This window comes from uncultured Desulfovibrio sp., assembly GCF_944327235.1.
Classification (GTDB): Bacteria; Desulfobacterota; Desulfovibrionia; order Desulfovibrionales; family Desulfovibrionaceae; genus Desulfovibrio.
Map to the genome: position 1 here is coordinate 55893 of NZ_CALVHE010000002.1, position 46942 is coordinate 102834.

The following is a 46942-nucleotide window of genomic DNA, read 5'->3' on the forward strand; positions in this document are numbered from 1 at the left end:
CCTGGTGAGCACGTTCGGCCTCAACAAGTATCTGGTGGCCGTGGTGCTGGTGATTTTGTGCGTGATGGTGCTGCTGGGCGGCGTCAAGCGCGTCGGCGCCGTGGCCGGCAAGCTCGTGCCCTTCATGGCCGGTTTCTACATCATCATGTGTCTCATCATCATCGGCCTGCACATCGACCGCGTGCCCTCCGTCTTCCTCTGGGTGGTGACGGACGCCTTCACGCCCACCGCGGCGCAGGGCGGCTTTGTGGGCGCCACTATTATGACGGCCATCCAGATGGGCATGGCCCGCGGCATTTTCTCCAATGAAGCCGGCCTCGGCACGGCACCCATGGCGCATGCGGCCTCCACGGCGGAAAGCCCCCTGGTTCAGGCCTCCATCGGCATGCTGGACGTGTTCATCGACACCATCATCGTCTGCTCCATGACCGGTTTCGTGATCCTGGTCGCCGTTGTGCCCGAAACGCTGCCCGCCGGCGTGGCCGCCGGTGTGGCCGCCGGCGATCCCCTTTGGAGCAGCGGGCTCAATGGTGGGCAGCTCAGCGCCGTGGCTTTCGGATCCACGCTGGCAGGTTTCGGGGAGTACGGCGTGAGCATCGCGCTGGCCCTTTTTGCCTTCACCACCACCCTCGGCTGGTGCGTCTACGGCGAACGCTGCGTCATCTTCCTTTTCGGCGACAAGGCCCAGGTCGCCTTCCGCATCGTGTATTGCCTTGCCGTGGGCGTGGGCGCCGTCATCGCGCTCGACATGGTGTGGCTCATCGCCGATACCTGCAATGCCCTCATGGCCTTCCCCAACCTCTTCGGTATCCTCTTCCTGAGTCCGGTGCTCTTCCAGATCGTCCGAGAAGAAGTGAAGAAGGACCCGCGCTTCGTCTGCTAGCTCGTGCGGCAGTCAGCGTACTGATGAAAAGGGGGCGCCCGCCATGCGTCCCCTTTTTGATGATCGCCGGCAGCCGCCGGCGGAAGGGCCTGCGGCGGCGCGCGGATGGATTCGCGTCAATGTGAAAAAAAGAGCAGCATATTTGTGGGGTTGAGCGCTTCACAAAAAGTTGCCGTTTTGGTATGTTTGCCTATGAGTCTCCGCTTTCGGCGGGACATTGTATGACGGCGGGGTGCGCCATTCATGACAAGGAGGGGCAAGGCTTTGCAAAAACGCTATCTTCCCGTGACCATAGTGGTCGTGGTTCTGGCCGTCCTCGGCATAGGGGGCTATGCTGTGCCCCTGCTCATGCCGCAGGCGGCCCCGGTTTCGCCGCAGCGCATCCTGCTGCCCAATGCCGGCGGCGCCGTGGTCTTTGACCATAACGCGCATGCGGCCCTGCCCGACATGAGGTGCAGTACCTGTCATCATGACAGTCTGACGCCCCAACCGGACCCTGCCGCCGTGCGTTCCTGTGCGCAGTGCCACGGCCAGACCTTTGATGCGGCGTTCCGCAAGGAACACGTTACCCGCTACGACCCGGAAGCCTGCGTCACCTGTCACCATTACGAGCTTGCCCGCAAGGACTGGGGCCACAAGCGTCATGCCCGGGAAATGGGCCTTGATTGCCGGGACTGTCACCACAAGGATACCGGGATCGAGCCTGAACCGCAGAATTGCGCCGACTGCCACGAGACCGGCGTCGCTCCCACGCACAAGCCCGCCGAAGCCGGTACGCCGCCCAATCTGGCGGATGCCGTCCACGCCCGCTGCGTGACCTGTCACGAAGACCTGTTCGCCAAGAAGGTCAACGGCTGCGCCTCCTGCCACGATGTGAAGCCCATGCGGGAGCAGCCCGCCGAGGTCCGCAGCAAGGTGTCGCCGCTCTATGCCGATTGCGTCGTCTGTCATGAGGCGGGTGGGGACAAGCTGCTCCTGGGCCGCATGGACGCTTTCCACAAGCAGTGCATGGGCTGCCACGAGAGCGCCGGCAAGGGGCCGTTCAAGAAGGGGCAGTGCGCCCAGTGTCATACCTCGAAGTGAGGCGAGCATGAAAGAACTTTTCCAGATGCTGCCGGATCCGCGATTCCATCTGGTCTACGGCATCACGCAGCGATTCAGCGAGGGGCCGAGCCCGCGGCAGGTGCGCCTCAACCGTGAGGGCTTCAAGCTCCTGGAGGGCATCAGCAAGAAAATGCTGGTGTATCCCCACCAAAAACTGGGGGTGCATCCCTCCCCGGCCAAGGGGGACGTGTTCTCGCCCATTTTCGGGAAAATAACGGAAGTCAACGAGCGCTCCATCTTCGTGGAGGCGGTGGAGCCGGACGAAGAGCTGCGCGCCGCCGCCCAGAGCGTGGAGAAGGTCGATCTGCTGGCCATGCCTGAGCGAGGCGGGGAGCTTGTGCCCATCCTCAAGGGATTGGGCCTCAATACCGGTTCGCTCGGTCAGGACTGCGAGACGCTCATCATCAACGGGCTCAACCCCGATCCGGGCGTCACCTGGGCCGAGCCCATGCTGCTGGCGCATCAGCGCAATCTGCACAACGGGCTGGAGATGCTGCGCCGTCTCTCTCCGGCCAGGCGCATCCTGCTGGCCGTGCCCAAGGAGATACGCCTCCAGCATCATGATGTGGAGATCGTGCATGTGCCCTCCCATTATCCGGCCAGCGTCAATGCGCTGGTCATCAAGGCCGTGACCGGCAAGGAACGGCCCGACGGCGTGGGCATCGTGGGACTGCACAACGTCTGGAGTCTCGGCCGGGTGGCCGTGACCGGCCTGCCGCTGACGGAGACGGTCATCACCATCGGCAGCTTCACCCATTCCGGCAACTACATCGTGAAGGAAGGCAGCATGATCGGTGAGCTGCTGGCCTTCGCCAACATCGAGTTTCGGGACGGGGATACGCTGGTACGCGGCGGCCCGCTGCGCGGCGAGAGCATCGAGAAACTCTCGCGCAGCGTCACCAAGGGCTCCACGGGCGTCTTTGTGGTGGAGGCGGGCAGCGTGCCCGTCATGGAAGGGCACAGCCCCTGCATCAACTGCGGAGCCTGCGTGCTGGTCTGTCCCGCCCGTCTGAGTCCCAACCTGCTGAGCCGCTATGCGGAGTTCGCCCTGCACGAACGGGCCCGCAAGGAATACGTGGAACAGTGTCTGGAATGCGGCCTCTGCGGCTATGTCTGCATCGCGCGGCGTCCCGTCCTGCAGTATATCCGTCTGGCCAAGCACAAGCTGGCCGAGGCCGATGCCGTCCGGCGTCTGGAAGAACTGAAACCCGTCGGACAGGGTGAAGCCGCGTCCGGCGCCGCCCAAGGAGGCAACTGATGACTAGCGCATCGTCTTCCGTTCTGCTGGCCATGAGCGCGCCGCCCTACTGGCATTGCGGGCGCAGCATCCGGCGGCAAAGTCTCTATATCCTGGCGGCCTTGTTGCCTGCCGTCTGCTTTGCCGTCTGGAACTGGGGCCTGCCCGCCGTGCGCGTCATGGCCTTGAGCGTCGCCGTCTGCGTGGCGGTGGAAGCTCTCTGTCAGAAACTCATGGGCCGTGAGCTGGCCGTGGACGATCTGACGGCCGTCTGTTCGGGGCTGCTGCTGGCCTTCCTGCTGCCGGCGGATTCCCCGTGGTGGCTGGTCGTCCTCGGCGCGGTCACCTCCATCACGTTGGGCAAGATGGCCTTCGGCGGTCTGGGAGCCAATCCGGTCAATACCGTCCTGGTGGGCTGGGCCGTGCTCTTCGTCTCCTTCCCCCTGCACATGGACGCCAATGCCGCCTCGCTGGGGACGACTTTCGTGGACCCGCTGGTGCGCCTCAAATTCTTCGGGGCCGAGCAGGCCGCCCACATCCCCCTGACGGATCTGCTGCTCGGCCGTCAGATCAACGGCCTCGGGGCCGGGCAGATCGGGGCGCTCTTTGTGGGCGGTTCCCTGCTCTGTATGCGGGGGATACTGCGCTGGCATTCGGCGCTGGGCTTCTTCCTCGGCGTGGCGGGCATAGCGGCCATCTTCCACGCGTCCGATCCCATGCTCCACGCCTCGCCGCTCTATCACCTCTGCACGGGTTCGGTCATGCTGGCCGGTTTCTTCCTGATCACCGACCCCGCCAACGCTCCGTCTCGTCCGCTGCCCATGTTCCTCTACGGGCTCATCGGCGGCGGGCTGGTCATGGCCATACGCAAATACGGCGTCTACACGGACGGTACGCCCTTTGCCATCCTGCTGGTCAACATGCTGACCCCGCTTCTGGACATGATCCGTCCCAAACCTTTCGGAGTGCGCTAGCATGGGCGATATCCTACGCATGATCGTTGTGCTGTCGGCCCTGTGCGGCCTGAGCGGCTTTGCGCTTTCCTATCTCAAGATGGTGACGGCGCCGGGCATCGAGGAGCAGGTGCTCACCTATGTGCAGGGGCCGGCCATCCACAAGGTCTTTACCGGACTGGACAACAACCCCATCGCTGACCGCAAGGCCTTTTCCCTGCCGGACGGCCGGGAAGTGCGCGTCTTTCCGGCGCGGCGCGGCGGCCTGCTGGTGGGGGTGGCCATCGAGGACAAGGGCAAGGGCTACGGCGGCGCGGTGGGCGTCATGGTCGGCTTCAACGTGGCGGACGATACGCTGGCGGGCATCGGCACGACCGACCTCAAGGAGACGCCCGGTCTCGGTATGCGCATCGCTGAACCCGCCTTTACCGGGCAGTTCATCGGCAAGCCGCTGCCGGTGGCCCTCAAGGCGCAGGGCGGCGGCATCGACGCCGTTTCCGGGGCGACCATCTCCTCCGCCGGCGCGGTGACGGCCGTCAACAACGCCGCCGCCGTCTACAAGGCCCTCAAGGCCGAAATCCTCAAGACGTGGGGCAAATAGGAGGGCACCATGAGCGTCATGCACGAATTCACCAAGGGCCTCTGGCAGGATCTGCCGCCCTTCCGGCTGGTGCTGGGCCTCTGTCCCACGCTGGCCGTGACCAGCTCGGCCAATAACGGTCTGGGCATGGGGGCTGCCGTCATCTTCGTCCTCGTGCTCTCCAACATGCTCATCTCCATGGTGCGCGGCATCATCCCCAAAAAGGTGCGCATCGCCTGCTTCATCGTCATCGCGGCCTCGCTGGTGGTGGCGGTGGAGCTGCTCATGCAGGCCTATGCCTATCCGCTCTATCAGCAGCTCGGTATCTTCGTGCCGCTCATCGTGGTGAACTGCATCATCCTGGCCCGTGCCGAAGCCTTTGCCGCCAAGAACGGCGTGGCCGCTTCGGTGGCCGACGGCCTGGGCATCGGGCTGGGCTTTACCCTGTCCCTGACCTTCCTTGGCTCGCTGCGCGAGATCCTCGGCAACGGGACCTGGTTCGGTATCCCCATCATGTGGGAAGGCTTCGAGCCCTTCCGCATCATGGTGCAGGCGCCGGGGGCCTTCATCTGTCTGGGGCTCATCCTCGCGGGCATGAACGTCATCAATGTCTGGCAGGCGCGGCGCAAGGGCCTTCGGGAGCCTGATCCCGTGGGCTGCAGCGGCTGCGGGTGCTGTTCGCTCGACAAGAAGGACTGATAGGAGACGGGTATGGAAATCTTCCAGCTGTTCATTGCCGCCATCTTCGTCAACAACATCGTCCTTGCGCAGTATCTGGGCAACTGCCCCTATCTGGGCTGTTCCAAGGAAAAGAGCGTGGCGCTGGGCATGGGCGGCGCGGTGATCTTCGTCATCGTCGTCTCCACGCTCTGCACCTGGCTCATGCAGAGATACGTGCTGGCGCCCTACGGCCTCGGCTATCTGCAGACCATCGTCTTCATCGTGGTCATCGCCTCGCTGGTGCAGTTCGTGGAGATGTTCCTCAAGAAGATGGTGCCGCCGCTCTACGCGGCGCTGGGCATCTTTTTGCCGCTCATCACCACCAACTGCGCGGTCATGGGGGTGGCCATCCTCGTGCAGCGCGAGGAATACGACCTCATGACCTCGCTCTTGTACGGCCTCGCTTCCGGCATGGGCTTCACGCTGGCCCTGCTGCTCATGGCGGGCATCCGGGAGCGTCTGGACACCTGCCGTCTGCCCAAGGCGCTGGCAGGCACGCCCATCGCGCTGATCATGGCCGGGCTCATGTCGCTGGCCTTCATGGGCTTCAAGGGTATGGCGCAGTAGCGCCGTCCGAACACGCCGCCTGCGGGCGGATGAGGATTCTGCTATGGTGACGACATCCATCATCATCCTTTTCGGGCTGGGGCTGCTGGCCTCGGTGGTGCTGGCCGTGGCTTCGCGCGTCTTCTACATCAAGGAGGACCCGCGCGTGGAGGCCGTGCTCGAAGTGCTGCCGGGAGCCAATTGCGGCGGTTGCGGTTTTGCCGGTTGCGAAGGTTACGCCGCCGCCGTGGTCAATGATCCCAAGATCCCGGCCAATAGTTGTTGCGCCGGCGGCGCACAGACCAGCATCGCCGTGGGCGAGCTGACCGGCAAGACCGTGTCCGAGGCCGAGCCGCTCATGTCCTTGCGACGTTGCGACAAGGTGGCGGGCAATGTGGCCCTGCGCTATCAGTACCAGGGGATGCCCTCCTGCGCGGCGGCCGCCATGCTGCGCGGCGGCGTGGACAACTGCCGGTATTCCTGTCTCGGCTTCGGCGACTGCGTGGTGGGCTGCCCCTTTGAGGCCATGCGGATCGTGGACGGGCTCGTGCAGGTGGATGCCCGCAAGTGCATCGGTTGCGGGCGCTGCGTCCAGACCTGCCCGCGCGGCGTGCTGGAGCTCGTGCCCAAGCGGGCCCGTGTGGCCGTGTATTGCAATACTCGCGACAAGCTGCGCGCCGTGACCGACATCTGCGACAGCGGTTGCATCAAGTGCTGCAAGTGCGTCAAGGCCTGCCCGGCCAAGGCTGTACGGCTGGAAAACGCGCGCATCGTCATTGATCAGCTGCAATGTCTTTCCTACGGCGGCGAGTGCAACGAGGCCTGCGTGGCCGGTTGTCCGCGGCATATCTTCCGGTACACGCGGGGCATCATGGAGGAAATCCGCCCCGTCTCCGGGATTATCCCCCAGACCAGCCCCGCCGCCCCCCAGGCGTCCGCGCAGGAGTAATGCCATGCTGAAGCCAACTTCCCTTTTTCGTCCCCTTGCCGCCCGGTGCGGGCGGCGCGACTTTCTGCGCGGTCTGCTGCTGGGCGGCGGCGCGCTGGCCGGCATGAGTCTGCTGCCCGCGCCGGTCAGGGCCCTTACCCTGCCGGAGACCGGCCCTTATGCGCGCACGGAGCTGTTCATGGGCACCTTCGTGCGGGTGCAGATTGCCGGATGCACTCAGGCGCAGGCCTCCGAGGCCGCGGAACGTGCGCTGACGCTCGGGCGGCGGCTGGCCTCGCTGTATGACCGCCATGACGGCGGCTCTCCGCTGAGCGTGCTCAATGGGCAGGGTACGCTCGACGCGGCCCCCGCCGAACTGTGTTCCCTGCTGGAACTGGCGGCGGACATTCATGCCCGCACGCCGCAATTTGACGTCAGTGTGCTGCCGCTTCTGCAATGGCGGCAGGCCGCGCAGGCCGACACGGCGGCGCCTCGTGATGTGCGCGAGCTGGTGGATGCCCGTGCCATCCGCGTGGACGGCCGGCGCATCCGCCTGTTGCGGCAGGGCATGGGCATTACGCTGGACGGCATCGCCAAGGGGGCGGTGGTGGACGCCGTTTCCGCCGAACTGCTCCGCTGCGGCTGCCCCGACCATCTGGTGGACGCGGGCGGCGACATCGTGGCCCGTGGAACCGCCGACGGCGGCAGGCCCTGGATCGTTGCGGTGGAGGACCCCGCAAAGCGCGGCGATTATCCCGCCATCCTGCCGCTGCGTGATCAGGCCATTGCCACGTCCGGCAACTATGAACAACCTGACGGCCATTTGTGCGATCCCCGCAACGGCGAGTTCTCCCGCCTGCGCTCGTGCAGCGTACTGGCTGCCCGCTGCGGTCTCGCGGACGCCCTGGCCACGGGACTGTCGCTGCTGCCGGCCGCAAGCGTGGCCGTCGGAGCGGCGGAGCATGGCGCGGCGAGCTTTGCCGTGGACGCCGGGGGGAACACGGCATGTTCGCCCGGTTGGCTGGTTCGGGGGGCGTGACGCGCTTCGGCAGCGGTCATACGGTGACAAGTAAAGGGAGGCTTCGCGGCCTCCCTTTTCTTGTCCGCTGCGGGGGAGACCTTCCGCACGGACGGCGCGGTCTTTCCGCCTTGTCAATATTCTAGGAATATTCTAGAAAAAGGGACATCGCCCACCGGGGCAGACGCTCCGTTCCCCAGAAAAGAGAAAATTGCCATGTCGCGTTCCAAACGAAAATCTTCCGAACGGCGGAAAGCTCCCTCCGCCGGTACGCCTGCCGTCGTTTCTCCCGCTGTCTGCAATGAAGCGGCGTCCCTCACGCCCGATAACGCCACGGACGCGCCGTGCAACAGCGCTTCGCTCCCCCTGCCGGGAGACATCCCGCCGTCCGCGGCGGCGAACAGGCGGGGAGGCGTCTCCGGGCTCACCTGTGCGCTTTGCTGCGGCATATGCCTGCTGGGCGGCATGTTCCTGGGGAACCTCCTTCCCCATGCCCTTGACAGGCAGGAGGATGCGGCGTCCCGGACCGTGGCGTCCCAGCCCGCACCGGCAGCGTCCAAGGCCGATGCGGGAGCGCCGCCCTCCGATCCGGCTCCGGCAGCCGTCGCCGCCGTACAGGAAAAGGCGATGCAGGCGGCCCCGCCGGTGAACGCGAGCCGGGAGGCGTTGGAACACATCGGCCATCTGGAGAAGCGGCTTGCCGCCAACCCGCAGGATGTGGACGGCTGGACGGAGCTCGGCAATGCCTATTTCGATACGCATCAGCCCCTCAAGGCCATCAACGCTTACGAGCGCTCGCTGGCTCTGCGGCCCGGCGATCCCAACGTGCTGACCGATCTGGGCATCATGTATCGGGAAAGCGGCCAGCTCGGGCAGGCGCTGGAGTGCTTCGACCGGGCCATGCGCGCCGATCCTGCGCACGAGAATGCCCGCTTCAACAAGGGGGTCATCCTGCTTTTCGACTTGCATCAACACGCCGAGGCCAAGGCGGTCTGGCAGGAACTCCTGCGTATGAATCCCCGGGCAACGGCCCCGGACGGAACGGCACTGCGTACGCTCATCGAACAATGCGACAAGCCGTTGCCCTAGGGCGCGTCAATACAAATTTTATAAATAATTTCAATAGATAAAACTACAAGCTGTACACGCTCCGCTTGCCCTTGAGGCAGGGGAGCCTCGAGTCCCCGACTCTTCTCTCAGTAAAAGCGCGCTGGGGAAAGGATGGGGGGCTTGGGGGGAAGGGCACTCGCTCCCGCGCCGGCGGCGACCGAAAGGCGGCTGCGGACCGTGCTCGTTGGGCGACACGGAAGCCTCTCGAGCATCGAGGGCAGAGCGGGGGGCTCCCTTTCCTCCAAACAGGCAGCAAATAGTGTCAATAGGCCCTAGGGGCGGGAGAAAAGCCATGTTTGAACGCATCAGTACGGCGCTTGTCGTCGTGAGTCTGTCTCGTCTGCGGAGTATGTTGCCGTCCGCGCTGGCGCTCCTGCTGCTGTGCGCCGCCACGGCCGGAGCGGCGATCCTGCAGCCGCCCGTGCCGCCTGTGCCGCCTGTGGCACTGACGGTCCCGGCCGGAGCCTCCCCGGACACGGTGCCGTCCCACCTGAGCCAGCCCAGTCTGGCGTTGCTGCCTTATCTTCAGGTCTATATCGACACGACGGGTGAGATGGATGTGGAAGAGGTGGCTGCCCTGCCGCCGGACAAGCATTTCACGCCGTTGGACGTGAAGCGTCTGCCGCGCGTGTCGGGGGTGACCTGGCTGCGCTTCGTGCTGGATGCCGCCGTGCCGGGACAGGAAAACAGCGCGATTCTCCTGGATATGGGGGAGAGCGTCCCCGGTACGCCCACGCTGTACAATCCATTGTTCGACACGTTGAGCAATACCGTGGAGTGGCGGGAGAACACGCCGACCTCCCGCAATGTCCTCCTGCTGCCGCGCGCGGGGGAAGAGGCGCAGGTCTGTTTCCTGCGGCTGGACGGGCTGCCGGGGCTGTGGTTCTCGCCCATGTTGCGCACGCCGCACAATGCCGCCACGGATCTTTCCGGTCTGGCCTCCAAGAGCGCGCTGGTCGCGCTGGCGGTGGTCATGCTGTTGTGTCTGCTGCGCGGACTGTCGGAGCACGGCCAGTGGCGCATCTGGACGGCCCTTTACGTCGCGGCCGCGCTCGTGCAGGGCTATTTCGGCGTCCCCGGCAACGGTTCCGGACACTTTTCTCTTGAGGATACGGCCGCTCTGCTGACGCCGGGACTGGCGCTCATGTTCCTGCCGCATGTGGGCCGCCATCTCATGCAGACGCGGGGCCATCATCGTTTCCTCGATGCGCAGTTCATCCTGCTGGTGCTGCCCGGCGCAGCGCTGGCCCTGCTGCCGCTGGTGCCGGACATGGCCTGGACGGCGCGCTACCTGCCTCTCTGGCCTCTCGTCATGCTGTTGTGCGTGCCCACGGCCACAGCCGCCTGTCTGATGGGCCTGCCGGGAGCGCGGCGTTTCCTGCTGGGCATATTGCTGCCGCCGGCTGCCGTGGCGGCGTCCATCCTTGGGCTGGATTTCGGTTATGCGCCCGGCGTGCTGGCTTCGCTGCCCCTCTGGGGCACGGCCCTGAGCGCGCTCGTCATCGCCGCGACCGCCGTTCCTCGGCGGGAGGAGGACGAGGAAGAGGAGGATGCCCCCATCGATCTGACCATGCCGGCGGTCAGTACGGGGACGTTGCTGGTCGATGACGGGCCGCTGAGTCTGGGGACACCCCAGCGCTCGGAGCAGCTCCCACTGCTGGATGATCCCAATCTGCGTCTGGTCTCTTCCAGCGAGGAGGGCATAGCCTTGCCCCGCATGGAAGAGGACGTGCCGCAGCCTGAACCTGTCCCGGTGTCGCCCCGGACGGAAACGCCGCCCGCGCGGTCCGCACGTCCCGCGGCCGACCCGCTGGATGCCGAGCGTCTGGAGGAGGCCCTGCGGCGTCCGCTGGATGATCTCATGCGGGAGAGCGCCGTACTGGAGCAGTGCTCCCTGCCGCCTTCGGCGCGGGAGACGGCCCGCAACATGACCTCGGCCGCCCGGCAGATGCTGGCCGTGTTGCGGGATCCCGCAAGCGTCCTGCCCGGCGTGTCCGCTCCGGCCCTGCAGGAGACGTTCGATCTGCAGGAGCTCATGCGCTCAGTCCATGATTCCGTGGCCGCAGCCGCGGAAAACAGCGGCATCGCGCTGGCCTGGTACATGCCTCCCTATCTGCCGTCTTTTTACAGCGGCGAGTATCAGGCGCTGGATGCGGTGTTGCGCGAACTGCTGGAAAGCGCCGTCCGTGCCACGCGGCAGGGCGCTGTGCACTTTTCGGTGCGACGTGTGCCGGACAGCGACGATCCCGGTCATCTGCTGTTCACCGTGCAGGACAGCGGGTCCGGCACGCCTCCCGCCGAACGTTCCAGCCTGGCCTTGAGCCATGCGTGGGAGCTGGCCGGACGGAGCAACGGTTTCCTGAGCGCCGAGTGCGGCATACGCGGAGCGACCATCGCCTTTACCCTGCATCTGGAGCCTGTGGACGGCGTAGCGGAAGTGCCGACGGCCCCGGCGGAGCATACGGGCAAGAGCGCGCGACGGGCGCGCATACTGGTGTGTACGCCCGGCGCCATGGATCGTCAGGCGTTGGTGCATATGCTGGATGGCCTGGCCTGCGTGGTCCTGCAGGCGCGCACCCTGCCGGAAGCGCTGGCCCTGCATGAGCAGCGTCCGGTCACCATGCTGATCGCGTCGGGTACGCAGGTGTCCGTCAAGGCGCAGGAAACGCTGGAGCGTTTCCGCCAGCGGGCCACGGCGGCGCATCTGCCGGTATTCGGGGCCATCGCCGTCACCGGGGACGACAGCCAGTGGGATGCGCTGGCCGGAGCGGGCTTCACGCACGCCCTGCTGGAACCTGTGGATCGCGAGGCCCTGCGCCAGACGGTGCGTGAGATCCTGGAAGCCTTCTTCGGCAGCCAGGGCGAGGAAGCCGCACCGGCATCCGGGGGGGCGTCGGGACATCCCGCCGGATTCCCGCCGCTCTCCGGTCTGTTGACGCCGCAGTCCCCCAGACGGGAGGAAGCGCGGGAACGGGCGGCCGAGCATGAGGCGGTTGCGGAGGCCGTGTCCGCGGCTGAGGATGTCGCGCCCGAGGCCGGGGAACAGGAGGCGGGACCGGAGCCTGCCCTTGAGGAGGCCGCTGCCGCGCCCGTTGAGGAACCCGTGCTGCCGGTCACGGACGATCTCCCGGTCGAGCCGACCCCTGTCGTGGAATCGGTGTCCGATGACGTGCGGTCGCAGACTGCGGACCCGTCGGAAGGCTCGTCCGCCGAAGACTTGCCGACTATCGACAATCAATGGGGAGCGGCTCCGGCGGCCTCCGTTTCGGAAGAGCTGCCGTCGTTGGATAACCAATGGGGGCAGACCGTGCCCACGACATACGTAAAGAGCGGCGAGGCCGCGCCTGACAGCGCCGACGCCTCGGCCGAGCTTGCGGAAGCTCCCGCCCAGGAGACCGAGGTGCCGGTCCCGACGGAGACGGCGGCCTCCGTGTCTGTCGAGGCCGCGACGACCGTCGAAGAGCTCGTGCCGTCCGGGGCGGAGCGGGACGTGGAGACGGACCTGTCGTCCGCAGCCGAAGAAAACGTTTCTGAGCCTCAGACTGAAAACCTGCCGCCTCTTGGGGAAGATGCGGTAATGTCCGCGCCTGCGGAGACGGCCGCTCCGTCAGGAGTCATGGCGTCCGGAACGGATGCGATGACGGCGGAAGAGTCCGCCGAGGCTCCCGGCACCGGAGGCATGGCTGCCGCGTCGCCTCTTTCGTCCTCTCCCGCGGACGCTTCTCCGCTGGCGACGCCGTCCCCCGCTTCGGGAGGATTCATCGAGTGGGTGGGAGAACCCACGCCCATCCCGTCCAGCCGTCCCAGAGCCGAAGTGCCGCGCAAACCCGCGCAGCCGGCGGAAACGGCAGCCTCTACCGGTGCCGCGCAGCCGGTCACGCTGACCATGCAGGAGGCCCTCAAGGCTGCGGAGCAGGAGCAGAAGGCAGGCTCGCGGGCGGGAGCCATCCCGCAGACGCGCCAGACGTCACTGGAGATGCCTGCCGACAACGACGCCAATGAAGAAAGCGGAACCGGCGTGCCGTCCTTCCTGAGGCGGGTGCTGGGACGCCTGCAGGGACAGGGCGACAGCGCCGGTGCGCCCTCGGGGCCCCAGAGCGGTCGTGCCAGAGCCGCTGATGCTCGTCGCAGAGCGGCTGCGGCGGCTCGTGCGGGCGGCCCCGCCTCGTCCGCTCCCGCCGTATCCGCAACGGCGGTTCCCGCTCCCGCCGTCGGCGGCCATGCGGCTCCCGTGAGCGCGCCGTCCGTGGAAAAACCTGCGGTTGCCATGCCGTCGCCTCTGGCTTCGCCCCTGTCCCAGCCGCAGCCAGCCATGCCGTCTGAGACCGTCGTGCCGGATGCGCCCGCCGCACCGGCGCCCGGCAGTGGGGCGGACGCCGCGGATCAGGAGATGCTGGATCTCGTGGCCCGCTTTGATGCGGCCGTCCGCAAGGCGCAGCAGGCCTTTGCCAACGGCAATTGTCTGACGGTCGCCGTGGCGGCGGAGAGCATCGCCCGTGACGCGGACGCCTACGGTTTCCGTTCGCTGGGACGTATGGCGCGCTGTGTGGAGCAGGCCGGCCGCCACGAGGATCTGGGAGCACTGCGGGATCTGCTGCCCGATCTGGTGGCGCAGGTGGAGCGTAACCGCATCGCCATCCAGAAAGAATTGCGCTGAGTCCTTCCGGCCCGCCACGGCGGGCCGGAAAACGGTTGTCGCCATGTGGGATACGCTTCATCCTGTGCAGCTCGTGCTGCTGCTCCTCTTCCATCTGCTGGCCTGGGGCGCTGCCGGTCATGCGGTGCTGACCAAGCGCGATCCGCGGTCGGCGCTGGGCTGGTCGGCGGCACTGATCTTCCTGCCTGTGGTGGGGCTGCTGCTCTACCTGACCTTCGGCATCAGTCGGACCCAGAGCGCCGCCCAGCGCATGATGCGCAGGCTGGCGGCCGGAGAACCGTATATGCCCCTCACGGGGGAGAGCCCGCGGCGTCCGCGGGACATCCCCGCACAGGCCGTGCTGCTGGAGCGGCTGGGCCGCCGTCTGACGGGACAGGAATTGTGCGGCGGCAACCGCATCGAGCCGTTGCGCAACGGCAATGAAGCCTACCCCGCCATGCTGCGCGCCATCCATGCGGCCCGGCGCTATGTCTACCTGTCCACGTATATCTTTGCCCACGGCAGCACGGCGGAGGCTTTTTGCGAGGCGCTCGCCCTGGCGGCGGCACGCGGCGTGGATGTGCGTGTGCTGGTGGACGGCTTCGGCGGGCGTTTCTATTCCCTGCGCCGTCCCTGGGCGCATCTGGCCGGAAGAGGCGTGCGGGTGGCGCAGTTCCTGCCGCTGCAGCTCATGCCGCCCAAGCTGTGCATCAATCTGCGGACGCACCGCAAACTGCTCGTTTGCGATGAGGTGGCCTTTACCGGCGGCATGAACATCTCGGATCACCATGTGCTGTCCGGACGGAAGAACGATATGCAGGACATGCAGTTCCGTTGCAGCGGCCCCATCGTTTTGCAGCTCTTGCGGGCCTTCCTGCTGGATTGGGGATTTGCATCGGGGCATCCGGAACCCTTGCCGACTTCGGCCGTCCCGGGCGCGTCCGACGGGGAAAGCCTGTGCCGCATGGTGCTGGACGGCCCGGACTCCGATGATGATACCCTCAATGATCTCATGGCCGGAGCCATCAGCGGAGCGACGCGCAGCGTCCACATCATGACGCCCTATTTCCTGCCGTCGCACGAGCTGATGACCAGCCTGCGCAGCGCGGCGCAGCGGGGGCTGGACGTGCGGGTCATCCTGCCGGAGCGCAACAATCTGCCCTATGTGCACTGGGCGACCTTCCGCCTGCTGCCTTCCCTGCTGCGGGCGGGGGTGCGGGTATGGCATCAGCCGCCGCCTTTTGCCCACACCAAGCTGCTGGCGGTGGACGGCTACTATGCCCAGATCGGTTCGGCCAATCTGGATGCCCGCAGCTTGCGCCTGAATTTCGAGCTGAATATGGAGGTCTTTGATCCGCGATTCCATGATCTGCTCGTACAGCACATGCTGGAAGCCGCGGGCCGGGGCCGGGAGGTGACGCTGTCCCGTCTGGCCGCGCGCAGCCTGCCGCTGCGCCTGCGGGATGCCGCCTGCTGGCTGTTCTCGCCCTATCTGTAGGGGGCTCTCCCACGCTCAGGGCAGCCAGCGCACGAGTCCCTTGGGGAAATCCGGGGGCAGCTCGTCCTCTTCGACTTTCTTGATCTTGAAACGGACGCGTCCGCCGCTGTGGTCGGTATACTCAAGATAGCTATAGGTCTCTCCCAATCCCAGGAATGGTTCGTGGATCCCCTCCCTGAACTCAGGGTGCGGCTCCGCTGAGGATTCCCCGAGCAGGGGCCTGAGGTCACTGCCGTCTTTTTCCGTCATCAGGTATTCCCCATAAATGCGTCCATTACGCTCGCCATACACGGTAACAAGATAATAATTGCCGTACACGCGCCGCCACTGCAGCACATAGCGTCCCCCTTTCATATTTTGCCGGCCTGCGTAGTAGGTATCCGCGGGCGGGTCATCGGGAGCGTGGAGGGTCGTGCCGTCTTCAAAGCGGACCCAGTAGGGCGCAGCTTTCCCGTCCGCCTCCATGCCCGTGAAACTGCGTCGTTCCGGATTGTCGAGGTAGGAGATGTTTCTGACTGAGATCCCTTTCGGATCTGTGAGGGAGTAGATCGAGATGGTGGCGATCTTGAGTTTGTCCCCTTGCGGGACGCTCATGACGACATTCTCGTACTCGCCTCCTTTCAGCATGGGGTGGACGTAGGGAGCGGACGGGTCTGTGGAATGGATATACGGGATGAGCGCCTCGAGGGGCACCCAGGAGTCCCTGAAAAGATAATATTTGGCCTCCTGTGTGGGCTCTGCCGCGCAGGGGCTGGTCAGGAGCAGGATAAGCGGGAACGCCAGGCTCAGGCGTCGTCGGAAAGCGGACATGATGACCTCCTGTGGGGTGCTGCGTCAGGATGCGGCGGGAGCGCCCGCCGTCCGGGAAGGCGAGCGGGGCCGCGCTCAGGGCAGCCAGCGCACGAGTCCCTTGGGGAAATCCGGGGGCAGGTCCTTCTCCTGGACCACCTTGATCTTGTAGCGGATGCGCTTGCCGTCTTGATCGGTAGCGTCGAAATAGGGGGCAAGGTCCGCATCGGATGCCACGGTCTTGCGGCAGGTCGTGAAGTCAGGATGCGGCTCCGCCGAGGATTCCCCAAGCAGGGGCCTGAGATCCTTGCCGTTTTCCTCTGTGATCAGGTATTCCGCAAGCACGAGTTCCCGGGCGTATTTGGTGACGAAATAATAATTTCCGTACACGCGCCGCCACCGCAGATAGAAACGCGCCTCGGGTATGACATTATTGCCGCGGGAATATTTGCCTACTTCGCCTGTGAAATAGGCGTCTGCCGGCGGGTCGCAGAAAACATGAAGGGCCGTGTCGCGATCAAAGGTGACGGCGAACGGGGACTGACTGTCAAGCGGCGTCGTTTGCGCCATGCCTGTAAAAATGCGCCGCTCCGGGTTCTCGAGGTACAGGATCTGCGAAACGAAAGGCCCTTCCTTGTCTGCAATGAATTCCGGCGGGAAGAGGGCGGCCTTGAGGATGTCCCCCTCCTGGACGGTCATGACGATGAACGAGTAGATGCCAGTGTTATGGATGCGGGGAGCGGACGGGTCGCTGGCACGCAGGTAGGACGCGAACTTTTCGAGGGAGATGCGGGAGTTCAGGTTGATGATGTTGTATTTTGGCCCCTGTGCGGGCTCTGCCGCGCAGGGGCTGGCCAGGAGCAGGATGAACGAGAACGCAAGGCTCAGGCGTCGCCGGAAAGCGGACATGATGACCTCCTTTGGTGGGGGGCATGGGATACGGGGGCCGTCCCGGTACCGAAAAAAAAAACGGCAACCCTGCCGTCAGGCGTACGTGAACGCCAGACTGAAGGTGGGCTGCCTTTTCTTGCGGCAATATGGAGCGTTTCGTCCGGCAGAGGGCGGTCTTTCTTGCCGCGGCAAAAAAAGAGCCCTCGCCATGATCCGCCTCCTGTCCCTTGAGCAATTTTAGTTTGAAACGCTGTGCGTTGCAAACCATACGGCCTGGCGTTTCGCGGAAAAACGCGGTGTTTCCGCTCACTTTTGGCCAAGCGGCGCTGTGCCGCCGCCTCGCGCTTTATCTTTTTCAACGATAAAACGCTCTACCGGGAGGGATGCAGACGCTGTACGCGCGCCGGGGGCAGATTGATGAGGACGCGCCGCGTGCGGTCCGGCACGAAACCGGCCTGACTGAGCGGCGTCCGGCCCCAGAGGGCGTATGTGAACTGGACGACGCAGCCTTCCGCATCCAGACATTGCCGCATGGCGGTCATGATGCCTGCCCGGCATTCCGGGGGCAGACTGAGCAGGGGCAGGGAAGAGACTATGGCCGCCACGCGTCTGCCCTGCGGCAGATATTCGGGCAGGCGCATGGCGTCTCCCTGAACGACGGGCACATGCGGGAAGCGATCCTGCAACATACGGCAGAAGGTGGGCATCCGTTCGATGAGCAGCAGCCGCTGGGCCGGGATGCCCTTTTGCAGCAACGCCCGGGTGACCACTCCCGTGCCCGGCCCCAGTTCCACCACAAGGTCCTGTCCCTGGATGACGGACGGAGGCAGGAGGTTCGTCATGGTCTGGGCGAGGGCCGCGCTGCTGGGACAGACCGCTCCCACGCCGTGCGGCGCGCGGACCATCTGCCGCCAGAAGGCCCCGAAGGAGGCCGCCATGCCAAGCACGCCCCCGTTACCGGCGTAACGGCCCCAGTCGGCGCGCAGATTGCGCCAGGTATTGCTCAGGCGTTGTTGCGTAAGATGTGCTAAACGGGTCATGCCGAATCCTTTACTGTCTTGCGGCGCGAAAGCCGTGCATCCCGGACGCAGCATAGCCGCAAACGCCTGCGGACGCCAGTCTTTCCCGGCGGCTTTTCCTGACCGGCAGCATACGGCGTCTCCCGTCAGCCAAGCGTCATGCGTGCGGGATCGGAACGTGCGGCGTCCTCAGAAGGTATAGCCCACGGTGACGGAATAGATATTGGCCACAGTGTCCCGGCTGTTGCCGCCGCGGATGCCTGACACGCTGCTGCGGATGCCCCCGGCATCGGTAGTCCCGTAGTCCATGTCATATACCCAGAGATGGGCATACGCCAGATCGAGCGTCCAGTTCTCCCAGGTGAAGCCCGCTCCCAGACCCACGCCGGTACGGCCATAGCTGGGGATCATGAAATCGGCGTGGGATTCATTGGTCACCGGCGTTTCATGCCAGACGCCCGCTCGCAGGGCGAGCCAGTCCAGCGGCTCATACTCCACGCTGGCATTGAAATTCCAGCCGTCGCGCCAGCCCTTTTGGTTGAGGGACTGGTAGTTGGAGTCAAAATAGATGTTCAGGGAGTCGTAGCTGGACCAGCGGGTGAATACCGTCCCCACCTCAAAGCTCAGATTGTCCAGCGGCTTGTAGGCCAGACCCACGGCAAAGGAGTCCGGCAGATGCACCGTGCTGTGGGCCCCGGTGTCCACGGTGTGGGGGACCTGCCCCATGTCCGCCAGCATATTGCTCTGATGGCGGGAATAGTCCACCTCGCCGTTGATGTTGAGCGTGACCGGACTTTTATAGGAAAAGCCCAGCGACAGCTCATCGGTCATGCGGAAGTGGGCTCCCAGATGCAGGCCGGCGCCCCAGCCGCTGCCGTTGAGGGTCAGCTTGCTGTCAGGGTCTTTCTGGGGGAAGAAACCCGCGAACTGCATGGTGGGGATCTGTTGCGACATGGCGAAATTGGCGTACATGACTTCCACGCCAGCGGACAGCGAGAGCACGTCGTTGACCTTCATGGCCACGGTGGGCACGAGGGAGAAGGTCTGGAAATTCACGCTGGTGAGATTGTAGCGTCCCACCCAGTTGTCCGAGAACTCATTGCCGAGACCGAAGCGGGAGAACATGCCCAGCCCCAGCCAGAAACGGTCATTGAGCTGATGGGTGATGTAGGCGTGAGGAGCGGGCCAGACATTGGGCTTGGTGGTCGTCGCCCTGCTGCTGCCGTCGAGCATCTCGGCGTCGATGGTGCCCATTGGCGCGATGACGGCAAAGCCGCCCATGACCCGCGTGCCGGGCAACTGGGTGATGCCCGCGGCATTGTAGGCGAGAGCGGAAGGATCATCGGCGCGACCGACCATGCCTCCGGCCAGCGACAGCCCGCGCGAACTCCATTCCGTAAGACTAAACCCCTCGGCCCGGGCAACGCTGACCTGACAGGCCCAGATGAGACAGCACAACAGCAACAGATACCGTTTTTTCACCACACCCTCCACAACTTTTCCGTCAGAGGCCCGTCCGTCGCAGCGGTCAAGCCTTCCTGAAAAATAAAATTTTGTAAAAATATTCTTGTATTGCGTTATAAGTCAAGTGTTTTGCCGTCGGAAGGGGGCTGTGTAAGGGGAGTGGACGGCAGGCCGCAGCAGGACCGTAGCGGCCGTCGGGAAGCGCTGCGCTGCCCGGCCGAAACCAAGCGGAACGACCGCGTTTTTTCCGCGAAACGCCAGATGCCTGATTGGGAACACGAAGCGTTTCAAACGGAAAATGCTCCAGGGGTTGGTAATGCAAATTTTACAATAATTTCAAAAGATAAGATGGGTAAGCCGTTCGTGCCATCCGTCTTTGGGGAGGGGGCAAGTCGCGTCCCTGACGCTTCTCTCGGTAAAAGCGCGTTGGGGAAGGGATGGGGGCTTGGGGGGAAGGGAGCGACCGAAAGGCGGCCCGCAGAGCCGTGCCTGTTAGGCGACAAAGGAGCCTTACGGGCATCGACAGCAGAGCAAAGGGGGGTCTTCCCCCTCAAAAAAAAGCGTAATGAGTCCTGAACCTAGAGCGGATTCGCATTGAAATCGTGTCCAATTTCCATGCTGACGCTGCCCTCACACTACGGAAAAAGCGTGGTTTTTCCGTGTGTTCGGTTGCGGGTAGTCGCTCTCGCGACTACCAGAGCAATCCACATTTTCAATGTGGAATTGCTCTAATCGAAAAAGCCGCTGATGCGTTCCGTCCGCCGGAGAGCGCAGGGCCAGAAACCCGCTGCCTCCAGGATGTGGCGAAGTCGCTCCAGAGAGGGAGGGGCCGGTCGTTCATGCTGCAGGACCGGTCCAGGACACAGGCGCAGGCGAAAGTCCCCCAGAGCCGGACGCCCGTCAACATCCGTCAGGGCCGCGAGGGCGGCCTCGGCCTGAGCCAGACGGCGCAACGTCTTTTCATCCGGGCGGCAGCCATAGGCCAGACGGGTCAGCAGGCAGGGGCGGGCCGTCTGTTCGGGGTCCTCAAGCCCCCAGATCGCGCCCAGCCTGCGCAGGTCCGCCTTGCGGATGCCGGCCTCGGCCAGTGGCGAGGCCACCCCCGCTTCCCGCAAGGCCCGCAGACCGGGACGATGGGCCCGCAGGTCGTCGGCATTGCTGCCGTCGCAGAGCAGGGCGTCCGGCAGGCCGCGCGAGGCAAGGCGTTCCCGCAGGGCCGCCAGCAGGGCTTTCTTGCAGGCATAGCAGCGCTCCCGGCTGCCATCGCTCACTTCCGGCAGGCCAAGGGGGGAAAAGGGGACCATCTCCAGCGCGAGGCCTCGCGCTTCCGCCCAGCTGCGGGCGGCCCGGCTCTCCTCGTCGGGCACATGAGGCCCGTGCGCGTGCAGGGCCGTGAAAGGCAGCCCGGCACGCTGCAGGGCCAGACAGAGGAAACGACTGTCCACGCCGCCGGAAAGCGCCACGGCCAGCGCCGGAGCCCGCCCCGCGCACGCCGTCAGGCGTTCCCGCAGACGCTGTGCCGCGTCGGCCAGATCGGCGGGCAGCGCCGACCGGTCTTCGGCTACCATGCCAGACGTACCTTGGCGCCGCGCCGGGCCATTTCTTCCTTGCATTGCCGGATGGTGTACTGTCCGTAATGGACGATGGAGGCGATGAGCGCCGCCGAAGCGCCGCCCTTGCTGACGGCCTCGTACATATGTTCGGGATTGCCCGCACCGCCGGAAGCGATGACCGGGATGCTCACGGCATCGCTGATGGCGCGGGTGAGCGTCAGTTCATAGCCGTCGCGGGTGCCGTCGGCGTCGATGGAGTTGACGCAGAGTTCGCCCGCGCCCAGTTCCTGACAGCGTTTTGCCCAGGCGATGGCGTCCAGGCCCATGCGTTTGCGTCCGCCGTGGATGACGATCTCATAGCCGGACGGGATGGCCTCACTCACGGGCACGCGCAGCACGTCCATGCCTACCACGATGGCCTGCACGCCGAAGGCCGCCGCGCCCTCGCTGATGAGCCGCGGGTCCTTGACCGCCGCCGAGTTGATGGACACTTTTTCGGCCCCGGCCACCAGGACGGCGCGCATGTCCGCCACGCTGGAGATGCCGCCGCCCACGCAGAAGGGGATGAAGATCTGTTCCGCCACTCGTTCCACCACATCCAGAAAGATGCCGCGCTCCTCGGCGGAAGCCGTGATGTCGTAAAAGACGATCTCGTCCGCCCCTTCTTCATAATAGCGGCGGGCGCTCTCCACCGGATCTCCGATATCCTCGTTGCCCGCAAAGCGGATGCCCTTGGTGAGGCGTCCGGCCCGTACGTCCAGACAGGGGATGACGCGTTTACTGAGCATGGCGCACCTCGCGGCAGTAGTCGAAGAAGTTGTGGAGGATCTGCAGGCCGGGACGGCCGCTCTTTTCCAGATGGAACTGCACGGCCCAGAGGCCGTCACGACCGTAGACGGAACAGAACTCCTGTCCGTAACGGGTGGTGGCCATGATCAGCTCCGGGGCCGGTTCCACATAATAGCTGTGCACGAAGTAGAATTCCGCGTCCGGGGGCAGCTGGGCCAGCAGGCGTCCGGGCCGGTGCAGGGTCAGACTGTTCCAGCCCATGTGCGGCACCGGGGCGGGGCTGCCGTCCTCCTGCCGCAGGTCGTCGGAAAAACGCAGGCAGCGACCGGGCACGACGCCCAGCGTCTGCACGTCGTTCTCCTCGCTGGATTCCAGCAGGATCTGGCAGCCCAGACAGATGCCGAGCAGGGGCTGCCCCGCGTCGATGGCCTGCCGCAGCACCCGGTCGAGCCCGGCCTCGCGCAGATGGTTCATGGCCTGTCCGGCCGCGCCCACGCCGGGGAAGATGATGCCCTGTGCCCCGAGGAGCACGTCCGGGTCCGCCGTGATGGCGCAGGGGATGCCGAGATGCTCCAGCGCGCGCCGGACGCTGGTCTGATTGCCTGCCTTGTATTCCAGAATTGCCAGCATGTCGTAGTCCTTGCCGGGTTGTCCCGGCCTGCCCGGGGGCGTGTGGCCGGAGGATGGTAGGGAAGCCGCCCCCGCTGTCCGGCGGCATGGGGTCTCCCGCCTCTTTCGCCGGGTCGCGGAGCGCGCAGGAGTATAGCCGCAAGCCCGGCGGCGGGCAATGTGTCCCCTGCCGTCGCCGCCGGGTCAATAATTGATCTTCCAGCGCACGCCCGCCGAGGTGTTCTCCTGTTCGGTGCGGATCTGGGCCTTGCTGTGCGGGGTCATCTGGAGTTCGATGATCACGGCGGTGCTGTCCGGCTTCATGCCCTGCGCCACGCCGAGATAGAGTTTTTCTCCGATGAACTTGCCCGCTTCCAGCGTGCTTTCTTCGCTGTTGTTGCCTTCCTCGTCGGAAGTGGTGCGCGAGCTGACGCGCAGCACGTCCACGCCAAGGGTCTTGCGGGCCACGTCCAGCACGTTGAGCCCGTCGCCGCCGAACCCCGCCAGTTCGGCCACGGCCGCCGCCAGACGCAGATTCTCGAAGCGGCCGAGATCGCTGGAGGCGCGTCCGAACATGATGCGCGAGATGATCTCCTCCTGCGGCATGGTGGGCGTGCTCGTCAGCTGGAATTTCGGCTTTTGCGCCGTGCCGCCCACCCGTACGTCCGCCACGATGTCAGCGGCCTCGTGCCGCAGCACCACATCGAGTAGCGGATTGGACGGAGGTCCGCCCGCGAAGCGCACGATGCCCCGATACAGATTGAATTTGGCGTTGAGGAAGTTGAAGGTGCCTTCCACCGCTTCCACGCTTCCCGTGACGCGGGGATCGGTCAAGGGACCGCCGGCGCGGATGTCGGCTTTCCAGAGACTGTCCAGACCGCGCCCCTTCACCGTGAAGCGCCCGGTCGTGCGCACGCGCGCGTCGAGCCTGCCGACGGCGGGGCGCGTTTTGGGCGCGGGTTTGGCGGCGGCTGTGGTTTCGCTGATGGGCAGGGTGGTGACGCTGCTGGTGGTCGTGATGCGGTCGATACGCACCTCGCCGGAATCCACGCTGATGTCGGCATCCACCTGCGGCGCGGTCAGCGGTCCCCGGACCGAGGCCGTGCCGGAAAGGACTATGGTCACGTCGCGCCGCCGCAGGGGGTGGAGCGTATCCAGACGGCCCGACAGATCGAGCGCCCGTCCCGCCGGGGAAAGTTCGCCGTTGAAGACGGCGCGGCCTGTGCGGCCGTCGCTGAGCGAGGCGTCCAGTCGTACGCGGCCCAGACCGGCCAGACCGGTCAGGCGGCTGCGGGCCAGCTCCGCCCGCACCTTGATATCCTGCAGCAGTACGCCCAGAGCCACGTCCTCGAAGCGGCCCTTCTCCAGACCGACGGAGGCGGCCAGCGTCGGGGCCTCGATCGTGCCGGACAGGTCGGCCCGCAGATCCAGACGGCCGGACAGGCGTCGGTCCGCCATCGGCACGAGCTTCCAGAGCGGGGCAACGGCTCCCTGCCAGCGCAGTTCGCCCTTGAGCGCGGCCCGGGGAGAGAGGCCGGGCAGGCCGCCGGAAAAGGTCAGGGGAAGGCTGAAGCGTCCGGAGACCGTCTCCGCGCCCAGCAGTTTGCGGCTGGCCTCGGGCATGTCGAGGGCCAGCGTCAGCTCGCCGCCGTTGCGTCCCTGCCGGATGCCGCCGGAGATGCCCCAGTCCAGCGGCGGCAGCGGCGCGCCGGGCAGGTGCAGCCCCTCCACCTTCAGGGAGAATTTCCCTTGCGGTCTGGTCGGGTCGCCGTTCAGTCCGGCCTCCAGCGCCACCTGTCCCTGCGGCAGGGCGGGGATGACCGCCTGCCACGGGGCCAGTTCCGTGGCCAGCAGGCGCAGCCTGGCCGTCAGCGCATCCGGCGCAAGACGGCCTTGCAGCTGCAATTGCCCCGAAGGCGTCAGCCGGATGTGCAGCGGTTCGCAGTCCAGGCTCCGGGCCGAATAGCGCAGGCGGGCCGCCTTTTCCAGCCGCAGACCGACCTTGTGCGCGGGCAGGTCGGCTTTCAGGCGTTCGACGGCAAGGATGCCGGGCTGCCATCCCAGACGGAGGTCGGCCTGCACGTCCCCGGCGGAGGCCGCTTCCAGACGCAACGGCCCGGCCAGAGGGCCGCCAAGTCGCAGATGGGGCCGCAAAAGGCGCAGGGAGGCCGCTTCCAGCCGTTCCGCACGGAGATCGCAGTCAAGGACGGGAGCGTCCGCCGTCACGGGTGTCCCTTCGGCGGCGGGCGTCCGCTGCGGCGCAAGATCCGTACGCAGGGCCAGCGCCTGCCAGAGCAGGAGCGTCTCCTGTCCCCGGCGGATGCGCCCGCGCGGGGCGTCCAGCGCCAGATGCCAGTCCGTCACTCCCCAGAGACGGGCCAGTTCGTCGTCAGGCTCGCGCCCCGTAGCGCTCAAATCCAGGTTCACAGCCTGTCCGTCCGCCCGGAGATCGGGCAGCAGCAGGGCACTCAGGGCTTCGAGACGTTTCCAGTCCGTGACCGCCAGATGCAGATGTCCCCGCATGGGCGGCAATTCCCGCAGGACAGCGGAGATCCGACGGCTGATGATGTCGTCCGCCAGATGGCGTTCGTCCGCCGTCGGCGGCGTGGCGGCGGCCTGCGCCATGTCCGTGCCGCTCGTGCCGCCCGCGCCGTCCGGGACAGCGGGCGGGGCCGGAACGGAGGCGCTGTCGTCCGGGAGGAGCAGATCCACCCCCCAGTGGCCGAGCAGGCGCGCGCCCGCGCCCCCGACCGCCAGATCTTCCAGCGAGACCCGCCAGAAGGTGCGTCCATCCTGACGGCGTGATCCGGCAGCCAGCAGCATGTCCGCCCGCAGGTCCTGTTCGCTGAAACGGGCTTCGGTATGCAGGGCGAGCCGCAGCGTACCGCCGTCCAATGCCGCCCGCCAGCGCAGCGGCAGGGATTCCAGCCGCAGACGGGGAGCCGTCAGGCAAAGGGGACGGGCCGGAGCGGCTGGGGCGGCCTTTGCCGATGCCGTGGCAGGTTGCTTTGCCGCAGCGGGGGCAGGCGTTGCTGTGGCGGGGACGGCAGGCGCGGCAGAGGCCGCCAGCGCGGCGGGCAGCAGCTCCGTGCCGTCCACGGCAAGAGAGAGCCGCGGTGCGCCCAGCGGGCCGCTCAGAACGAATCCCGCCGTTACCGGGCCGGACAGCAGGGCGGTCCAGGCGCAAGCCTGGGATGGCGGCGTGACGGTCAGAGACAGGGAAAGTTCCAGCGGCGCCATCCATAGCCGTTCCGGCCCGGCAGGCAGCTGCAGGGAAAACCGTCCGGACGCCTGAGCGACGCCGGCCGTGGCCGTGATCTCCGGCAGCGAGAGGGCCCACTGTCCGTCGGTCCGGCGCTGCGCGTGCAGCTGCAACCGCGCCTCGGCGCTGCCTGTGCCGAACAGGGGACGCAGCGCGTCGGGGATCGCCCGCCGTACGGACGGGACGGAGGCGGGGACGGCTTCGGGAGGCGTGCCGTTTGCGGCAGCGCCCATATCGTTTGCGGTCGGAGTTCCGGCGGAAGAGGCAGCGGCGGGGGAGGCCGTGTCGGGCTCCGGCGTGTCTGTCGGGGACGTGTCGTCCTGCGGCCAGAACGCTTGTGCCGTCAGGTCGGCCCGCAGATCGGCGCGAGGGCCCAGACCGCCGTCAAGGCGCAGCTCCAGAGAGACACGCGGGAAGGGACCGTCTTCGTCAGGCGCGGGCTGGGCCGCGGTTGCGGGCGTGTCCTCCTCCGGCGGCAGCAGGACCAGCCATTCCGGCGGCAGGGCCACTTTATCCGCACGGACGAGGCCCTGTACGCGCGGCAGGGCCGCGGGCAGGTCGCCCAGCAGGGCAAGCACGTCCCCCACGGTCTGGCCGATGTGATCCGCCAGCTGGCCGGGCGTACGCTCGGGCTCTTCCTCAGGCGGGCTTTCCGGCAGCAGGGGCAGGCGGTAGAGGCCTCCCCCGCGCAGGGCAAGGGGGTCCAGATGCAGCATGAGGCCATCCTGCCAGCCGAGCCTCCAGGACAGGGAGACATCCGGCAGATCCAGCCAGCAGCCTGCGGCGTCCTCGCCGCGTACGGACAGCCGGGGATGGAAGGGCAGCCCTTCCAGACTGTTCAGGGTCAGGCGCAGGCCGGTGGGGCCGAGTTCGCCTGCCAGCGTGGTGTTGAGTGTCCCCCGCAGCCAGTCCTGACCGGAGGCGGAACAGAGCCAGATCAGGCCCCCGCCGGTCAGGAGGAGCAGGACCGTCAGCGTGAGCAGCAGACCACGCAGCAGGCGACGTACGCGGCGTTTGCCGCGAGACGGCGGAAGCGGGGCGGCGGAAGGCGCCGGAGAGGGGACCGTGTGGCCGGGATCGTCCTGCCGCATCAGAATGACTGCCCTATGCTGATATAGAATTGGACCGGCGGATCGCCGTCCACGGGATTGAGCGGCGTGGCCACGTCGAGACGCAGGGGCCCCACGGGCGTATAGTAGCGCAGACCGATGCCGGTGCCCCAGTGCATGTCGTCCAGCGTGGGGTATTGCTCACGGTAGGCCATGCCGCCGTCCAGAAAGGGCACGAGTCCCACGTCGTCCGTGATCTTGAAGCGGGCTTCCAGATTGACCAGCTGATAGGAGCGGCCGCCCAGCGGATCGCCCTTGCTGTTGCGCGGACCGAGCGACTGATAGGAGTAGCCCCGCACGCTGCCCGCGCCCCCGGCGTAATAGCGCATGGAGGCCGGCATGGCGTGCAGGGGGACGCCCGCCATCATGCCCGCCGCCAGCCGGGCCGCCAGCACGAGCCGGTCATCCGGCTTGCCGCGCCGGGTATGGAAGGGGGCGTAGTAGCCCATCCATTCGGCCTCGCCGGTCAGCGCGGTAAACGTCTTGTCATAATAGCCCGCCACGGGACTGACGAGGATCTTGCCCAGCGTCCCGTCTCGCGGACTGACCTTGTTGTCCCGGCTGTCGCGACGGACGGTGAAGCGCGGGCCGATGACGCTGTACAGGCGCATCCCCTGACCGTCTTCAGCGATCTGGCCGCCGTCGCCGCCCGCGCCCACGCCCACGCGCCAATAACGGTTGACCCGCCGATTGAGGTAGGCATACCCCGCCAGACCGCGCCGCTCGTAGGCGTCCGTATCTTCGTGCAGGGCCGATGCCTGCGCATCCAGACTTTGGCCGGAGCGCAGGAAGGCGGGCTTTTCAAAGCGGGCCACAAGTCCCTGCTTTTCGGTGGTGACGGGCAGGTTCAGGCGCAGGCTCTCGCCGTTGCCGAGGATATTGCGGTGTTCCCATTCGGCTTCCACACCGAACCCGGTATCCGTGTCGTAGCGGGCTTCGGCCCCCAGCGAACGGAACGGCGCATCCTCCACGCTGAGATCCAGCGGCAGGGGGGCCACCTTGCCGGGGCCGGACTGCCGTCGCCATTCGTCCAGCGCGGGCTTGAGGGTGACGCTGTTGAACAGGCCGAGGCCCCGCAGGCGGTCGCCGTAGTTGCCCACGCGGCGGCTGTTCCAGCGTTCGTCATCGGGCCGCCAGTAGGCGAGACGTCGCAGATAGGCCTCGGCCACCTCGCTGGCGCTCACAAGGCGCACCTCGCCCATGAGGGCGGGCGGCCCGGGATCGATGACGATCTCGGCATTGATCGTCCGTGATTCACGGTCCAGCGTATAGCGGCTGTCGGCGGTCTTGGCGATGGGGTAGCCCTGACGCCGCAGATAGCGGCCCACCCTGTCCACCGCCTCCAGCATCTCTTCGGCGGTGACGGGCTTGCCCGGTTCGAGGCGCAGATGGCGCGGGAAACGCGGCGGAGAAACAGGTTCGCGCGCCTCGCGGCCCAGCAGGCCCTGCAGGCCGCTGTACTGGGCGCGGCGCGTGCCGTTGCGGAAGGCTTCCGGCACGAAAGGCTCCGGTTCATAACGGACGATGGCTCGCCCCAGCACATAGCAGGGGCCGGGCACGAGACGCAGCACCACCTGCGCCTTCTTGCCGCTCGTGTCGATGTGGAAATCCGCCGTGCCTTCATAATAGCCCTGCGCGTGCAGGAGCTGTTCGGCGCTCTCCTTGTCCAGCCTGGCCCGGCGTTCCAGCGCCAGCAGGCTGTCCGGCGCTTCCTTGCGCAGCTGCAGCAGGGTGCTGGCCGCTTCCATCTTTTCCTTGAGCGCATCCGCCGCCGCATCGAACTCGTCCCGGCGCGAGGTGCTTGCGGCATTCTCGCGGGCGGCATCGGGGTCCACCGCCGAGGGGGCGGGCTTGCGGGGGCTTTCCTCCTTCTCCTCATCCAGCGGCCGGGCGTAGGGGTCGGCATCGGAGCGGGCGGCGGCCACTTCCTTTTTGACGGCGGCGGCTTCATCCCGCAGACGCTGCGCGTCGCCTTTCGGGCGGGGGAGAGGCTTTTCCACCACGATGCGCACATCATAGGGAACGGGATCGGCGGCCCAGGACGTGTCCTGTGGGGTATCGTCCTGCGGCGGTTGTTCCTGCAGCATCTGCACGAGGCCGCAGCCCCCCAGCAGGGGGATGATGAGCAGCCAGCAGAGGATACGGGTAAAAAGGCGGCGGAAAAACATGCGGCATGGTAGCCTGTCCCCTGCCGGGCCGCAAGAGGCTCGACGGCTTGGAAATCCCGGCACTCTGCGTTACAAGGGAAAGAACATCATCCCCTAGCCTCTACAGGAGAGACGACGTGAAATACGATCTTTGTCTGCATGTTGACCTGAACGACGCCGCCCTGCTGGCGCTGGCCCTCAAAAATGCCCGCAACTACCAGAACGCTCTGCCGGATGAAAACTATGAGCTGGTCATCGTGGGCAACGGCCCCTCGGTGACTCTTTTCACCGCCGCCCAGCCCACCCTGCGGGAAACGGCCCTTCCGCTCATGGAAAAGGGGCTCAAGATCCGTCTGTGCCGCAACGCCCTCAACGACAACAACCTGACCGAGGCGGATCTCTGGCCGGGCGTCGAGGTGGTGCCCGCCGGACTGGTGGAGATCGTGCGCCTCCAGCAGGCCGGTTTTGCCTACATCAAGCCGTAAGGCGGTGCCAGAGAGCTTTTCCCGTTTGGAACGTTTCGCGTTCCAAACCATACCGCTTGTCGTTTCGCGGGGAAAAATGCGGTCTCCCCGCTCGCTTTTGGCCGGGCGGCGTGGTGCTGCCGCTTCGGGTCTTGTCTTTTGATGACAAAACGTTCCAGCCTGCGGGAACGCCCCTTCGCGCACGGTGATCCCGCGCGGGAAGGGGCGTTTTCATGACGTTGAGCGGGCGTAGCCGGGAAAAGGGGCGACCGTCCACCGTGCTCTGACGGCTGGACAGGCGTCCCGAGGCTAGACCAGCTTGTCTTTCTGCTTTTCGGCGTATTCGAGCATCTTCCGGGCTTCTTCAAAGTCCGGCTTGAGCTGGAGCGCCGCCTTGGCGGCCATGATGGCCTTGTCCCACTTTTGCCAGTCGATGTAGAGCCGCCCGATATTGAAATAGAGGTTGGGCTCGTTGCGCAGATACTGCGAACCACGCAGGAAATAGCTTTCGGCCACGTCGAACTTGCCGAGCTTGCGCAACGCGATGCCGGCGGCGCTGTAGAGGAAGAGCATGTCCGGCTGACCGTCGATGGCGGCCGTGAGGTATTCCACGGCTTCCTCGTACAGACCGGCCTTGAGCAGGATCTCGCCCGCCCTGCCCCGCAGGATGAAGTCCACGGGGTATTCCCGCACGAGCATGGCCAGCGTGGCCTTGCCCGCCACCACCTGTCCCTTGGCAAGTTCGTCGGCGGCCTTGGCAAGGCCGTTGCGCTTGCGCTCTTCCACTTCGCGCATACGCTCCTGCGCCGACTCCATCTCCGCTTCCTGCAGGACGCTCAGCAGATTGTTGAGCTGTTCATAGAGCGCCTTGCCCTGTCCGGGTTCATAGGTGAGGGCCAGCGCGTAATGCTGCCGTACCCGCGGCATATTGGCGATGACGGAGACCGCCGTGGCGATCATTTCCGAGAACTCCATCCGTTCAGCCTTCATGAGCGGCTGACGGAGGATGACGGCCAGCGCGCTTTGCAGCGCCTGCACCGCGGGCATGGCCTTGTCCTGTTTGGCGAGCGAGCTGATTTGCCCCAGCTGGCGACGGGCATTGGCTAATTCGGCAGACATGTGCGCCTCGTCATTGGTATTTATGGATAGGAAATCTATCCCAGCACGCCGGGAGAGTAAAGCCCCGGTCCGACACGGTTTTTTATCTCTAGAAAATATATTGAGATTATTTAGTTTTTATCTTGATGGCACAATTTTTGTTTCTCTCGGTTTTTGCCTCGGGGCAGCCATTGACAAGCTTTTGCGGCGGATGCTAACTCTGTTCTTGCCGGGGGGGATCCCCGGCCGCCCTCGTGGCGTCCCCACGCCATCCCGCAGGATCGTCCGCCCGATGGAACGCTACGGCAATACCGCCAAAAGGAAGGAAGCACCGTGCAAAAGACCCTGGAAGACATTTGCCTCAAACACGATAACGGAAGTGATCTGTGCTTTCGCGGGCGCCTTTTTTCCGAGTGCTCCTGGTTCGATGACGAACATCAGGTCATGACCCGTCAGAAACTCTATGTGACGGACAAGAACGAACAGGTTTACTACATCGTCCGCTCCCACGGGCAGGAGCGCAGCCGTCATGCGTATCGTCTGACGGTGGACGGCGAGACCTGTGTCATCTACAACGGTCGCAGTGAGATGTCGTTGCAGTTCGATATGCTGATGCTGGCCGTGCGCGGTCTGTGCGGCCTGGATGCCGGAGCTACGCCGACCCTCGGACAGGTCGAGGAGATGCTGCGCGTGGCCAACGGGTAGTCGCCGGTCCGGATCTCAGGATGTTTCTAAGCCCCCGCAAGGGGGCTTTTTTCGTGCCTGCGTTGTTCCAGCGCAAGCAGGAAGCGTTTGATGCCGAGCCCCGCGGAATAGCCTCCCAGGCCGCCGTCGGCATGGACGACCCGATGGCAGGGGATGATGACGGGGAGGGGGTTTTTGCCGTTGGCATTGCCCACGGCCCGGCAGGCGCTTGGGCGTCCGATGTGCGCGGCCAGCATGGCGTAGCTCCAGGTCTCGCCGTAGGGGATGTCCTGCAAAGCCTGCCAGACGCGCCGCTGGAAGGGCGTGCCCCGCACATCGAGCGCAAGGCTGAACGCGCGCAGGCGGCCGTCGAAATAGGTGTCGAGCTCCCTGTGGGCCTGCCGCAGATGCTCCTGGACAGCCGGGGGGACGTTCGTCGTGGGTAGAGGGTTTGGACAGGCCGTCCCGTGAGACGCGTCTTGCTGACCGCAAAAGCGCAATTCCGCAAGACCTCGCGGCGTAGCCACGAGCAGGAGCTCCCCCAGCGGAGACGGGATGCGGACCGTCCCCGTGGCGCACGCGGGGTCGCGGCTCATGCCGCGCCATCCTTGCTGAGGGAGACGGACGGCTCAGGGGCGGGGTCGCGGAGGAAGCAGGCAGCCAGCCCGCCCACGATGGCCACGGGCGCAAGGCAGAGCATGGCCACGGGCAGCCCGCCGTAGTGGTCCGCCACAAAGCCCAGCACGGGGGTGGCGATGCCGCCCACGCTGAGCGCAAGTCCCAGCGTGACGCCGGAGGCAAGCCCCACGTTGCGGGCAAGGTACTTCTGCCCCAGCACCACCATGGCGCTGAAGGGGGAGAAGATGCCTACGGCCAGCGGCGCCAGCAGCAGGGTCGCCAGCCAGGCGGAGTCCATCCGGGGGAAGAGCAGCAGGGCCGGCAGGCAGAGCACATAAGCCAGACGGATGACCCGGCTGTAGCCGATCTTGTCCGCCAGCATCCCCCCCAGCACGTTGCTGGTCACGCCGACGCCGCAGAAGAAGGTGAGGATGAACCCGGCGTCCGCCTTGCTCGCCTGAAAGACATCTGTCCAATAGAAGGGGATATAGCTGTTGAGCCCAAGGAAAAGGACGGAGCGGGACATGATGACCAGCGTCAGGATGCCGAAGGCCCGCCAGTCGTTGCTGCCCTGAGCGGCGGCAGGCTCAGGGGAGCGTTGCGCGTCAGTCTGTTCGCCGTGGAGCAGCAGGCGGAAGAGCAGGGCGGACATGATCAGCGAGAGCAGGGCAAAGATCAGCGTGCCGTGCAGGCCGAACAGGAAGGTGGCGGAGGTGACCAGCAGCGGTCCGGCCACAAAGCCGCTGTTGCCCCCGACGGAAAATATGCTGAGGCCCATGCCCTGCCGACCGGCGGACACGCGATTGGCGTAGCGTGCGCCTTCAGGATGGAAGAGCGCGCCGCCGATGCCGCTCAGGACGAGAGCGGCGAAGATGGCGGGATAGCTGTCCAGCAGACCGCACAGCCCGATGCCCAGCCCGGCCAGCAGGACGCCCAGCGGCGCGAAAATGGGCGTACGCACCTTGTCCGAGAGCAGGCCGAAAACAGGCTGCACGATGGATGAGGCCACGGAATAGGCGAACATCAACCCGCCTGCCGTCTGGTAGTCGAAGTCATGCATGGCCGCCAGATAGGGCAGCAGAGTGGGCAGTGCGCCGCCGTTGATGTCGCAGGACAGGTGTCCCAAAGAAATGACGAGGATTTTCTGGATATCCATGCGCGCTCTCCGCATCGGGCGTTGCCGCTACCTTACGCATTCCCGTCCGTGAGGTAAAGCGGGATGCCCGGCGGCGTACGTCCTGTCCGCCATGAGCCGTCATGCTGTCGTACATGGCGGCTCATGGCGGGGAGAGCTGACAGGGAGACGGGAGAACGGTCTGGCGGAGAACGACGGCAGGCGCATGGCATGATCATGGAACGCGTATCGTGGCCGGTCCCTGTCGGAGTTCGCTCGCCCTCACCGAGCACAGGCTCGAGAGATCAGCAGAGTTTGAGGATGTCTCGGTAGACCTGATATACGTCCAGAACGGCATCACGCGGGGAAAGGTTACGATCGCCGGACATGAGGAGACAGGCCGAGCGGGCCATATGCAGCCGCACCCCCTTGTTGAGGTTGTCGACCTCAGGGATGATGGGCGTTTCCTGGACTTGTGGTTCCTGATCCTGTTCTTGATCTGCCATACGCGGTCCCTCCTTGGGGTGAATATTTATTAAATAATACATATTCAGTAAGCTTTTGACAAGGGAGGAATCGTTTTCGATGAAATAATACTGATTTACTAAGCTTTGCTGGACGCGAGGAGACGGGATCCCGTCCGGTAAGGAAGGGCGTCTCAGGACTGCGGCAGTGCCGTGCTCGTGCCGAGCCCCATTTGGACAAGTTCGGCAAAAGCCTGACGGAACAGGCGCGTATCCCTGTCCGGGAGCAGGATGGCGCAGTCCGCCTCAGGCGCGGCAAGGCGCTGCTGCTGATGTGTCTGGATATGTTTCAATCCGGGAAGGCCGTAGTCGCGCAAGGGCGACCAGCAAAAAAAGGGCAGGCCGAGATCGTCGTCACGGCAGATGCGCATCGCCCAGCCTGTCGGATGCTGCTTCAGTCGGACGAGGCAGGGCTGCCCCTTCTCCGTCCGACGGCGCAGGGTGCGGTAGAAGGCTTCCAGATTGTTGTAGAGCGGATATTCTCGGAACAAATTGTAGGAACGTTCCACGGTCCCGGCCTGGATACGCTGGAGCAGGAGTTGGAGTTCTTCCTGCCGCGAGGCGGGGCGGCAGCCGCCGATGTACTCGCAGGCGACGCTGACCGCCTGAGAAGGGACGCAACCCCGCAATATCGCAGCAAGATACTCCCAGAAGAGATGACGGGCCTCACCCGGCCGGTAGATGATGGCCTCGCGCAGGCGGCGTAATTCAGGGACCTCGCCCTGCTCGAGTTGCGCGAGGCAGGCGGCGACGGCTGCGGGAAGCTCCGCCGGGGAGTGGATGACGCACGGGTGCAGGGCCTCGTCCTTCGGGTCCATGTCCAGCGAGGGGATGCAGACCGCGGTCTGGCCAGTGGCCACAAGGAAGATGCGCCCGGCCGTGGTGTGGGAATCATAGAGCAGCGTCGCCGCGCGTGGCAGATAACACAGGGAGCTGCTGCCCGTATCCAGCAGGAAGCGCTCTTCCTGCCGCAGGGCCTCCGCCAGCGGGGCATAGGCAGCCTCCGCTCCGGGAAAGGGGCGCACCACGACGTGATGCCGGGGAAAGTGCCGCAGGCAGTTCCGGACGAGTTCCAGCTTTTCCTCCAGGGGGCGGCTGTGCGCCGTGACGCCGCAACAATACATGATGATGTCCTTGCGCGGCTCGGCCAGCCAGCGCTCCCGCAGCAGATCGAGCTTGAGGCTGCCGAAGGGCAGCAGGCGCACCACATCCCGTCGCCGCAGGGAGGAGACGAGCGCGTCCCTGCCGGGAGAGGGGCGATCCTGCGTCAGGTAATAATCCGCATTCCCCAGATAGGCCGCCCAGCCGCCGAGCAGTTTCTCGCTTTGCGGCGTTTCCCAGAAGGCATGGGGGATGGCGATGAGCGGCAGCTGCGGGGGGACAAGGTCGCGCGGCGTGGAGTTGTCCGTGGTGAAGGCTGCCCGAAAGGCATGACGGGCAAAAAAGTCCGGCGGCATATCGAGCAGGTTCCAGCCGTCGGGCGTACCGAGGGCCTGGTGGTCGGCCTGAAGGCGTACGATGCGCCCTCCGCGCGCTTCCAGCAGCGGGCGCAGGCTTTCATCGAGCCGGTGCATACGCAGGCGTTCCGCCACAAAGAGGTAGTCTCCGGAAAAATCGAAATCATCAGCATGGCAAAGGGGGGACGACAGGGAAGGGCGGTCAGACGACATGGCAGGCTCCGAAGGCGTGGGCGACTGTGGAGGGCGCAAGAAGAAGCATGGTGGGAAGCACGGCCGCAAGGGGACGGGGAAGCTGCTCCGTCCGACGTCCGGCTGGTCCGCATCACCGGAAAAGGCTAGGGAGTGCGCGGGGATTCGTCAAGTGCGGAGACACTGTGCGCATCATGGTCGGAGCACAGCCATGCCAGAGAAAAAGCTTGTCGCAGCCTGGATAAAAGAGTAGAGTATCCGCCTCATATCATTGCGAGGATGTGGTATGGCTACTCCCCCCAAGCATATTGCCATTATTGACGACAACCGCATGAAGCGGCAATTCCTTGCCGGCCTTCTCGATGATGCGTTCAGCATCCACGCCTATGGCAGCGGCGAGGAGGCCCTGAAAGAGCTCCCGCATCTGGATCTCCAGTGCATCCTGCTGGATATCGACATGCCCGGCGAGGACGGCTTTCAGGTCATCCGGCGCATCAAGGATATGCCCGCCATCGCGGATGTGCCCGTCATCTTCGTCACGTCGCTTACGGACCAGGACATCGAGCGTCGCGGTCTGGAAAGCGGCGCCGTGGACTTCGTGGGCAATCAGTTCTCTCCTGAGATCATCCGTGCCCGCGTGCTGCACCATGTGGACCTCTACGGTTATCGTTGCCGTCTTGAGGAGCGGGTGCGCGAGAACACCAAGACCATTTTTGAGCTGCAGGACGCCATCATGGTGGCGCTGTCCGATCTTGTGGAATGCCGGGATGAGAATACGGCCGGTCATGCCCAGCGTACGCGCGCCTATGTGGAACGCCTCATCCGACAGTTGCAGGAGGACGGCAGTTTCCATGACGAGCTGACGGACAGTTTCGTACGCGACGTGATCCGCGCCTCCCCGCTGCACGACATCGGCAAGATCGGCGTCAGGGACGCCATCCTCAACAAACCGGGCCGCCTGAGCAAGGAAGAGTTCGAGGAGATCAAGCGTCACACCATCTTCGGCGCGTCCGCCATCAGCCGGGCCATGCAGACCGTGCATGACGGTTCGTTTTTGCAGGTGCTGCGCGACATGACGTTCAGCCATCATGAGCGCTGGGACGGCACAGGGTACCCGCTGGGCCTTGACGGCGAACGTATCCCGCTGGTGGGACGCATCATGGCCATTGCCGACGTCTATGACGCGCTCATAAGCCGTCGTCCCTACAAGGACCCCATGTCGCACGAGCAGGCGGTGAACATCATCCGCGAGGGGATCGGCAGCCATTTCGACCCTGTGGTCGGTGCGGCCTTTCTGGCCTGCGAGGCGGATTTCCTCAGCATTGCCCAGACGCACCGGGCCTGAGCCGCCGCAGGGCGACGTTTCTTGTTTTCTCTTTGTCTGTCCAGCCGATGCGGACAGGAAACGGGCCGGAGCGCATAGCGCTCCGGCCCGTTCGTCGTTAGAGCATTTTCAGGCTTGAAACGCTTTGTGTTTCAAGCCGAGGAGGCTCTAAGGTCTGTTGATGTGGATTTTACAATATTTCAACAGATAAGATAAGAAATCTGTACACGCTCCGCAGAGCGAGGGGTCTCCCTTCCCCCAAACAGGCAACGAATAGTGTTGACAGGCCCTCCTAGGCGGAAAGTTCCTTCTGCGGCGCGTCGAGGGCCGCGGCCAGGCTTTCGTCAAGGCTGGGATGGGCGAACATGAAGGCCAGCGGATGTCCGCTGGCCACGCGGTGCAGGACGAGCTGCTGGGCGGCGGTGACCAGATGGGAAACGCCATGTCCCACAGCGGCCATGCCCACCAGTCGGCCGTCACAGCGCACGGCCTTCACGAAACCGGTGATGTCGCCGTGTGCCTGCGCGATGGGATTGGCGCTCAATGGGGCCACGCCCACCGTGACCTTGCCCTGCAGGGCCGCGTCGCGGGCCGTCAGGCCCACCCGCATGACTTCCGTGCTGCCGTAGACGCAGGCCGGCACCGGCCCGCCGGCATAGGGGCCGCTGACCTGCCCAAGGATGCGCCGCGTCACATAGAGCGCCTGATGCTCGGCGGCATGGGCCAGCTGTACCCGGCCGTTCACGTCCCCGATGGCGTAGATGTGGGAAGCGGCTTCCAGGAAGTCGTCCGTTTCGATGGCCCCGCGCCCGTCCAGACGGCAACCGGCGCTCTCGCAGCCCAGCCCCTGCGTGTGGGGGCGTCTTCCCACAGCCAGCAGGGCCTTGGCGGCCGTGCGTTCCTGTCCGCCGGCAAGGCGCAGCACGGCCTGCCCGTCCCGGGCCAGCAGTCCCTGCGTCATGCTCCCCGCCAGTACGGTGATGCCGCGTTTCTTCAGGGATTTGGCCATATCCGCGGCGATATCGTCATCCTCGCTGGGCAGGATGTGCGGCGCGGCTTCCACCACCGTGACCGCGCAGCCCAGCGCCGCGTACAGGTCGGCCATCTCCAGTCCGATGACGCCGCCGCCCACGATGAGCAGGCTTTCGGGCACTTCCGGCGAGGCCAGCATGTCCGTGCTGTCCAAAATGATGCTGTGGTCGGGCTGCATACTGGGGAACGTCGTGGGCAGCGAGCCCGTGGCGATGATGATGTCGTCCGCCTCGATGTCCCGCGCGCCCTGCCCGGTCTTGAGCTTCACATGGCCCGGTCCGTCGAGGACGGCATGACCGCAGGCCGTTTCCACCCCTTCAGCCGCGAGCTGCTTGCTCAGCGCCTGTCGGGTCCCGTTGACGAAACGCTGCATACGGGCGTGCATGGCCGGAAAATCCAGCTTCACTTCGCCCGACAGCACACGCTGCCGCTCCAGCGCCTGTATGCCGGCCCTGGCCGTCACGGCGCCCAGCAACATCTTGGTGGGGATGCAGCCGCGATTGAGGCAGGTGCCGCCCACTTCCGCGCCTTCCACAAGGAGGGTCTTCTTTCCGGCCGCGGCCAGCAGGCGCGCGGCGCGGACACCGGCGGGGCCGCCGCCAAGGATGCAAACATCATGGGTCATGGTCGTTCTCCTGGATCAGGTTGACAGCAAGTCGGCAATGCCTGCCTTCCGCACAGCCGCCAGGGGGACACGGCACGGCATCCCGCCGGACGTTCCCGGTGGCGCGAGTCCTATTCGCCGTCGCTCATGCGGAAGTCCACACGGATCTTGAACATCCTGGTGGCAGGCAGGTTGAGGATGGGCACGCCCGTTCGGGCCGTGATGTCGTCCAGCGTGACCTGCACCTCTTCCCGGGAAGGGCCGATGCAGGTGAACCAGATATTGTAGGCGTGTTCCCGCAGATAATTGTGCGTGACGCCCGGGCAGGCGTTGACGGCAGCCACGAAGGCTTCCATGCGGTCATCGGGCACCTTGGCCGCGCAGAGCGTGGAGACGAAGCCCAGCTTGGCGGACTGGAAGTTCGCGCCGAGCCGCCGGATGATCTTGCGTTGCCGCAGGCTGCGCACACGCTGGAAGGCTTCTTCCTCGCTGATGTCCAGCAGGCGGCCCAGCTCGGCATAGGGACGGGGCGTGAGCGGGAAGGCCGTCTGGATGATGTCCAGCAGGCGCTTGTCCAGCGCGTCCAGCGTCACCGGTTCGGGAGAGACGGCGGCGCCGTCGGCCACAGGGGTCGATGCGGGGACAGAGGTTGGGGACATGGGATTCTCCTCCTGGCCTGCCGCGAACAGGGTTATGCGTGCGGCAAAACGGCCGTTTGACGCATCCCGGAGGGATGCCGGGATGCGGGACGCGCCGGAGCCGCCCAGTAGGGGAAGGCTCCGGCGCGGGCAGGGATCAGCGGCCCTGCCGCCGAGGTTCGTAGGTGCAAAGGGGCTCAGGCCCCATATGATCGCCGTTCATGCTCCAGGCACGGGCCCGGCAGCCGCCGCAGACCTTGTGGAACTCGCAGATGCCGCACTTGCCCTCGTAGCAGGACTGGGTGCGGAACTGCTTGAAATAGGCGCTGTTGCGCCAGATCTCGGGGAAGGGCGTTTTCCGGACGTTGCCGCAGTCCAGTTCCAGATAGCCGCAGGGCTGCACTTGTCCTTTATGGCTGATGAAGCAGAAACCCGTGCCGCCGAGGCAGCCGCGGGTCATGGCGTCCATGCCGAAGGTCTCCGGCGTGACGGCAAGGCCCTCCTCGTGGGCGCGCTGCCGCATGATGCGGTAGTAGTGCGGGGCGCAGGTGGCCTTGAGGTGCATGTGCGTGGTCTTGCGGAAGTCGTAGAACCAGTGCAGCACGTCCTCGTATTCCTGCGCGGTGATGACCTGATCCGCCAGACCGGCGGCCCGGCCCATGGGCACGAGCAGGAAGATGTGCCAGGCGGCCGCACCGAGCCGCTCGCACAGCTGGAAGATGTCCTTGAAGCTGTGCAGGTTGCTGCGCGTCACCGTGGTATTGATCTGGAAGGGCACCCCGGCCTCTTTGAGGAAGCCGATGCCCCGCAGGGAGGCGTCGAATGCGCCGGGCACGCCGCGGAAGTCGTCGTGGCTGGCGGCGTCGGCCCCGTCGATGGAGATGGACACCCGGTCCACCCCCGCATCACGGATCTTTTCGGCCAGTTCGGGCGTGATGAGCGTCCCGTTGGGCGAAAAGGCGCAGGGCAGGCCCTTGGCGTGGGCATAGGCCACCAGTTCATAGACATCCGGCCGCATCATGGGATCGCCGCCGGTGAAGATGATGATGGGCTTGCCCACCTCGGGGAAGGTGTCGATGAGCGCCTTGGCTTCCGCCGTATCCAGCTCGCCGGGGTAGGGTTCGGGATGCGCCTCGGCCCGGCAGTGCTTGCAGGCCAGATTGCAGGAGCGCGTCACCTCCCAGGCGATGAGCTTGCAGGTGGGGCTGCCGTCGGGCAGGACGCGGGGCACGCCCATGCCGCCGGTCTGCCCGGGATGGCCCGGATGTCCGGACTGTCCGGGGTGTCCCGGATGTCCGGCAGTGCCGTCCCGCTGGCCGTGCGCTGCGGTATGCGGGTGGGCCGTCATCAGCGCACCAGCCTCTTTTCCAGCAGCGTTTCGCTGAAATAGGTGATGAGCATACGGGCCCCGGCCCGCTTCATGCCCAGCAGGCTTTCCAGCATGACGGCTTCCTCGTTGATCCAGCCGTTGAGTCCGGCCGCGCGGATCATGCTGTATTCGCCGCTGACCTGATAGGCGCACAGAGGCAGGTCCACCGCATCGCGCACCTCCCGCAGGATGTCCAGATACGGCCCGGCGGGCTTGACGATGAGGGCGTCCGCGCCTTCTTCCACGTCCGCCAGCGCCTCGATGAGGGCTTCACGCCGATTGCCGGGGTCCATCTGATAGGCTTTGCGGTCGCCGCAGGACGGCGCGGATTCCGCCGCCTCGCGGAAAGGTCCGTAAAAGGCGGAAGCGTATTTCACCGCATAGGACATGATGGGCACCATCACGAGGCCCGCCTCGTCCAGCGCCGCCCGGATGGCGGCCACGCGGCCGTCCATCATGTCCGAGGGGGCCACCATGTCCGCCCCGGCCGCCGCATGACTGACGGCGGTCTTGGCCAGCAGGGGCAGAGTGGGGTCATTGAGCACCACGCCGCCGGGCGTCAGCACGCCGCAATGGCCGTGGCTCATGTATTCGCACAGGCAGACGTCGGTGATGACGTAGAGATCGGGCCAGCGGTGCTTGAGACGGCGCACGGCCTCCTGCACGATGCCGTCCTCGGCATAGGCTCCGGAGGCCTTTTCATCCTTCTGCGCCGGGATGCCGAAGAGGATGACGGACTTGAGACCGTTGTCCACGGCCTTTTCCACCTGTTTTTCCAGCTCTCCGAGAGAAAGCTGATACTGGCCGGGCATGGCCGAGATCTCCTTGCGGAAGGACTGGTCGTCCGTTTCCACCACAAAATAGGGCATGATGAGATCTTCGGCCAGCAGGGGAGCGGTGTCGCGGACCATGTCGCGGATCTGCGCGCTGCTGCGCAGGCGGCGGCCACGATGAAAGAGCGGATGAGACATGGGTATACCTCGATGCGGGAGTCCCCGCGGTTGGTGACAGCGTGCGGGCCTCAGGCCCGGAGGCAGCATAGCGCAAAACGTCGTCCGCGCAAAGGGCATCGCGAGGGGGCGGGCCGCTCTCCGGCGCGGAGGCGTTGCGCGCCCGAAGGCGAGCCGGACGACGGGGCGGCGAGCCAGGGGCGGACGGGGCGTGGAATACGGGAAAGGACGGAGAGCGGAGCCTGTCTCAGACCGACCTGAGCGGAAAAGGCCGCGCTTTGCGCGTATGGTGTTTCGCGGGGAAAAAGCGGTTTTTCCGCTCACGTTGGGCCGGACGGTGCTGTGCGGCCGCCTCGCCTGTTGCCTTTGAAAAAGGCAACAGGCTCTAAAAGCGCGCTGGGGAAGGGATGGGGGCTTGGGGGAAGGGGAACCCCCTCCAGCGCTGGCGGCGACCGAAAGGCGGCCCGAAGGGCCGTGCCCGTTAGGCGATGCAGGAGCCTTACGGGCATCGACAGCAGAGCGAGGGCTTCCCCTTCCCCAAAACAAGCAGCAGTCGTGTTACAGGCCCTACAGGCCGATCTCCTCGTCGGTGAGGTAGCAGGCCGGGTCCTGCGCCCATTCGTCACCGTAGTAGGCTTCGGCGCGGGCGCGGAAGTTGCCGCCGCAGATATTGAGGAAACGGCACTGGGCGCAGCGGCCCTTGACGTGCAGTTTCTTGTCCTTGAGCTTGTGGAGCAGTTCGATGGACGGATCGTCCCAGATGGCGGAGAAGGGACGTTCCAGCACATTGCCGAAGGTGTGGTTGCGCCAGAACTGGTCGGCGTGCACCTGTCCGTCCCAGGAGATGCAGCCGATGCCGCGCCCGGAGTTGTTGCCTTCGTTGTACTGGAGCAGCTCGAACACTTCTTCGGCCCGCTTGGGGGCCTCCCGCTTCAGGCGCATCCAGACATAGGGGCCGTCGGCGTGGTTGTCCACGGTGAGGATCTCCTTGGGCTTGCCCTTGTCGAAGAGGGCGCGCGTCTCGTCCATGATGAGGTCGAGCACCTGCCGGGTCTCGGCATGGTCGAGGTCCTCCTTGATGAGCTCGGAGCCGCGCCCGGAATAGACCAGATGATAGAAGCAGGCGCGCGGCACTTCCAGATCCTCCAGCAGGCGGAAGATGCCGGGGATCTCGGCCACGTTGCGCTTGTTGATGGTGAAGCGCAGGCCCACCTTGAGGCCTTCGGCCTGACAGTTGGCGATGCCTTCCAGCGCCTTCTTGAAGGAGCCGGGCACGCCGCGGAAGTGGTCGTGCACCGCTTCCAGCCCGTCCAGCGAGATGCCCACATACGACAGGCCGACGCTCTTGAGTTCGCGGGCCTTTTCCTTGCTGATCAGGGTGCCGTTGGTGGAGATGACCGCGCGCATACCCTTGGAGGTGGCATGGCTGGCCAGTTCCACCAGATCCTTGCGCACCAGCGGCTCGCCGCCGGAAAAGAGCATGACCGGCGCGCCGTAGGCCGCGAGGTCGTCGATCATCGCCTTGGCCTTTTCGGTGGAGATGGGGTCCGCGCCGTCCACGTCCACAGCCTGAGCATAGCAGTGCACGCACTTGAGATTGCAGCGCCGGGTCATGTTCCAGACGACCACGGGCTTCTTGTCTTTGGAGAATTGCAGCAGATGGGAGGGGAGCTGCCCGGAATGCCGCCCATAGCGCAGCGCGTCCGAAGGCTCCACCTGTCCGCAGTAGAGTTTGGAGATGCCGATCATGATTTATCCTTACTGGGCGGGATGTCCGCCGATTTCCTGTTTCAGGGCCGCAAAGGCGGCCTCGATGCCGTCCACATTGCTGCCGCCCGCCTGAGCGAGGTCGGGACGGCCGCCGCCGGAACCGCCGCAGGGGGCGGCCACGGGCTTGATGAGCGCGGGCGCGGTGAAGCGGTCGTGCAGATCCTTGGAGACATAGAGCAGAAGCCCCACCTTGCCGCCTTCCACCGTGGCCAGACAGGCCACGCCCGAAGGCAGGCGGGAGCGTACTCCGTCCATGAGGTCGCGCAGGGACTTGACGGGCACGTTGTCCAGCTTGACGGTGAGCACCTTGATGCCGCCGATCTCCTCCACGCCCTGCATGACGTCGCCGGAAGCGGGCGCAGCCGCCTTCTCCACGGCCTTGCGCAATTTTTTCACCTCATCCTGCAGGGCCTGCACCCGTTCCCCGATCTGGTCGGGACGGGTCTTGAGGCGAGCCGCCAGCCCCTGCAGGTTCTCCCGCTGTTCACGCAGCAGCTCCAGCGTGCCCCAGCCGGTGACGGCCTCGATGCGCCGCGTCCCGGCCGCCACGCCGCTCTCGGAAAGCACGGCGAAGGGACCGATGGCCCCCGTGCGTTCCACATGGCTGCCGCCGCAGAGTTCCAGGGAATAGAGTTCCTCGCCGTCGCCCATGTTCACCACGCGCACCGTATCGCCGTATTTCTCACCGAAGAGCGCCATGGCTCCGGCGCGCTCGGCCTCGTCCCGCGACATCTCGCGGGCATGGACCGGCAGATCGGCCATGACGGCGGCATTGACCTCATGTTCCACGGCGGCCAGTTCGTCCGCCGTGAGGGCGGCCAGATGGGTGAAGTCGAAGCGCAGGCGCTGCGGCGTGACCAGCGAACCCGCCTGCTTGACGTGCGCGCCCAGTATCTTGCGCAGGGCGGCGTGCAGCAGATGGGTGGCGCTGTGGTTGCGGGTCACGGCCCGCCGCCGGTCGGCGTCCACGCTCAGGCAGATCTCGGCATCCACGGCCAGACCGCCGGAGAACACTTCCACCAGATGCACGGGCACGCCGTTGCATTTGAGCGTATCCAGCACGCGGGCCTGCGCGCCGTCGGCGGCGCTGATGACGCCGGTATCCCCGCACTGGCCGCCGGACTCGGCGTAAAAGGGCGTCTGGGTGCAGACGAGATAGCCCTTGGCACCCTCAGGCAGACGGGAGACGCTTTCTCCCTGTTCATCGACCAGAGCAAGGATGTGCCCCTGAGCGGTCAGCATGGCGTCGCCCACATAGATGCAGTTCCATTGTCCCTGCGTCAGCGCGGCGGGCAGTTCGCCGCCGCCCTGCGCGCCGAGCAGACCGGCCTTCTTCTGGTTGTCGCGGGCCCGCTTGCGCTGTTCGGCCATGCAGGTCTCGAAACCGGCGGCATCCACACGGAAGCCGCGCTTTTCGGAAACGTCGGTCACAATGTCCAGCGGGAAGCCGTAGGTATCCGACAGCTTGAAACAGAATTCGCCGGAGATGAGGGTCTCCCCGCGCGCGGTCAGTTCGGCCAGCTCGGCTTCCAGCAGTTCGAGACCCTTGCCCAGCGTCTGGGAGAAGCGCTGCTCTTCCTCGCGGACCGCGCGGGCGATGAAGTCGGCCTGTTCGGTCAGTTCGGGATAGTCGTCGCCCATGAGCTCCGTCACCTTGCGGCAGACCTGATAGAGGAAGGGCTCATGCACGCCCATGAGGGTGGCGAAGCGCAGGGCGCGGCGCACCAGACGGCGCAGCACATAGCCCCGTCCCTCGTTGGACGGCAGTACGCCCGCGGCGATGAGGAAGCAGGCGGAACGGGCGTGGTCCGCGATGACGCGCAGGGCCGTGTCCACATCGTTGGTGTCCGGCGCGCTGAAGCTGTAGCGCACATGCGCCAGTTCCGCCGCGTAGCCGATGATGTCCTGGAAGAGGTCGCAGTCGAAGTTGGAGCGCTTGCCCTGACAGACGGCGGCGATGCGTTCGAGGCCCATGCCGGTGTCGATGTTGGGCCGGGCCAGCGGCAGACGGCTGCCGTCAGCCTGCTGATCGAACTGGGTGAAGACCAGGTTCCAGATCTCCAGGAAGCGGTCGCAGTCGCAGCGGCCCACGCCGCAGTCCGGGCCGCAGGCCATGTCCTCGCCCTGATCGTAGTGGATCTCCGAGCACGGGCCGCAGGGGCCGGTATCGCCCATGGTCCAGAAGTTGTCCTTCTCGCCCAGACGGATGATGCGCTCGGCGGGCACGCCGATCTCCTCGCGCCAGATGGCCTCGGCCTCGTCGTCGTCGCGGTAGACGGTGATCCACAGGCGATCCTTGGGCAGGCCCAGCTCCTCGGTGACGAATTCCCAGGCCATGCGGATGGCTTCCCGCTTGAAATAGTCGCCAAAGGAGAAGTTGCCCAGCATCTCGAAAAAGGTGTGATGCCGCGCCGTGCGGCCCACGTTCTCAAGGTCGTTGTGCTTGCCGGAGACACGCAGGCATTTCTGGGCGGAAGTCAGGCGGGGGCAGTCGGGCGTCTCCTCGCCGGTAAAGTATTTCTTGAAGGGCACCATGCCCGCATTGGTGAAGAGCAGGGTGGGGTCATTGTCGGGGATGATGGGCCCGGACGGCACGATGCGGTGGCCGTGGCGGGCAAAGAAGGCAAGATATTTCCGGCGTATTTCCTTGGCGGTCAGCATGGGGGTTCCTTTTGTGGGATGCGCGGGGGCGGCCGTCCGGCCGCCGCGTCAGCGGCCGGGCAGCCCCGGCCGCACGGCGAAACAAGCGAAACGGCTTACAGGTCTTCCGGCGGCAGCTCGTCGGCGCCCTCTTCGGAGAGATCCTCGGACGAGGGCGTGAACTCCTGCGGATGCATACCCAGGAACTCGATGACCTGTGCTTCGATGCGTCCGCGCAATTCGGCATCCTCTTCCAGCAGGGCGCGGACCTTCTCGCGCCCCTGTCCCAGCTTTTCGGAACCGAAGGCGAACCAGGAACCGCTCTGCTCGATGATCTTGGCGTCCAGACCGAGATCCAGCAGTTCCCCGGCGCGGGAGATGCCCTGCCCGTACAGAATGTCGAAAACGGCGCTGCGGAAGGGCGGGGCCACCTTGTTCTTGACCACCTTGACGCGGGTCCGCGAGCCGAAGGACTCTTCCTTGTCCTTGAGGGTCTGGATACGGCGGATGTCCATACGCACGGAGGAGTAGAACTTGAGCGCGTTGCCGCCGGTGGTGGTCTCCGGGCTGCCGTAACCCTGCGCGCCGATCTTCATGCGGATCTGGTTGATGAAGATCACCGAGGTGCGGGATTTGTGGATGGTGCCGGTGAGGCGGCGCATGGCGTGCGACATGAGCCGGGCATGTCCGCCCACCTGCGACTCGCCCATATCACCTTCCAGTTCGGCCTGCGGGATGAGCGCAGCCACGGAGTCCACGACCACCAGATCCACCGCGCCGGAACGCACCAGCATGTCCGCGATGTCCAGCGCCTGTTCGCCGTAGTCAGGCTGGGAGATCAGCAGCTCGTCGGTATTGACGCCGAGGCGCTTGGCGTAGGCGACATCCAGGGCATGTTCGGCGTCCACGAAGGCGCAGGTGCCGCCCATCTTCTGGCATTCCGCGATGATGTGCAGGGTAAGCGTCGTTTTGCCCGAGGATTCCGGGCCGAAAATCTCCGTGATGCGGCCGCGCGGGATGCCGCCGACCCCAAGGGCCAGATCCAGACCGATGGAACCGGTGGGGATGACGGCGATCTGGACATGGGCGTCATCGGACAACTTCATGACGGCGCCCTTGCCGTACTTGCGCTCGATGGTGGAAAGCGCGGTGCCGAGGGCTTCCGCGCGGGCTTCTTCGGGGGTGAGAGCCGGTTTCTTGGCCATGGGGCTGCTCCAGAAAAAAAGAGATGATTGGCTGTGCAGTTTAGCAAAGGGAGGGCGGCAAGGCAACTTGTTCCGCTTGCCGGGCCGCGCCCCCGCTAGGCGGCGAGAGGGCCGCATCCGTGGGGATACGACCCTCTCGCGACAGCGCAACAGAGCGTTTCAAACGGAAATCGTTCTCGAACCAAGACGCTTCGACGCAAACAGACAGCAATAGAGCATTTTCAGTTTGAAACGCTTCGCGTTCCAAACCATACGGCCTGTCGTTTCGCGGAAAAAACGCGGTTTTTCCGCTCACTTTTGGCCGGGCGGCGCTGTGCTGCCGCCTCGCATTTTGCCTTTTTCAAAGGCAAAATGCTCTAGGGTCAGGACTCATTAAAGGTAAAAAATGACAATGGCAGCAATATGGATTGCCGA

Annotated in this window: 36 protein-coding genes (1 of these 36 running past the window's edge); 15 read left to right on the plus strand and 21 right to left on the minus strand. The window is 65.5% G+C overall.

Features of this window, described 5'->3' with window-relative positions:
• The 12 genes from Q0K00_RS00780 to Q0K00_RS00835 all read left to right on the plus strand — a co-directional run.
• Positions 1 to 883: the 3' portion of a sodium:alanine symporter family protein gene (locus tag Q0K00_RS00780; protein WP_297226694.1), read on the plus strand. 470 nt of this gene lie to the left of the window's left edge; the window shows 883 of its 1353 coding nt (coding positions 471-1353); the start codon falls outside the window, past its left edge; its stop codon occupies positions 881 to 883.
• 264 nt (positions 884 to 1147) lie between these two features.
• Entirely contained in the window at positions 1148 to 1966 is an 819-nt protein-coding gene (locus Q0K00_RS00785; RefSeq protein ID WP_297226658.1) for a cytochrome c3 family protein, read from the plus strand.
• Positions 1967 to 1973: 7 nt separating this feature from the next.
• A complete protein-coding gene (locus tag Q0K00_RS00790; protein WP_297226659.1) occupies positions 1974 to 3245 on the plus strand; it encodes a 4Fe-4S dicluster domain-containing protein in 1272 nt (423 codons plus the stop codon).
• Positions 3245 to 4198 carry an RnfABCDGE type electron transport complex subunit D gene (locus Q0K00_RS00795; protein WP_297226660.1) on the plus strand — a complete coding sequence of 318 codons (954 nt, stop codon included), beginning with the start codon at positions 3245 to 3247 and terminating at the stop codon, positions 4196 to 4198. Before Q0K00_RS00790 ends, Q0K00_RS00795 begins: the two co-directional genes overlap by 1 nt.
• 1 nt (position 4199) lies before the next feature.
• Complete coding sequence (gene rnfG / locus Q0K00_RS00800; RefSeq protein WP_297226661.1) at positions 4200 to 4778, plus strand: RnfABCDGE type electron transport complex subunit G; 579 nt, start codon at positions 4200 to 4202, stop codon at positions 4776 to 4778.
• Positions 4779 to 4787: 9 nt separating this feature from the next.
• Positions 4788 to 5456, plus strand: coding sequence for an electron transport complex subunit RsxE (locus tag Q0K00_RS00805; protein WP_297226662.1), 669 nt, complete (start codon positions 4788 to 4790; stop codon positions 5454 to 5456).
• Positions 5457 to 5468: 12 nt separating this feature from the next.
• Positions 5469 to 6044 (plus strand): electron transport complex protein RnfA, encoded by a 576-nt coding sequence (locus tag Q0K00_RS00810; protein WP_297226663.1) that lies wholly within the window; start codon positions 5469 to 5471, stop codon positions 6042 to 6044.
• 43 nt (positions 6045 to 6087) lie between these two features.
• Positions 6088 to 6972: an RnfABCDGE type electron transport complex subunit B gene (gene rnfB / locus Q0K00_RS00815; RefSeq protein ID WP_297226664.1), complete on the plus strand. Its 885-nt coding sequence runs from the start codon at positions 6088 to 6090 to the stop codon at positions 6970 to 6972.
• Positions 6973 to 6976: 4 nt separating this feature from the next.
• A complete protein-coding gene (locus tag Q0K00_RS00820) occupies positions 6977 to 7990 on the plus strand; it encodes an FAD:protein FMN transferase (RefSeq protein ID WP_297226665.1) in 1014 nt (337 codons plus the stop codon).
• 195 nt (positions 7991 to 8185) lie between these two features.
• Positions 8186 to 9058, plus strand: coding sequence for a tetratricopeptide repeat protein (locus Q0K00_RS00825; RefSeq protein ID WP_297226666.1), 873 nt, complete (start codon positions 8186 to 8188; stop codon positions 9056 to 9058).
• Between the two features lie 313 nt (positions 9059 to 9371).
• A complete protein-coding gene (locus Q0K00_RS00830) occupies positions 9372 to 13736 on the plus strand; it encodes a hypothetical protein (protein ID WP_297226667.1) in 4365 nt (1454 codons plus the stop codon).
• Positions 13737 to 13779: 43 nt separating this feature from the next.
• Complete coding sequence (locus Q0K00_RS00835) at positions 13780 to 15213, plus strand: phospholipase D-like domain-containing protein (protein WP_297226668.1); 1434 nt, start codon at positions 13780 to 13782, stop codon at positions 15211 to 15213.
• Positions 15214 to 15228: 15 nt separating this feature from the next.
• Here the strand turns inward: Q0K00_RS00835 and Q0K00_RS00840 are convergent, their stop codons facing one another.
• The 9 genes from Q0K00_RS00840 to Q0K00_RS00880 all read right to left on the minus strand — a co-directional run bounded on the left by Q0K00_RS00840 (position 15229) and on the right by Q0K00_RS00880 (position 28866).
• Positions 15229 to 16023 carry a hypothetical protein gene (locus Q0K00_RS00840; RefSeq protein ID WP_297226669.1) on the minus strand — a complete coding sequence of 265 codons (795 nt, stop codon included), beginning with the start codon at positions 16021 to 16023 and terminating at the stop codon, positions 15229 to 15231.
• Between the two features lie 75 nt (positions 16024 to 16098).
• Positions 16099 to 16911, minus strand: a complete 813-nt coding sequence (locus Q0K00_RS00845) for a hypothetical protein (protein ID WP_297226670.1) — start codon at positions 16909 to 16911, stop codon at positions 16099 to 16101.
• Positions 16912 to 17264: 353 nt separating this feature from the next.
• Entirely contained in the window at positions 17265 to 17933 is a 669-nt protein-coding gene (locus tag Q0K00_RS00850) for a methyltransferase domain-containing protein (RefSeq protein WP_297226671.1), read from the minus strand.
• A gap of 168 nt (positions 17934 to 18101) precedes the next feature.
• A complete protein-coding gene (locus Q0K00_RS00855; RefSeq protein ID WP_297226672.1) occupies positions 18102 to 19394 on the minus strand; it encodes an outer membrane protein transport protein in 1293 nt (430 codons plus the stop codon).
• 710 nt (positions 19395 to 20104) lie between these two features.
• Positions 20105 to 20944, minus strand: coding sequence for a PP-loop family protein (locus tag Q0K00_RS00860; protein WP_297226673.1), 840 nt, complete (start codon positions 20942 to 20944; stop codon positions 20105 to 20107).
• Positions 20938 to 21717 carry an imidazole glycerol phosphate synthase subunit HisF gene (gene hisF, locus Q0K00_RS00865; RefSeq protein ID WP_297226674.1) on the minus strand — a complete coding sequence of 260 codons (780 nt, stop codon included), beginning with the start codon at positions 21715 to 21717 and terminating at the stop codon, positions 20938 to 20940. The genes Q0K00_RS00860 and hisF overlap by 7 nt, the downstream gene beginning before the upstream one ends.
• The gene (hisH, locus tag Q0K00_RS00870) at positions 21707 to 22348 is read right to left on the minus strand and encodes an imidazole glycerol phosphate synthase subunit HisH (protein ID WP_297226675.1); all 642 of its coding nucleotides are present in this window, start codon (positions 22346 to 22348) and stop codon (positions 21707 to 21709) included. Before hisH ends, hisF begins: the two co-directional genes overlap by 11 nt.
• Before the next feature lie 183 nt (positions 22349 to 22531).
• Positions 22532 to 26680: a translocation/assembly module TamB domain-containing protein gene (locus Q0K00_RS00875; RefSeq protein WP_297226676.1), complete on the minus strand. Its 4149-nt coding sequence runs from the start codon at positions 26678 to 26680 to the stop codon at positions 22532 to 22534.
• Positions 26680 to 28866, minus strand: coding sequence for a BamA/TamA family outer membrane protein (locus Q0K00_RS00880; RefSeq protein ID WP_297226677.1), 2187 nt, complete (start codon positions 28864 to 28866; stop codon positions 26680 to 26682). Before Q0K00_RS00880 ends, Q0K00_RS00875 begins: the two co-directional genes overlap by 1 nt.
• Before the next feature lie 116 nt (positions 28867 to 28982).
• Here Q0K00_RS00880 and Q0K00_RS00885 point away from each other — a divergent pair, with 116 nt between their 5' ends.
• Positions 28983 to 29330 (plus strand): DsrE family protein, encoded by a 348-nt coding sequence (locus Q0K00_RS00885; RefSeq protein WP_297226678.1) that lies wholly within the window; start codon positions 28983 to 28985, stop codon positions 29328 to 29330.
• Between the two features lie 288 nt (positions 29331 to 29618).
• Here the strand turns inward: Q0K00_RS00885 and Q0K00_RS00890 are convergent, their stop codons facing one another.
• Complete coding sequence (locus Q0K00_RS00890; protein ID WP_297226679.1) at positions 29619 to 30428, minus strand: hypothetical protein; 810 nt, start codon at positions 30426 to 30428, stop codon at positions 29619 to 29621.
• A gap of 312 nt (positions 30429 to 30740) precedes the next feature.
• Between Q0K00_RS00890 and Q0K00_RS00895 the strand changes: the two genes are divergently transcribed.
• Positions 30741 to 31112, plus strand: a complete 372-nt coding sequence (locus Q0K00_RS00895) for a hypothetical protein (protein WP_297226680.1) — start codon at positions 30741 to 30743, stop codon at positions 31110 to 31112.
• A 26-nt stretch (positions 31113 to 31138) separates the two neighbouring features.
• Here Q0K00_RS00895 and Q0K00_RS00900 read toward each other — a convergent pair whose 3' ends face one another.
• The 4 genes from Q0K00_RS00900 to Q0K00_RS00915 all read right to left on the minus strand — a co-directional run bounded on the left by Q0K00_RS00900 (position 31139) and on the right by Q0K00_RS00915 (position 35017).
• Positions 31139 to 31687 carry a methylated-DNA--[protein]-cysteine S-methyltransferase gene (locus tag Q0K00_RS00900; protein ID WP_297226681.1) on the minus strand — a complete coding sequence of 183 codons (549 nt, stop codon included), beginning with the start codon at positions 31685 to 31687 and terminating at the stop codon, positions 31139 to 31141.
• Positions 31684 to 32865 (minus strand): MFS transporter, encoded by a 1182-nt coding sequence (locus Q0K00_RS00905; protein WP_297226682.1) that lies wholly within the window; start codon positions 32863 to 32865, stop codon positions 31684 to 31686. The genes Q0K00_RS00900 and Q0K00_RS00905 overlap by 4 nt, the downstream gene beginning before the upstream one ends.
• Positions 32866 to 33128: 263 nt before the next feature.
• Positions 33129 to 33329, minus strand: a complete 201-nt coding sequence (locus Q0K00_RS00910; RefSeq protein WP_297226683.1) for a hypothetical protein — start codon at positions 33327 to 33329, stop codon at positions 33129 to 33131.
• Positions 33330 to 33481: 152 nt separating this feature from the next.
• Complete coding sequence (locus Q0K00_RS00915; RefSeq protein ID WP_297226684.1) at positions 33482 to 35017, minus strand: hypothetical protein; 1536 nt, start codon at positions 35015 to 35017, stop codon at positions 33482 to 33484.
• Positions 35018 to 35282: 265 nt separating this feature from the next.
• On the opposite strand from Q0K00_RS00915, the gene Q0K00_RS00920 reads away from it, so the two are divergent.
• The gene (locus Q0K00_RS00920) at positions 35283 to 36341 is read left to right on the plus strand and encodes an HD domain-containing phosphohydrolase (protein ID WP_297226685.1); all 1059 of its coding nucleotides are present in this window, start codon (positions 35283 to 35285) and stop codon (positions 36339 to 36341) included.
• A 271-nt stretch (positions 36342 to 36612) separates the two neighbouring features.
• Here the strand turns inward: Q0K00_RS00920 and Q0K00_RS00925 are convergent, their stop codons facing one another.
• The 7 genes from Q0K00_RS00925 to recA all read right to left on the minus strand — a co-directional run bounded on the left by Q0K00_RS00925 (position 36613) and on the right by recA (position 46528).
• On the minus strand, positions 36613 to 37977 hold the full coding sequence (locus Q0K00_RS00925) for an NAD(P)/FAD-dependent oxidoreductase (protein ID WP_297226686.1): 1365 nt from the start codon (positions 37975 to 37977) through the stop codon (positions 36613 to 36615).
• Positions 37978 to 38087: 110 nt separating this feature from the next.
• Positions 38088 to 38543, minus strand: a complete 456-nt coding sequence (locus Q0K00_RS00930; protein ID WP_297226695.1) for an AsnC family transcriptional regulator — start codon at positions 38541 to 38543, stop codon at positions 38088 to 38090.
• Positions 38544 to 38751: 208 nt separating this feature from the next.
• Positions 38752 to 39942 (minus strand): heme b synthase, encoded by a 1191-nt coding sequence (gene ahbD, locus Q0K00_RS00935; RefSeq protein WP_297226687.1) that lies wholly within the window; start codon positions 39940 to 39942, stop codon positions 38752 to 38754.
• Positions 39942 to 40934 carry a porphobilinogen synthase gene (gene hemB / locus Q0K00_RS00940; RefSeq protein ID WP_297226688.1) on the minus strand — a complete coding sequence of 331 codons (993 nt, stop codon included), beginning with the start codon at positions 40932 to 40934 and terminating at the stop codon, positions 39942 to 39944. The genes ahbD and hemB overlap by 1 nt, the downstream gene beginning before the upstream one ends.
• Positions 40935 to 41480: 546 nt before the next feature.
• Positions 41481 to 42662 (minus strand): 12,18-didecarboxysiroheme deacetylase, encoded by a 1182-nt coding sequence (gene ahbC / locus Q0K00_RS00945; RefSeq protein WP_297226689.1) that lies wholly within the window; start codon positions 42660 to 42662, stop codon positions 41481 to 41483.
• Between the two features lie 9 nt (positions 42663 to 42671).
• Positions 42672 to 45344 (minus strand): alanine--tRNA ligase, encoded by a 2673-nt coding sequence (gene alaS, locus Q0K00_RS00950; RefSeq protein ID WP_297226690.1) that lies wholly within the window; start codon positions 45342 to 45344, stop codon positions 42672 to 42674.
• Between the two features lie 95 nt (positions 45345 to 45439).
• Positions 45440 to 46528, minus strand: a complete 1089-nt coding sequence (gene recA, locus Q0K00_RS00955) for a recombinase RecA (RefSeq protein ID WP_297226691.1) — start codon at positions 46526 to 46528, stop codon at positions 45440 to 45442.
• Positions 46529 to 46942: the final 414 nt, after the last annotated feature.

Bases quoted from the DNA above. Each gene is read 5' to 3' on its own strand.
- Q0K00_RS00915 (WP_297226684.1), bottom strand. From the start codon at position 35,017: ATGTCGTCTGACCGCCCTTCCCTGTCGTCCCCCCTTTGCCATGCTGAT.
- hemB (WP_297226688.1), bottom strand. From the start codon at position 40,934: ATGTCTCATCCGCTCTTTCATCGTGGCCGCCGCCTGCGCAGCAGCGCG.
- hisF (WP_297226674.1), bottom strand. From the start codon at position 21,717: ATGCTCAGTAAACGCGTCATCCCCTGTCTGGACGTACGGGCCGGACGC.
- Q0K00_RS00850 (WP_297226671.1), bottom strand. From the start codon at position 17,933: ATGACCCGTTTAGCACATCTTACGCAACAACGCCTGAGCAATACCTGG.
- ahbC (WP_297226689.1), bottom strand. From the start codon at position 42,662: ATGATCGGCATCTCCAAACTCTACTGCGGACAGGTGGAGCCTTCGGAC.
- Q0K00_RS00790 (WP_297226659.1), top strand. From the start codon at position 1,974: ATGAAAGAACTTTTCCAGATGCTGCCGGATCCGCGATTCCATCTGGTC.
- Q0K00_RS00860 (WP_297226673.1), bottom strand. From the start codon at position 20,944: ATGGTAGCCGAAGACCGGTCGGCGCTGCCCGCCGATCTGGCCGACGCG.
- Q0K00_RS00830 (WP_297226667.1), top strand. From the start codon at position 9,372: ATGTTTGAACGCATCAGTACGGCGCTTGTCGTCGTGAGTCTGTCTCGT.
- Q0K00_RS00905 (WP_297226682.1), bottom strand. From the start codon at position 32,865: ATGGATATCCAGAAAATCCTCGTCATTTCTTTGGGACACCTGTCCTGC.
- rnfB (WP_297226664.1), top strand. From the start codon at position 6,088: ATGGTGACGACATCCATCATCATCCTTTTCGGGCTGGGGCTGCTGGCC.
- Q0K00_RS00910 (WP_297226683.1), bottom strand. From the start codon at position 33,329: ATGGCAGATCAAGAACAGGATCAGGAACCACAAGTCCAGGAAACGCCC.
- hisH (WP_297226675.1), bottom strand. From the start codon at position 22,348: ATGCTGGCAATTCTGGAATACAAGGCAGGCAATCAGACCAGCGTCCGG.
- ahbD (WP_297226687.1), bottom strand. From the start codon at position 39,942: ATGACGGCCCACCCGCATACCGCAGCGCACGGCCAGCGGGACGGCACT.
- Q0K00_RS00890 (WP_297226679.1), bottom strand. From the start codon at position 30,428: ATGTCTGCCGAATTAGCCAATGCCCGTCGCCAGCTGGGGCAAATCAGC.
- Q0K00_RS00840 (WP_297226669.1), bottom strand. From the start codon at position 16,023: ATGTCCGCTTTCCGACGACGCCTGAGCCTGGCGTTCCCGCTTATCCTG.
- Q0K00_RS00820 (WP_297226665.1), top strand. From the start codon at position 6,977: ATGCTGAAGCCAACTTCCCTTTTTCGTCCCCTTGCCGCCCGGTGCGGG.
- Q0K00_RS00920 (WP_297226685.1), top strand. From the start codon at position 35,283: ATGGCTACTCCCCCCAAGCATATTGCCATTATTGACGACAACCGCATG.
- recA (WP_297226691.1), bottom strand. From the start codon at position 46,528: ATGGCCAAGAAACCGGCTCTCACCCCCGAAGAAGCCCGCGCGGAAGCC.
- Q0K00_RS00805 (WP_297226662.1), top strand. From the start codon at position 4,788: ATGAGCGTCATGCACGAATTCACCAAGGGCCTCTGGCAGGATCTGCCG.
- Q0K00_RS00880 (WP_297226677.1), bottom strand. From the start codon at position 28,866: ATGTTTTTCCGCCGCCTTTTTACCCGTATCCTCTGCTGGCTGCTCATC.
- Q0K00_RS00825 (WP_297226666.1), top strand. From the start codon at position 8,186: ATGTCGCGTTCCAAACGAAAATCTTCCGAACGGCGGAAAGCTCCCTCC.
- Q0K00_RS00925 (WP_297226686.1), bottom strand. From the start codon at position 37,977: ATGACCCATGATGTTTGCATCCTTGGCGGCGGCCCCGCCGGTGTCCGC.
- Q0K00_RS00900 (WP_297226681.1), bottom strand. From the start codon at position 31,687: ATGAGCCGCGACCCCGCGTGCGCCACGGGGACGGTCCGCATCCCGTCT.
- Q0K00_RS00810 (WP_297226663.1), top strand. From the start codon at position 5,469: ATGGAAATCTTCCAGCTGTTCATTGCCGCCATCTTCGTCAACAACATC.
- Q0K00_RS00875 (WP_297226676.1), bottom strand. From the start codon at position 26,680: ATGCGGCAGGACGATCCCGGCCACACGGTCCCCTCTCCGGCGCCTTCC.
- Q0K00_RS00835 (WP_297226668.1), top strand. From the start codon at position 13,780: ATGTGGGATACGCTTCATCCTGTGCAGCTCGTGCTGCTGCTCCTCTTC.
- alaS (WP_297226690.1), bottom strand. From the start codon at position 45,344: ATGCTGACCGCCAAGGAAATACGCCGGAAATATCTTGCCTTCTTTGCC.
- rnfG (WP_297226661.1), top strand. From the start codon at position 4,200: ATGGGCGATATCCTACGCATGATCGTTGTGCTGTCGGCCCTGTGCGGC.
- Q0K00_RS00795 (WP_297226660.1), top strand. From the start codon at position 3,245: ATGACTAGCGCATCGTCTTCCGTTCTGCTGGCCATGAGCGCGCCGCCC.
- Q0K00_RS00845 (WP_297226670.1), bottom strand. From the start codon at position 16,911: ATGTCCGCTTTCCGGCGACGCCTGAGCCTTGCGTTCTCGTTCATCCTG.